This is a genomic window from Variovorax restrictus (assembly GCF_051216715.1).
In the GTDB taxonomy this organism is placed as follows: Bacteria; Pseudomonadota; Gammaproteobacteria; order Burkholderiales; family Burkholderiaceae_C; genus Variovorax.
Map to the genome: position 1 here is coordinate 111,236 of NZ_JBPJZH010000005.1, position 57,671 is coordinate 168,906.

47 protein-coding genes and 2 pseudogenes are annotated in these 57,671 nt (G+C 60.2%); 29 read left to right on the forward strand and 20 right to left on the reverse strand.

The genetic code is table 11. The features are described from left to right. Positions 1–199: 199 nt before the first annotated feature. Genes ACSFA0_RS22975 through ACSFA0_RS22985 form a run of 3 tightly spaced genes read left to right on the forward strand, consistent with a single transcriptional unit; the run spans position 200 to position 2,603 of the window. On the forward strand, positions 200–1,237 hold the full coding sequence (locus tag ACSFA0_RS22975; protein ID WP_435452581.1) for an amidohydrolase family protein: 1,038 nt from the start codon (positions 200–202) through the stop codon (positions 1,235–1,237). Further along, positions 1,234–1,794 carry a non-canonical purine NTP pyrophosphatase gene (locus ACSFA0_RS22980; RefSeq protein ID WP_435452582.1) on the forward strand — a complete coding sequence of 187 codons (561 nt, stop codon included), beginning with the start codon at positions 1,234–1,236 and terminating at the stop codon, positions 1,792–1,794. Before ACSFA0_RS22975 ends, ACSFA0_RS22980 begins: the two co-directional genes overlap by 4 nt. Next, on the forward strand, positions 1,791–2,603 hold the full coding sequence (locus ACSFA0_RS22985; protein WP_435452583.1) for an SIR2 family protein: 813 nt from the start codon (positions 1,791–1,793) through the stop codon (positions 2,601–2,603). Before ACSFA0_RS22980 ends, ACSFA0_RS22985 begins: the two co-directional genes overlap by 4 nt. A gap of 92 nt (positions 2,604–2,695) precedes the next feature. On the opposite strand, the pseudogene ACSFA0_RS22990 reads toward ACSFA0_RS22985, so the two are convergent. The 5 genes and pseudogenes from ACSFA0_RS22990 to ACSFA0_RS23010 all read right to left on the reverse strand — a co-directional run. After that, positions 2,696–3,112, reverse strand: a pseudogene (locus tag ACSFA0_RS22990) (winged helix-turn-helix domain-containing protein); the annotation flags it as partial. Positions 3,113–3,142: 30 nt separating this feature from the next. Next, positions 3,143–3,298: a TIR domain-containing protein gene (locus ACSFA0_RS22995; protein ID WP_435452627.1), complete on the reverse strand. Its 156-nt coding sequence runs from the start codon at positions 3,296–3,298 to the stop codon at positions 3,143–3,145. A 21-nt stretch (positions 3,299–3,319) separates the two neighbouring features. After that, positions 3,320–4,372: an MBL fold metallo-hydrolase gene (locus ACSFA0_RS23000; protein WP_435452584.1), complete on the reverse strand. Its 1,053-nt coding sequence runs from the start codon at positions 4,370–4,372 to the stop codon at positions 3,320–3,322. A gap of 69 nt (positions 4,373–4,441) precedes the next feature. Further along, positions 4,442–5,665, reverse strand: coding sequence for a phenylacetate--CoA ligase family protein (locus tag ACSFA0_RS23005; protein ID WP_435452585.1), 1,224 nt, complete (start codon positions 5,663–5,665; stop codon positions 4,442–4,444). Positions 5,666–5,677: 12 nt separating this feature from the next. Continuing rightward, complete coding sequence (locus tag ACSFA0_RS23010; RefSeq protein ID WP_231940633.1) at positions 5,678–6,490, reverse strand: enoyl-CoA hydratase/isomerase family protein; 813 nt, start codon at positions 6,488–6,490, stop codon at positions 5,678–5,680. Positions 6,491–6,585: 95 nt separating this feature from the next. On the opposite strand from ACSFA0_RS23010, the gene ACSFA0_RS23015 reads away from it, so the two are divergent. From ACSFA0_RS23015 to ACSFA0_RS23070, 12 genes are all read left to right on the forward strand, one after another. Beyond that, the gene (locus tag ACSFA0_RS23015) at positions 6,586–7,647 is read left to right on the forward strand and encodes a CaiB/BaiF CoA transferase family protein (protein WP_435452586.1); all 1,062 of its coding nucleotides are present in this window, start codon (positions 6,586–6,588) and stop codon (positions 7,645–7,647) included. A gap of 129 nt (positions 7,648–7,776) precedes the next feature. Continuing rightward, a complete protein-coding gene (locus tag ACSFA0_RS23020) occupies positions 7,777–9,015 on the forward strand; it encodes a thiolase family protein (RefSeq protein WP_435452587.1) in 1,239 nt (412 codons plus the stop codon). Between the two features lie 33 nt (positions 9,016–9,048). Then, positions 9,049–9,810 carry an SDR family NAD(P)-dependent oxidoreductase gene (locus tag ACSFA0_RS23025; RefSeq protein WP_056642823.1) on the forward strand — a complete coding sequence of 254 codons (762 nt, stop codon included), beginning with the start codon at positions 9,049–9,051 and terminating at the stop codon, positions 9,808–9,810. Between the two features lie 112 nt (positions 9,811–9,922). Then, positions 9,923–10,720: an ABC transporter ATP-binding protein gene (locus ACSFA0_RS23030; RefSeq protein WP_435452588.1), complete on the forward strand. Its 798-nt coding sequence runs from the start codon at positions 9,923–9,925 to the stop codon at positions 10,718–10,720. After that, on the forward strand, positions 10,717–12,684 hold the full coding sequence (locus tag ACSFA0_RS23035) for an AMP-dependent synthetase/ligase (RefSeq protein ID WP_435452589.1): 1,968 nt from the start codon (positions 10,717–10,719) through the stop codon (positions 12,682–12,684). Before ACSFA0_RS23030 ends, ACSFA0_RS23035 begins: the two co-directional genes overlap by 4 nt. Further along, complete coding sequence (locus ACSFA0_RS23040; protein ID WP_056743883.1) at positions 12,681–13,565, forward strand: branched-chain amino acid ABC transporter permease; 885 nt, start codon at positions 12,681–12,683, stop codon at positions 13,563–13,565. Before ACSFA0_RS23035 ends, ACSFA0_RS23040 begins: the two co-directional genes overlap by 4 nt. Further along, the gene (locus ACSFA0_RS23045) at positions 13,562–14,620 is read left to right on the forward strand and encodes a branched-chain amino acid ABC transporter permease (protein WP_260668949.1); all 1,059 of its coding nucleotides are present in this window, start codon (positions 13,562–13,564) and stop codon (positions 14,618–14,620) included. Before ACSFA0_RS23040 ends, ACSFA0_RS23045 begins: the two co-directional genes overlap by 4 nt. An 84-nt stretch (positions 14,621–14,704) precedes the next feature. After that, on the forward strand, positions 14,705–15,955 hold the full coding sequence (locus ACSFA0_RS23050; RefSeq protein WP_083235468.1) for an ABC transporter substrate-binding protein: 1,251 nt from the start codon (positions 14,705–14,707) through the stop codon (positions 15,953–15,955). Positions 15,956–16,015: 60 nt separating this feature from the next. Continuing rightward, on the forward strand, positions 16,016–16,804 hold the full coding sequence (locus ACSFA0_RS23055; RefSeq protein ID WP_056743881.1) for an ABC transporter ATP-binding protein: 789 nt from the start codon (positions 16,016–16,018) through the stop codon (positions 16,802–16,804). 43 nt (positions 16,805–16,847) lie between these two features. Continuing rightward, complete coding sequence (locus tag ACSFA0_RS23060; protein ID WP_056743879.1) at positions 16,848–17,999, forward strand: acyl-CoA dehydrogenase family protein; 1,152 nt, start codon at positions 16,848–16,850, stop codon at positions 17,997–17,999. A gap of 96 nt (positions 18,000–18,095) precedes the next feature. Further along, positions 18,096–18,776, forward strand: coding sequence for a TetR/AcrR family transcriptional regulator (locus ACSFA0_RS23065; protein ID WP_056743877.1), 681 nt, complete (start codon positions 18,096–18,098; stop codon positions 18,774–18,776). Then, complete coding sequence (locus tag ACSFA0_RS23070; RefSeq protein WP_435452590.1) at positions 18,773–18,961, forward strand: hypothetical protein; 189 nt, start codon at positions 18,773–18,775, stop codon at positions 18,959–18,961. The genes ACSFA0_RS23065 and ACSFA0_RS23070 overlap by 4 nt, the downstream gene beginning before the upstream one ends. Before the next feature lie 112 nt (positions 18,962–19,073). Here the strand turns inward: ACSFA0_RS23070 and ACSFA0_RS23075 are convergent, their stop codons facing one another. The 4 genes from ACSFA0_RS23075 to ACSFA0_RS23090 form a co-directional block, all read right to left on the reverse strand. Next, entirely contained in the window at positions 19,074–19,301 is a 228-nt protein-coding gene (locus tag ACSFA0_RS23075) for an antitoxin Xre/MbcA/ParS toxin-binding domain-containing protein (protein ID WP_082564895.1), read from the reverse strand. Between the two features lie 132 nt (positions 19,302–19,433). Further along, positions 19,434–19,880, reverse strand: a complete 447-nt coding sequence (locus tag ACSFA0_RS23080; protein ID WP_435452591.1) for a hypothetical protein — start codon at positions 19,878–19,880, stop codon at positions 19,434–19,436. A 77-nt stretch (positions 19,881–19,957) separates the two neighbouring features. Next, on the reverse strand, positions 19,958–22,378 hold the full coding sequence (locus ACSFA0_RS23085; protein WP_435452592.1) for a hypothetical protein: 2,421 nt from the start codon (positions 22,376–22,378) through the stop codon (positions 19,958–19,960). Positions 22,379–23,396: 1,018 nt separating this feature from the next. Beyond that, on the reverse strand, positions 23,397–24,041 hold the full coding sequence (locus ACSFA0_RS23090) for a DUF6988 family protein (RefSeq protein ID WP_435452593.1): 645 nt from the start codon (positions 24,039–24,041) through the stop codon (positions 23,397–23,399). A 512-nt stretch (positions 24,042–24,553) separates the two neighbouring features. Here ACSFA0_RS23090 and dpdE point away from each other — a divergent pair. Genes dpdE through dpdD form a run of 8 tightly spaced genes read left to right on the forward strand, consistent with a single transcriptional unit; the run spans position 24,554 to position 42,608 of the window. Next, positions 24,554–27,799 (forward strand): protein DpdE, encoded by a 3,246-nt coding sequence (gene dpdE / locus ACSFA0_RS23095; protein ID WP_435452594.1) that lies wholly within the window; start codon positions 24,554–24,556, stop codon positions 27,797–27,799. A gap of 59 nt (positions 27,800–27,858) precedes the next feature. After that, complete coding sequence (gene dpdF / locus ACSFA0_RS23100; RefSeq protein WP_435452595.1) at positions 27,859–30,360, forward strand: protein DpdF; 2,502 nt, start codon at positions 27,859–27,861, stop codon at positions 30,358–30,360. Then, entirely contained in the window at positions 30,357–31,259 is a 903-nt protein-coding gene (gene dpdG / locus ACSFA0_RS23105) for a protein DpdG (protein ID WP_435452596.1), read from the forward strand. Before dpdF ends, dpdG begins: the two co-directional genes overlap by 4 nt. After that, entirely contained in the window at positions 31,252–34,323 is a 3,072-nt protein-coding gene (dpdH, locus tag ACSFA0_RS23110; protein WP_435452597.1) for a protein DpdH, read from the forward strand. Before dpdG ends, dpdH begins: the two co-directional genes overlap by 8 nt. After that, positions 34,324–35,052: a hypothetical protein gene (locus ACSFA0_RS23115; RefSeq protein ID WP_435452598.1), complete on the forward strand. Its 729-nt coding sequence runs from the start codon at positions 34,324–34,326 to the stop codon at positions 35,050–35,052. Continuing rightward, the gene (gene dpdJ, locus ACSFA0_RS23120; RefSeq protein ID WP_435452599.1) at positions 35,049–39,827 is read left to right on the forward strand and encodes a protein DpdJ; all 4,779 of its coding nucleotides are present in this window, start codon (positions 35,049–35,051) and stop codon (positions 39,825–39,827) included. The genes ACSFA0_RS23115 and dpdJ overlap by 4 nt, the downstream gene beginning before the upstream one ends. Beyond that, positions 39,827–40,351 carry a phospholipase D-like domain-containing protein DpdK gene (gene dpdK, locus ACSFA0_RS23125; protein WP_435452600.1) on the forward strand — a complete coding sequence of 175 codons (525 nt, stop codon included), beginning with the start codon at positions 39,827–39,829 and terminating at the stop codon, positions 40,349–40,351. The genes dpdJ and dpdK overlap by 1 nt, the downstream gene beginning before the upstream one ends. Next, entirely contained in the window at positions 40,338–42,608 is a 2,271-nt protein-coding gene (dpdD, locus tag ACSFA0_RS23130) for a protein DpdD (RefSeq protein WP_435452601.1), read from the forward strand. Before dpdK ends, dpdD begins: the two co-directional genes overlap by 14 nt. A gap of 35 nt (positions 42,609–42,643) precedes the next feature. On the opposite strand, the gene ACSFA0_RS23135 is transcribed toward dpdD, so the two are convergent. The 8 genes from ACSFA0_RS23135 to ACSFA0_RS23170 form a co-directional block, all read right to left on the reverse strand. Beyond that, positions 42,644–43,090 (reverse strand): 6-carboxytetrahydropterin synthase, encoded by a 447-nt coding sequence (locus ACSFA0_RS23135; RefSeq protein ID WP_435452602.1) that lies wholly within the window; start codon positions 43,088–43,090, stop codon positions 42,644–42,646. After that, positions 43,087–43,722, reverse strand: a complete 636-nt coding sequence (queE, locus tag ACSFA0_RS23140; RefSeq protein ID WP_435452603.1) for a 7-carboxy-7-deazaguanine synthase — start codon at positions 43,720–43,722, stop codon at positions 43,087–43,089. Before queE ends, ACSFA0_RS23135 begins: the two co-directional genes overlap by 4 nt. Then, positions 43,719–44,417 (reverse strand): 7-cyano-7-deazaguanine synthase QueC, encoded by a 699-nt coding sequence (gene queC, locus ACSFA0_RS23145; protein WP_435452604.1) that lies wholly within the window; start codon positions 44,415–44,417, stop codon positions 43,719–43,721. The genes queE and queC overlap by 4 nt, the downstream gene beginning before the upstream one ends. Before the next feature lie 4 nt (positions 44,418–44,421). Beyond that, positions 44,422–45,498, reverse strand: coding sequence for a DGQHR domain-containing protein DpdB (gene dbpB, locus ACSFA0_RS23150; protein ID WP_435452605.1), 1,077 nt, complete (start codon positions 45,496–45,498; stop codon positions 44,422–44,424). After that, positions 45,495–46,793 (reverse strand): tRNA-guanine transglycosylase DpdA, encoded by a 1,299-nt coding sequence (gene dpdA / locus ACSFA0_RS23155; RefSeq protein WP_435452606.1) that lies wholly within the window; start codon positions 46,791–46,793, stop codon positions 45,495–45,497. Before dpdA ends, dbpB (ACSFA0_RS23150) begins: the two co-directional genes overlap by 4 nt. Further along, the gene (gene dbpB, locus ACSFA0_RS23160; RefSeq protein WP_435452607.1) at positions 46,790–47,929 is read right to left on the reverse strand and encodes a DGQHR domain-containing protein DpdB; all 1,140 of its coding nucleotides are present in this window, start codon (positions 47,927–47,929) and stop codon (positions 46,790–46,792) included. Before dbpB (ACSFA0_RS23160) ends, dpdA begins: the two co-directional genes overlap by 4 nt. Continuing rightward, on the reverse strand, positions 47,926–48,855 hold the full coding sequence (locus ACSFA0_RS23165) for a hypothetical protein (protein WP_435452608.1): 930 nt from the start codon (positions 48,853–48,855) through the stop codon (positions 47,926–47,928). Before ACSFA0_RS23165 ends, dbpB (ACSFA0_RS23160) begins: the two co-directional genes overlap by 4 nt. Positions 48,856–48,918: 63 nt before the next feature. Further along, positions 48,919–49,170: a hypothetical protein gene (locus ACSFA0_RS23170; RefSeq protein ID WP_435452609.1), complete on the reverse strand. Its 252-nt coding sequence runs from the start codon at positions 49,168–49,170 to the stop codon at positions 48,919–48,921. A gap of 545 nt (positions 49,171–49,715) precedes the next feature. Between ACSFA0_RS23170 and ACSFA0_RS23175 the strand changes: the two genes are divergently transcribed. The 6 genes from ACSFA0_RS23175 to ACSFA0_RS23200 all read left to right on the forward strand — a co-directional run bounded on the left by ACSFA0_RS23175 (position 49,716) and on the right by ACSFA0_RS23200 (position 53,833). Next, entirely contained in the window at positions 49,716–50,024 is a 309-nt protein-coding gene (locus ACSFA0_RS23175) for a hypothetical protein (protein WP_435452610.1), read from the forward strand. A 60-nt stretch (positions 50,025–50,084) separates the two neighbouring features. After that, a complete protein-coding gene (locus ACSFA0_RS23180; protein WP_435452611.1) occupies positions 50,085–51,053 on the forward strand; it encodes a DUF932 domain-containing protein in 969 nt (322 codons plus the stop codon). 127 nt (positions 51,054–51,180) lie between these two features. Continuing rightward, complete coding sequence (locus ACSFA0_RS23185; RefSeq protein WP_435452612.1) at positions 51,181–52,224, forward strand: YqaJ viral recombinase family nuclease; 1,044 nt, start codon at positions 51,181–51,183, stop codon at positions 52,222–52,224. A gap of 9 nt (positions 52,225–52,233) precedes the next feature. Then, the gene (locus tag ACSFA0_RS23190; protein ID WP_435452613.1) at positions 52,234–52,374 is read left to right on the forward strand and encodes a hypothetical protein; all 141 of its coding nucleotides are present in this window, start codon (positions 52,234–52,236) and stop codon (positions 52,372–52,374) included. Between the two features lie 150 nt (positions 52,375–52,524). After that, positions 52,525–53,514, forward strand: coding sequence for a recombination directionality factor (locus ACSFA0_RS23195; RefSeq protein WP_435452614.1), 990 nt, complete (start codon positions 52,525–52,527; stop codon positions 53,512–53,514). 103 nt (positions 53,515–53,617) lie between these two features. Further along, positions 53,618–53,833 (forward strand): hypothetical protein, encoded by a 216-nt coding sequence (locus ACSFA0_RS23200; protein WP_435452615.1) that lies wholly within the window; start codon positions 53,618–53,620, stop codon positions 53,831–53,833. A gap of 236 nt (positions 53,834–54,069) precedes the next feature. Here the strand turns inward: ACSFA0_RS23200 and ACSFA0_RS23205 are convergent. The 3 genes and pseudogenes from ACSFA0_RS23205 to ACSFA0_RS23215 form a co-directional block, all read right to left on the reverse strand. Then, a pseudogene (locus tag ACSFA0_RS23205) lies at positions 54,070–54,201 on the reverse strand (IS30 family transposase); the annotation flags it as partial. A gap of 80 nt (positions 54,202–54,281) precedes the next feature. Continuing rightward, on the reverse strand, positions 54,282–56,243 hold the full coding sequence (locus ACSFA0_RS23210) for a DUF262 domain-containing protein (protein WP_435452616.1): 1,962 nt from the start codon (positions 56,241–56,243) through the stop codon (positions 54,282–54,284). Beyond that, positions 56,236–57,600: a DUF262 domain-containing protein gene (locus ACSFA0_RS23215; protein WP_435452617.1), complete on the reverse strand. Its 1,365-nt coding sequence runs from the start codon at positions 57,598–57,600 to the stop codon at positions 56,236–56,238. Before ACSFA0_RS23215 ends, ACSFA0_RS23210 begins: the two co-directional genes overlap by 8 nt. Positions 57,601–57,671 lie beyond the last annotated feature (71 nt).

Here is a 57,671-nt window from a genome sequence, read left to right on the forward strand (position 1 = left end):
TCGTTGCCACTCATGATGTTGTAGCCGTAGACAAGCCCCTACTCCATCTGCCCAACTGCATCGGCGGATTTATCGGGCTGAGAGGGAGATTTGTGAGACGGCGACTTGAACCTCTCGTCCGAGAAGACGCGCGTAGCGGGTACGGGGCTATCATCACAAAAATTGGGCTGAAAGCCCACAACAAGGACTAGGACGGAGATTGAATCCGCGGCAACTTGATCTGCCAGGCCTTTTGGGCGTAACTGACGACCTCGACGACGGCGGAGCGCAAGCCTACGTGCATGATCGGGGAGAACTCCACGTGCATATGAACGGCGCAGTCCCTGTGTCGACCATCCGGGAGATCATGGCCGACGAAGCAACGTCTTTTCCGACTGGGTTCGATTTTGAGCGGGACATGACACGCCTTGCCCCATGCCAATCGCTGGCGGAGTACCTCTCGCCGTGGCAGGTGTTGCGACTCTTCCCCAAGAAACGCGCAAACCTTGACCGCCTCGCCCATGCGGTTCTTGAGAGCTTGGCAGAGAACGCGGTCCGTTTCGTCGAACTCCGCAGCAGCGTCCTGTACTTGACTGGACTTCAGAGCTGTACGCCTGCGCAGGCGTTGGAACGCCTCATCGAGTCGACAGGCAGGGCGGCGCAGCGCTATGGGATCCGACGGGGCTTAATCCTCACCGTAACGCGGGGCGACTACGGTGCCTCGAATCTCGCCACCCTACTGCAGGCCTACGAGGACATCGGACGACCGAAGGATATCGTGGGACTGGACCTTGCGGGGGATGAAGAGATGCCCTACACGGCTGAGCTGCCCGCGATGATCCGTGAGGCCAAGGACCGATATGGCTTCGGCATCACGATACACGCTGGGGAGACTGGCCGCGTGGAGAACGTGCGCGCGGCCGTGGAGCTCTTCCACGCAGATCGGATCGGCCACGGCACGGCAGCCGGCAAGGATCCGGACTTGATGGATATGCTAGCTGCCGAGGGGGTCTGCGTCGAAGTCTGCCCGATCAGCAACCGGCTGACGGGCGCTGTTCCCCGTGATGAGGCTCATCCTCTTCAGGAGTTCCGGCGCAGGGGCGTGCCGTTCGTTATCTGCTCCGACAACCCAGCGATCCATCAACGCGGCCTGGCCGACGACCAAGCCGCCGCGATGGCCGAAGGACTGTCCATTTGCGACATGCAGCAGCAGTACGAAGTCGCCAAGCGGTTTTCATTTATGGAGGGTCTGAATTGAAGATTCGATTCATGTCCGGCAATAAACACAAGATCAAGGAAGTGCAACGTATCCTCAGTCCGGTCGACGTGGACATCGTGCCGGTATCCAGAAAGATCGAAGAACTACAGACGCAGGACGTCGACGCGCTCGTGCGGGACAAATTGATCAAGGCATTCCACGAGATCGGCCGCCCGCTGTTCGTCGAGCACACAGGTCTGTATCTCAGGGGGCTGAATGACCTTCCCGCAGGCCTGACCCAGATCTTTTGGGACCGCTTGGAAGCTAGGCGCTTCGCGGATCTTGTGGCCGCTCTGGGTGACGACAAGGTCATCGCAAAGACGGTGCTCGGGTACTGCGACGGGCGCCAGATGCACCTATTCGAAGGCGCCATCGAGGGCACGGTTCCGCGGACACCTGCTGGGCCGGAGGATTTTCAGTGGGACTGTGTGTTCATCCCTGACGGCTACACGAAGACGTTTGCTGAAATGGGGGCTGATAAGGACGACATCTCCATGCGCCGCATAGCGTTGAACAAGTTTGCTGCCCACCTCAAGACTTCGAAATTCACGACATGAGAGCTGAACTTCTTGAAGCCCACAGCAGCGGCAAGCTAATGCTGTTTGTCGGCGCCGGCGTGTCAGCAAATCTTGGCTTGCCGAGTTGGAGCCAGCTGATCTCGCAGATTGCCCAGGAGCTGGGCTACGACCCGGCAGTGTTTGCCACCTACGGGAACTATCAGACCCTGGCTGAGTTTTACAAAAAGAAGAGAGGTGGCCTCGGGGAGCTACGGAGTTGGATGGACCGCGAATGGCACAAGCCTTCCACGGACATCAAAGCCTCCGACATTCACCGGCTCATCACCCTGGGCAACTTCTCACGGATCTACACCACCAACTACGACCGGTGGCTTGAGATCGCCCACGCCGAATTCGGCGTGAAGTACGACAGGATTGCCAGCGTGGCGGACATGGTCGCTGTCAGTGACGGTCACCGCCAGATCATTAAGTTCCATGGTGACTTTGCAGCCGACGAGTCCATCGTCCTTGACGAGACCAGCTACTACCAGCGGCTGAACTTCGACACGCCGCTGGACATTAAGCTTCGCAATGACGTGCTGAGTAATTCCGTCCTCTTCATCGGCTATAGCCTGACGGACTTCAACATCCGCCTGCTGTTCTATCGCCTAACCGAGATGTGGGGAAAGTCGCCGCTAGCTTCGGCGAGACCCAAGTCGTACATTTTCACCAATCGTCCGAACCCTGCGGCAGAGGAAGTGCTGAGGCACTGGGGCATTGAAATGATCGTCTCCGATGAGGACGATCCGAAGACTGCGCTCACGGGCTTCCTCCAAGAACTCGTGACGTCCCCAGGGTTAGCCTGTTAGAACAGATCCTGAGACAAACGCATGAAGTTGCTGGGATCGAGGTTCCTACCACTCTAAAGGGCACGGATCAGCCGAAATCAATCTAACGTGTTCATCGGCTTTTGCGGTGTGAAGCCCCAGCGCGCCAGGTACTTGCCCATGGTGCGCACCTGCAATCGAATGCCAAACCGCTGCTCGATGAGTTGGGCCACTGCAGCGCGGCTCCACAGCGCGTAGGGCATCTTCAGCTGATCGGGTGTCTTGTCGGCAATGAGCTTGCGAACCTGGCCCTCCTGCGCGGCATCGAGCAAGCGCCTCTCGCCCACCTTGCGGCCTCCGATGGTGTCGTGCAGGGCCTTGGCGCCGAGCGCTTCATGGCGCTTGCAGATGTTGAAGACGCCCGTGCGGCTCAGGCCGGTGAGTACGGCGATTTCGTCGTACGTGTTGCCGGCTTTGCGCAGTCGGATGACCTGCACGCGGCGCTCGTGCCGCGCTTCGCGGCTCAGCGATCTCATGTCGGTTGCTTGCATGAATCCCAGTTGAGGGTGGTGCAGAAAATTTCAAGTGCGTAAGGGCCGGATCAATAGCAACCCGTTGCCTCGGGCTATGCTCTGATCTATTTCGTATTTCACCCATTTGCTTTTGTGGGTGTTCGCGCCAACCAGCACCACTGTTACTGACGTGCCGTTCAGTTGATTGTCGATCCAGGTTTGGATAGCTCGGCTGGCGGATCAATGTCAATCTATTGTTGAGTACCACGCGACCCCGTTTTCGTCCATCGTGAGTTTTACGGTGCCCTGTGCAATGAGAAAGTTTATGCAAGCAACGGCCTCACCTGTTGCCAGGCTCAGTTGCTGCGCATCCTGTTCTCCGATGGAGCGATGAAAGAGTGCAGCGAACGTATCGACGATTCGTTGAGGCCCGGTAGTCAATGTCTGACGTAACCGGTTCAGGGCACTATTTTGACCTGACCTGAGCGAGTCAAGGCGTTCATGCAGTCCATAAAAGGGCTCGTTGTGAGAGGGGAGTACCAACACATCGTTGGGAACATCCCTCAATAGTTTATCGAGCCCCTCGTACCATTCCTTCAGCGGATTGGCCTGCGGCTCGCTGGCGAACACCGAAATATTTGAGGAAATCTTCGGCAGCACCTGATCGCCGGAGATCAGCAGCTTCAAGTCGGGGCAGTACAGAGAGGCATGTTCTGGTGAGTGGCCGCCGGTGGTGATGATCCGCCAGCCATACTTACCCAACTGGATGTGGTCGCCGTCTTGCAACCGTCGGTAGCTGTCGGGCAGAGCGTGGATATGTTTGCCAAAGCTGCCGAAGCGGCTGCGGTAGCTTTCAATGGCTGCCTCCGACCAGCCGGCGCATCTATTGAAGAGTACGCCGTCGGGCGGTGCCTCGCGGTTCGTGTCAGCATGCATCACGCGGCAGGTCAGGTACTCCAGCCGGCTCATGTGCAGCGGCACACCAAAGCGACGTGTGAACCAACCAGCCAAGCCGATGTGGTCTGGGTGCATGTGTGTGGCGAAAACGCCTTGGAGTGGCCGTGCCAGCGGCCCGTGCGCCATGAGGTCCAGCCAGTCGGCCACGGTGTCGGGGCTATTCAGGCCGGTATCTACCAGCACCCAGCCATCATGGGTATCTATGGACCATACATTGATGTGGTTGAGCCGGAATGGCATTGACAGTCTGATCCAGCGTACGCCAGGGGTAATCTCGACCCAGTGTCGTGACGATGGTGGCTTGAATGGATAAATAAGTGGATTGGCTGCGAGTTCAATCATTACTATCGTTTCATTGGGTGAGCGACGGTATAGCCACTTGGTGCATCAGACCAAACGCTTTTTAGAATTTCACTGCTTGTTGTCAACCAGCAAGGGTGCGTCAATGGGCATATCTTCTTGGATTACCCACTCGACTGAGTCGAGCCTCAGGCGGGTCAATTGCCTGAACACTTCGATCAAATCGCTTTGCGTGGCGTCGTGAGAAGCCCCTGGCGTCAGCACCGCGCGCAAGGTTGCAGTTTCCCGATGCTGCTTTTTTCCAACGATGATCTGGGCACGTTCTATAGCCGGGATCCGGATGATCAGCTCTTCCACGTTGCGTGGATAGATGAAAACTTCGCGTACTTTGACACCTTGGCCCACTCGGCCTTGCAACAAACTGATTCGTTCGACGAGACCATCCGGGGAATGGGCCAGCGCTTGCGCCACATCGCCTGTGCCAAAGCGGACCAGAGGCCAACCGCTGTCCAGCGTGGTGACCACTATCTGGCCGGGTTCGCCCGGCGGAAGGGGTGCCCCGGTGTGCGGGTCGCAGATCTGGACGAGCCGGTCAGGCTGGACCGTGTAGCCCAGTTGTCCGAGTTCTTCGTAAGCAATCAGCCCGAAGTCGCCGGTGGCATAAGCCGAGAACGTGCGGATTGCGTATTTCTGCTCCAATGCGCGGCGCTTGCCCATCCAGTCACCCAGTTCGCCGCCTAGCATTGCGGAGCGGACCTTCCATTGAGAAGGCAGGTCGTAGCCCATGCGCTCAAGCGTTTCGACCAAGGTCACGAAGAAGGAGGTGGAGGAGCAAATGCAGGTGATGCCCAGTTCCATGATGAGCTGCGCTTGTTGCTCGGCGCCGCCGGGCCCGCAGGGAATGAGCGTCGCCCCGGTGGCAGCAATGCCCGCATCTAGCAATAGGCCGGCTGGAACAAGATGGTAGGACCAGGTGTTGAGTACACGGTCACCGGGGCCGATTCCCGCCTGCCTGAACACATGCGAGAAGCCCTTGCCAGTGTCTTCGTCGAAAGAATGGGGTTCATAGACGGGGCCTGGGGAGACATAAATGCGGCGGATGGATGTGTCGTCGGCAGCGAGAAACCCACCGAATGGCGGTGACTGGCGCTGCTTATCAAGCAGTGAATCCTTACTTGTGACGGCGAGCCGTGCAAGGTCGGCAGGGCCTTGGAGATCCTGCGGCGTCATCATTGCAAGCTGATAGACCGCGCGGATGGCCGGGGCGCGGTCGTAGGCGAATTGCTGCGAAGCACGCAGTAGTCTGAATCGATCGGTGGTGGGTAACGTATGCATGGCGTTGCCGTCCTAGTGGCCCGTGAAGCGCGGGGTGCGTTTTTCGTTGAATGCGGCCAGGCCTTCGTGGAGATCGGCGCTGTGGGAATGCACTTCAGAGGCCAGAAGCTCCAATCGCAGGGCGGTGTCTAGAGGCTGCTGCAAACCATCGTCGACCAGCGTTTTCATGCGGCGCAGGCCAAGGGGGCTCTTCGTGGCAATTTTGTCGGCCACGGCTTGTGCAACGCTTTCGAGCTGGTCGTCGTCCACCACTTGGTTGACGAGGCCCGCTTCCACAAGATCTGCCGCGTCCACGAAGTCACCCGTGAAGAGAAGGTACTTGGCGCGTGTGGGGCCAATGACGCGCGGCAGGCGCACCGACCCCCCCCCTCCGGGGATCAGGCCGTAGTTGGCATGTGCGTCGCCAATTTTGGCGCTCCTTGCCGCCAGCACTAGATCACAGCACAGCACCAGTTCGAGCCCGCCCGCCAGAGTTATGCCGTTCAGGGCGGCGATCACGGGTTTTGGAAAGCGGTCAATCCGGTTCATGGTGGACAGTACGCTGTCCAGAAAGCCACTGGTGCCACTTTCGCCCGCTTGCGTCTTGACGTACTTGAGGTCGGCGCCCGCGCAGAAGGCCCGTCCAGTGCCCGTCAATACGACGGATATCACGTCTCCGCGGCTCTGTGCTTCGTTGAGTGCGTGGTCTATTCCCCGAAGCACCGCCGGGGTCAGCGAGTTCATTGCATCAGGTCGGTTCAGGCGAATCCACATGGTGCCTTTTCGTACGTCTGTAATCACAACCGGTGTCGACATCAGGGGTTCCTTGCTGGCTTGCGTGTTCATGGATCGATTCTGCTTTTGCCTCTGTTTTGAGGGACATGGGGTTTTCCATTACCCATAAGTTAAAAATTCTACCCTAAAGTAAAACAATTAAACAAATGGAGTTCTTCATGCGAAGTAAGAGCAGCCCGCTCATGTTCCCGCTATCGGGTATCAAGATCGTCGAGTTCGAGGGGATCGGCCCAGGGCCCTTAGCTGGGTTCATGTTGATGCAGATGGGCGCTGACGTTACTGTGGTCGGGCGGCCAGGTGCGAGCGCATTGCCTGATGAGCTCACTCCGAAGGACGGGGCGCTCTTGTCGCGCGGCAAACGACGCGTCACATTGAATCTCAAGAACGACGAGGACAAGGCGCGGGCGCTGGACATGGTCGCGCAAAGCGACGGGTTGATTGAGGGCAACCGCCCGGGTGTGATGGAGCGCCTGGGTTTGGGTCCCGATGTATGTGGTGAATACAACCCGCGGCTTGTGTATGGGCGCATGACGGGCTGGGGGCAGGATGGGCCGCTGGCTCAGGCCGCCGGGCACGACATGAACTATGTCGCTCTCACTGGGCTCATGTCGATCACCGAACAACCGGGACACCCTCCCATGCTTCCACCCACAGTGGTTGGGGATGCTGCCGGCGCCCTCGGGTTTGCATTTGGCATGGTGTCGGCGTTGCTAGGCGTGCGGGATAAGGGCCAGGGCTGCGTGGTTGACGGCGCCATCATTGATGTGTTGGCAATGCTGTCGCCGCTCGTGCAACTGATTCGTCAAGGTGGCGGATTGGAAGGCAGCGAACCCAGTGTCTTCCATGACTCACCCTTCTACGACCGCTATCTGTGCAGCGATGGGCGATACATCACGGTCGGTGCAATCGAGCCACAGTTCTATGCATTGCTGTTGACGCAATTGCAGCTGACGGATGTCGACCCCGCACGGCAAATGGACAAGACTTTGTGGCCGTCTCTCAAGGCGCGGATTGCGCAGCGCTTTGCTTCCCAACCTAGTACGTACTGGAATGCACTGATGGAAGGCACTGACAGTTGCTTTGCGCCGGTGCTCACCATGGCCGAAGCCGCCGCTCATCCCCACAACGTGGCTCGTGGTTTGTACAGCGTGACTGAGCAGGGCGATATTGAGACTGCGCGGGGCATGCGATTCCTGCCGCTTTGCTGAGCCGCGAATGTGATACCAAGGATAATCCCTGGCAAGCAGTTGAGAATTTTACTGTACAGTAAAAACATCTTACACAAAGTAATTTATTTGACTTTCATGGATCAAGAAGATCCGCCACGGAGAAATACGATGGAAGATATCTATGTGGTTGGTGTGGGGATGACGCCATTCGGACGGCATCTGGACAAAGACATCAAGGCGCTCACACGCGAGGCCACGGCGGCTGCTTTGGCGGACGCGGGATTGGAAAAAGAAGACTTGGAAGCGGCCTTTTTTGGGAACACTTCCCAGGGGCATATGGATGGCCAGCACATGATTCGTGGGCAAATTGCGCTGCGGGCCATGGGGATTGGGCGCATTCCGGTGGTGAACGTCGAAAACGCTTGTGCAAGCGGCTCGTCGGCGTTCGTTCTAGCCTGCAATCACCTCAAGTCGGGTGCTGGCGATGTCGCTTTGGCTGTTGGTGCAGAGAAGATGTTCTCATCCGACAAGCTCAAGATGTTCTCGGTGTTTGACAGTGCCTGGGATCTCTCGCGTGCAGAAGAGATTCGTGGGGAGTTGATGAAGATGGGGCGCGACGTGGCGGTGCCCGAGGGGAGTACCTCACCCAGGCCGTACAGCGTTTTCATGGACGTGTATGCCGCGTTTGCACGATCGCACATGCGCACTTTCGGGACGACGCAGCGCCAGTTAGCCGCCGTTTCATCCAAGAACCACGCGCACTCCATGCACAACCCGCTGTCGCAGTACCGGATGGCTTACAGCGTCGAAGAGGTGCTCGCCGCGCCGCCGATCACCTACCCATTGACTCTGCCCATGTGCTCCCCGGTGTCTGATGGCGCAGCAGCAGCCATCCTTTGCACACGCTCGGCGCTTAAGCGCTTGAACATCGATGAAAAGCGTGCCATCAAGGTGTTGGCGGCAGTAGTGCAAAGCGGTTCCGACCGGAGCGAAGACGACTACACCAACCACTGCACAGCACTGGCTTCGCGCAGGGCATATGAACTGGCAGGTGTTGGCCCAGCAGATATCTCGGTGGCCGAGGTGCACGATGCCACGGCCATGGGTGAAATCATTCAGACAGAAAACCTCGGTTTCTGTGAGTTCGGTATGGGCGGTGTGATTGCCGAGCGGGGTGATACCCGGATTGGTGGCCGCATTCCCGTTAATCCGTCCGGCGGCCTGGAGTCTAAGGGGCACCCTGTTGGGGCCACCGGTATTGCCCAAGTCCATGAGTTGGTAACTCAGCTTCGCGGGGAAGCCGGACTGCGGCAGGTGACTGACGCAAGGATTGCGCTGGCAGAAAACGGTGGCGGTCTTGAGGGCATTGAAGAAGCTGTTGCCTGTATCACCATCTTGGCGCGCTGAGCGCTGCACTCAATAAGAGACAAGAGAAATAGTATGGATGTCAAAAATACCATTGCCTTCGTCACAGGAGCTGCTTCAGGCCTGGGGCTCGCCACTTGCAAGGCATTGCTTGCGGCCGGAGCGAGCGTCATGGCGGTTGATCTGGACGAAGAGCGCCTTGCGAGCGAGGTGCTGCCGATGGGCGAGCGCGTGCGAATCCAGAAGGTTGATGTTTCAGACGAGGCCAGTGTGAAGGCTGGCGTAGACGCGGCAGTGGCGGAATTTGGTGCGCTGCATGTGGCGGTAAATTGCGCGGGAATTCTGGGTCCCTGCAAGACGCTTTCAAAGGGCGAGTTATTCCCGATGGATCTTTGGAACCGGGTGATCGCCATCAACCTGACCGGGACATTCAACGTGGTGCGCTATGCGTCGTTGGCCATGTCGCAGAACGAGCCCAATGTCGACGGTGAACGGGGGGTCATCGTGAACACGTCATCTGGTGCTGCGTGGCAGGGTCAAGTGGGCCAGGCCGCATATAGCGCCAGCAAAGCGGCGGTCATTGGAATGACGCTTCCGGTGGCGCGGGATCTTGCGCAACACGGAATCCGAGTGGTGGCCGTGGCGCCTGGTCTGTTTGAGACCGCCATGTCTGCAGGCATGCCAACGAAGGTGTCGCAAAACATTATTGACAACGTCATCCTCTTTCCTCATCGCATGGGGCAGGCACAAGAGTTCGGTGGACTGGTTCGGCACGTTGTGGAAAACGCCTATTTGAATGCCACCACGATCAGCCTGGATGCGGGTGTCCGTTGTTAGTCGTGGTCCATTGATCGCTGCGAGCATTCCCGCAAATGGATGCGTAGACCCTGCAAAGGTCTTATGAAGGAAATTCGATGGACAAAGCCAAGAATTCAGAGTGGAGGTGCCAATGAATGCAGCCATTCAAAGCCAGCGGGAAGGCGTGGTGCTGACAGCCCAGAATCTGCTGCTGCAGTTCGGTGGCGTTGTGGCGCTGAATGATGTTTCGATTGATGTGTGCAAGGACGAGCTGCTGGCAATCATCGGGCCGAACGGAGCGGGAAAGTCTTCTCTGATGAACTGCCTGAGCGGGTTCTACCGCCCCAAGAAAGGCGAGATATCCCTGGCCGGGCGCAACGTGCGCGACATGGCGGTTCACGACGTGGCTGCACAGGGCCTGGCGCGCACCTTTCAAGGTACGCACATTTTTTCGGGCATGACCGTTATCGAGAACCTGATGGTGGGGCGCCACATGCACATGCGGGCCAATCTCGTGCAGTCGTTTTTCCATTTCGGCCCGGCAAAACGCGAAGAAGTTTTGCATCGGGAGGTAGTGGAAGAAATCATTGAGTTTCTTGAAATTGAATCCATCCGGCATGTGCCGGTGGGCAGCCTCGGTTATGGGCTTCGCAAGCGCGTGGACTTGGGGCGCGCACTGGCCCAAGACCCGAAGATTCTGCTGATGGATGAGCCTATGGCCGGTATGAATACGGAAGAGAAGGAAGACCTGGCACGTTTCATTCTGGATGTGCGCGAGGCAAAGCGCATTCCTATTGTTTTGGTGGAGCACGACATGGGTGTGGTGATGGACCTAGCTGACCGCATCGCTGTGCTGGACTTTGGACGCAAGATCGCCGATGGAACGCCCAAGGAAATCCAGGCTAATCCCGCTGTGCTTAAAGCCTACCTTGGAGAGGGCGCCCAATGAAACTCGAAATCGCGACTCTTCCCCAGTTGCTGCGCAAGCATGCGCATGCCAATCCCAGCCGTCTTTCCCAGCGCCATAAGCAGCGCGGAATTTGGCGGGAGTACAGCTTTGCGGATGTGCAGCGCAACGTTCGAGAGATTGCGCTGGGCATGCACCAAGCGGGCGTCAAAGCGGGCGAGACCATTGCCATCATTGGTGAGAATGAGCCACAGCATTACTGGGCCGAGTATGCCGCGCATGCACTGGGATGCAAAGTTGTATCCATGTACCCGGACCTCACTTCGGAGGAGGTGGCTTATCTTCTGGACGACAGCGAAGCAGTCATCTTGTTCGCGCAGGACCAAGAACAGGTTGACAAGGGCCTGGATGTCCGGAACAAGACTTTGAAGATGCGCCACATTGTGTATTGGGACGAAACGGGGATGTGGTCGTATAACGACCCCATCCTGCATACCTTCGATGGCATGCAGCGGCAAGGGCGTGAAATCCATCAACGTAACGGAAAGATGTACGACGCGCTAGTGGATGCGGGAGCCCCCGATGACATAGCGGTTCTTTCTTACACTTCCGGCACGACGGGGCAGCCCAAGGGCGTCATCCTCACGCATCGCTTTTTGATCGACAACGCCCAGCGCTTGATCGATTCCATGGATGTGAAGCCGGGTATGGAATACCTGAGTTACATCGCGCCATCCTGGGCCACTGAACAAATATATGGCATCACCATGGGATTGGGATTGCCCATGGTAGTGAACTTCCCCGAGGGCCCGGAGCAGGTGTTGTCCAACATTCGGGAATTGGCGGTGGAAGGTATGACATTTGCTCCGCGCCAGTGGGAAAGCATGGCGTCCTCTGTGCAGGCGCACATGCTCGACGCAGGACCCATTCGACGAGGTGTCTACGAGTGGGGCATGAAGATCGGTCACACCGTTAATGTGGGGCGCTTGGATGGAAAACCCGTTGGCCTGCTGGACCGGTTGCTGTTTCCTATCGCCAATGCACTGGTTCTGCGCCCGTTGCGAGATCTGCTCGGCCTGACCCGGCTGCGCTGTGCCAGCTGCGGTGGTGCCACCATGGCACCGGATGTGTTTCGCATGTTCCATGCCATGGGTATACCTCTGCGCAACATCTATGGCTCCACCGAAACCGGGTTGCTGACATGCCACCAGGGTGACCGATTTGATCTGGAGACCGTAGGGCACTGGATGAAGGCGCATCCAGAGGCGGGCCCACCATTGGAATGGCGCTTGAGTGCGGACGGCGAGCTGCAGATTCGTGGCGGAAGCCCGTTTCTGGGCTACTACCGCAGAGAGGGTTCCGTAGAGTCGAAGGTGAAAGATGGCTGGTTCTACACGGGCGATGCCGTAACGAAAACTGAGCTAGGCGAGCTCGTGTTCCTGGAGCGGTTGTCGGACCTCAAGCGTTTGCGCAGCGGAGAAACCTTCCCGCCGCAGTTCGTCGAGACCCGCCTTCGGTTCAGTCCCTTCATCAAGGACATCATGACGGTGGGAGACGAGACGAGGGACTTCGTGGCCGCTCTCATCAATATCGACATGGCTGTTCTGTCGCGGTGGGCAGAAGACAAGCGGATCGGATTTTCAACCTTTACCGATTTGTCACAGCGGCCAGAGGTCGCAGAGTTGATTAGCCAGGAAATTGCCCGTGTGAATCAGTTTTTGCCGGCGCATGCGCGAGTCAAGCGATTCGCCAATTTTCCAAAAGAGCTTGATCCGGACGAGGGCGAGCTAACACGTTCGAGAAAGCTGCGGCGCGAATTCCTGGAGGTGCGATACGCCACGCTGATCAACGGTTTATATGATGGCTCGCACGCCGTGCGTATCGATATTCCTGTGACCTACCAGGACGGTCGGCGCGGCAATTTCGAGGCTCTGGTGTCCATCCATGACACGGACGCCGCAGGGTCAGACCACCTGGGCGCAGCCCGAAGCAGAGGACGGAAATGATCGATTTTATTAATTACCTGATAAACGGTGCGCTGTCAGGGCTTCTGTATGCGTTGATCGCCATGGGGTTCGTCGTGATCTATCGCGCGTCAAAGGTGTTCAACTTTGCACAAGGTGAGTTGGTGGTCTTTGGCGGCTACATGGTGTGGTGGACGATTATTCAGATGGGTCTACCGCTGTGGGTCGGATTGCCCGTGGCATTCGTTAGTGCTGCAATTTTTGGTTTCATGATTGAGCGGATATTTTTTGCCCGTCTGGTTGGGGAATCCGTCTTCTCGATGGTCATGGTGACGATCGGTCTCTTGATTCTGATCCGAGGCGTTGTGTTGGTGCTTTTTGGCCCACAGGTGCGTGCTTTTCCGATCATCTTTCCTCTGGATCCGATCATCGTTGGCGATCTCATCGTCTCCCGTTCGATGCTCTACGGTGGAATTATGACCATCTTCATCGGCGTTGGTCTCTCCTGGTTTTTCAACCGGACAAGGGCTGGTTTGACCATGACGGCCGTGGCGGAAGACCACCAGGTGGCCATGTCCATGGGCATCTCGGTGCAGCGTTCCATTGCCTTTGCGTGGGTGCTGGGATCCGTGCTTTCCACACTGGGGGCGATAGTGCATTTGAGTGGCCGCTCCATCAACATGATGAGCTCCGACATCGGCCTGGCTGCTTTGCCGGTGGCCTTGCTGGCTGGGTTGGAGTCCCTCGCAGGGTTGCTGATCGCCGGTGTTTTGGTGGGTGTGATTCAGGGTTTGGCTTCGGCCTATCTCGATCCCCTGGTGGGGGGAGCGCTGGGCTCCGTCTTTCCTTTCATCATCATGCTGGTGGTGTTGTTAATTCGTCCCACCGGCATGTTCGGGTGGAAAACCATTGAGAGGGTATGAGCATGGATCCCGCAGGTGTATTCGCGACTTCTTTCGCCAAAGACCAAGCACTAATTCGCACGCGCAGCCAGGCGGTGGCATTGGGCCTGTTTGTTATCGCGCTGTTTGCGCTGCCCCTGATCAGCGAGGTCCGCTGGGTGGCGATCATGACCTCTATGCTGATTACTGCAGTGGTGGTCATGGGGCTGCAGATCAATACTGGTCTAGCGGGTCAGATCAATTTGGGCCAAGCTGCGTTCATGGGGGTTGGTGCGTATGCAACAGCGCTCCTAGCGACGAAAGGCCACCTGCCTTTCTGGCTGGCTTTGCCCATTGGCGGGCTGTGCGCGGCGCTTTTTGGGCTGGTGTTTGGATTAACCGCAATGCGCATAAAGGGTTTTTACCTTGCCTTGACCACGATTGCTGCGCAGATCTTGTTCCACTTTTTTGTGCTCAACCTGCCTGCCAAATGGCTGGGGGGATCTAACGGCATCACTCTGGAACCAGCACAGTTCCTTGGGTTCGTTTTCAACACCGATACCCGCATTTACTACCTGTGTCTGGTAGTGGCCTTCATCATGATTGCGGGCGCCTACGGCGTCGCACGCAGCCGCCATGGTCGAATTTTTGCGGCAGTGCGTGATGACGACGTGGCCTCAGGAATGATGGGCATCAATGTCGTGCGCACCAAGGTACTTGCCTTCTTGCTGGGTGCGTTTTACGCGGGCATCGGTGGAGGGCTCTGGGCTTACTACGTCAGGTTCGTGGCGATTGACCAGTTCACCCTGATCCACTCGATATGGTTCATCGCGATGATCATTGTGGGTGGCATGGGGTCGGTGACGGGCGCGCTGATCGGCGTGTTTGTTATCCGTACTGCCCAGGAGACGATCACCATCGTGGGCCCTTCACTGGTCGAGAACTTTTCCTTCCTGAGCGGAGACGTTGTTTTCGCAGTGATGAATATTTTCCTGGGTGGAGTCATCGCGGCCTTTCTGATCTTTGAGCCACGCGGTCTGATGCACCGGTGGAACATCGTCAAGCGGTCTTATCGCATGTGGCCTTACCCATATTGACCGCAATCCTGTTTTCTGCAGCCACCTTAGGCGCTGGGAAGGGCTGCTCCAATGCAAAGCGCTACTACAAAAGGAGACTTTTTTATGAAAACGAATCGAGCAAAGTTGTCGGCAATGGTCAAACTGGGGCAACGCGGCGCTTTACTGGCGTCAGCCTTGTGCCTTGGCGGCATGGCACAAGCTCAGACTACTTACAACGTGGCTGGCCTGGCTGACTTCACCGGACCTTTCGCAGACATCATGAAAGATATGACGGGATGCCGCCGTGCGGTGCTCGACTGGTGGAGCGAAGAGGTCGGTAAAGCGCAGGGCGTCGCATTGCGAATCAAGGATTTCGACACCCGCTATGACGTCGCCCAAGTGGCCAGCCTCTGGCCAGGCATCAAGTCCGAGCTCAACCCGGTGGCTGTTCTGGGTGTGGGCGGTGCAGATACCAATGCGCTGCAGCAGCGCTTGCCTAGTGACAAGGTGCCTCTTGTCCAGTCGACAGCAGGATATGGATTTGCTTGGAAGGGTGATAACTGGGTGTTCAATGCCCGTGCCACTTACCCGCACGAAGCGGCTGCGTTTTATGTGTGGATGCAGAAGAAGTCGGGTTCGTCTGCTCCTCTCAAGGTGGGGGTGATTTCATCGGAAGTATCGCCGGCCTACGTGGACATCCACAAAGGTGTCGAGAAGTTCGCTAAGGACAATCCGAAGATCATTGAAGTCGTTGAAACGATTTATACCGAAGCACAGCCGACCGACCTTACCCAGCAGGTCAGCCGCCTGGTCCGCAAGGGGGCCACGGTACTGCAGGTGTTCAACAATACAGCATCGGTAGTGGCGACACGGCGCGCCCTGCAAAGCCTTGGAAAAACCAATATTCCGATAGTGGTTAGCGCTCATAACGGGTTGCTTTCGTCGGGGAAAGCGCTGGGTGACCTGAGCCAAATGGATGGAAACTATGAGGTCTATGGCATGGCCATGGCCGCCGAAGGCGCAACACCGGCACGGGACTTCTTCGAGAAACTGCGCAGCCAATACAAGTTGCAAGCCGCCTATAACTCTGCCTGCATTATGGGCATGAGCCAAGCGATGTTGACGGTTCGTGCCGTTGAAAATGTTGTCAAGGTCAAAGGTGCTGGCGGTGTGACGGGCGAAGAGGTTCGCGCTGCACTGCTGTCCACCCCCATGCCTACCGAGCGCAGTTTTGGCTTGTTGCCCAATATCAAGTTCAACAATGATGCGCCGTTCCCGACCTCGGGCACAGCCGTCAACATCGGCACCGTCGAAAAGGGAAAGTACAAACTTCTCGAGCAGAACGTTCCGGTTCCTGTGTTGAACAAGTGGTAATTGCAAATCGGCCTGGGTCTCGGGCCACCGAGACCCAGGCCACATCATCTGGAGCTACCCGTGCTTGAACTGAACAACGTTGAAGTCCTCTACAGCGACGTCATTCTTGCTGTCAAAGGCATTACCGCCAAAGTCCCCGCTGGACAGTGCGTGACCTTGCTGGGCGCCAATGGCGCTGGCAAGAGCACCACGCTCAAGGCCATCTCCAACCTGGTCAGGACAGAGGATGGTCGTGTGACGGCGGGGAGTATTCAATTTGATGGTGCGGACATCACCGGTGCCAACCCCGTCGATGTCGTTCGCAAGGGGTTGGTACATGTCATGGAAGGGCGCAAGGTTCTCCGCCACATGACAGTGGAGCAGAACCTGGTGGTGGGCGGTCATATGGGCAGCGCTGGCGATGCCAAGGAAATGCTTGATGAGGTGTATAGCCGCATCAAGCGTCTGAAAGCCTTGCGTACTCGCACAGCAGGTTACCTGTCGGGCGGCGAGCAGCAATTGCTGGTAATTGGACGGGCCCTGATGGCCAAGCCTAAGTTGGTGATGATCGACGAGCCTTCGCTCGGCTTGGCTCCGCTGATGGTCGATGAGGTCTATGGTTTGCTGAGTGACCTCAAGACCAGCGGTCTGACTCTGCTGATCGTGGAGCAAAACACCCGCGTCGCTCTGGATTTAGCCGACTACGGCTATGTGATGGAGAGCGGACGGATCGTGTTAGAGGGCCCCTCCAACAGCTTAAAGACCAACGAGGACGTTCGAGAGTTCTACCTCGGCCTGACGGTCGATGGGGAGCGCAAGAGTTTCCGCGACATGAAACATTACCGCCGCCGCAAGCGCTGGCTGGGTTGACCGCATTGGGTCAGTCGTTTTCCAAGTTTTCAAGGATGGGTTTATGAGCATCGTTTCCAATGCATTGCTGAGCGAACAAGAAGTCATTATTCGGGAGTCTGCCCGGCGTGTCGCGACTGAAGTGGTGGGTAGCACGGCCGCCGAACGTGATCGCACGGGGGCTTGGCCACACGACGAAATCAAGGCAGTTGCCGACGTAGGCTTCATGGGCATGCTCGCCCCGCCAGCATACGGCGGTTCCGGGCTTTCATTCGTGGAGTATTGCCTGGCTATTGAAGAATTCGCAGCGGCCGATGGTGGCTTCGCCACCATGATGCACGTCCACAACTCAGCTGCGCACGTGTTACGTAGTTTTGGAACCGAACAACAGATGGCCCGCCATCTGCCGGATCTGGCCAGTGGCAAGCGCATTGGTGCCTTTTTATTGTCAGAGCCCCATGCAGGCTCGGATACCGCAGCCATCCGGACCACGGCTAAGCGGGACGGCGACGTTTATGTGATCAATGGCAGCAAACAATGGATTTCCAATGGCAGTGAAGCGGGCTTTGCGCTCGTCGTGGCAGCAACTGCGGAACCAGGTGCCCGTCACCGCTTCAGCCTGTTCATCGCGGACCCCGAAGATCCAGGCTACCAATGCTTGCGTATCGAAAGGAAGCTGGGCCAGCACACGGCCCACACGGCTCAGATTCAGCTGGACAACATGCGTGTTCCAGTTCAGAACATGATCGGTGAGGAAGGGCGCGGGTATGGCAAAGCACTATCGCTGTTGTCCGATGGGCGCATCGCAATCGCCGCCCTGGCCATCGGCATTGCCCGTGCAGCGCTGGAGGCAGCCATCCGCTACGCCAAAGAGCGCGAGGCCTATGGCAAGCCACTCACCGAACTGCAGGCCATTAGCTTTGATTTGGCGGAAATGGCCATGCAGGTTGAGGTGGCGCACCAGTACATGCTGTATGCAGCTCGTCTTACGGATGCGGGCCTGCCAACCAGTAAGGAGGCCTCCGTTGCTAAACTCTATGCCAGCGAAATGGCTGAAAAGGTTTGCTCTGCGGCGCTGCAAGTGCATGGTGGCTACGGGTATGTCAACGACTTCCCGGTCGAGCGCTATTATCGCGATGTGCGCGTTACAAAGATCTACGAAGGCACTAGTCACATTCAAAAGTTGATCATTGCGCGCAGTATCTTGGCTGGCTGATGAGCACGGCCTTTCTCCGCAGGCCTATCGGCGAAAGCAGTTCGATACACTTTGCCTCAGTTAGCGATACGAATGCCCTCAAGGAAAACAACACCAATGAGTACGCCAATTGAGGCAAAGCCCAAGTCACTGACACGCAATGCTGCCAAAAGATCGGGCAAGGGCGCAAAATGGAACAATGCGGTCAGCGGCGCGGATGAGCAGTACCAGCTCAAAAAGCAAGCTGTCATTGCGGAAGCTTCGCGCGCATTTGGCCGCCATGGGTACAAGAATGTGTCCTTGGACGAGATTGCAAAAACGCTCAACGTCACCAAGCCTGCCCTCTACTACTACTTCAAGAACAAGCAGGAACTTGTCTACGAATGCCACGAGCTCGCCATGCATTTGGGAGATCGCGTCTTGCAAGACGCGATCGCTTCGGAAAATACTGGTTTCGGTCGGATCTCGGTCTTCATTAAGAACTACATCTCGTTGCTAACGGATGAAATGGGCGCACCGGCGATCCTCCAGGATTTCTCCGGTATGACTGTGGCGGATCAGAAAAAAATCACTTTGCGTCGGCGAAAGTTTGATCAAGAGCTGCGCAAAGTGCTCGAGGGGGGTGTTCAGGATGGTTCCATTGCCCCGTGCAACGTGAAATTGGCGGTGTTCTGGTTCATGGGCGCTGTTAGCTCGATTACCCAATGGATGCATATCGATGGCAGCCTTGGAAGCGACGAAGTGGCCGATATTTTTATCGGTTTTCTTGCGCATGGTATTCGTCCCAGTCAAGCGTGAATCTGGCGCAACAGGCTTGGGCTTCCGGTTGTGTTCTTCGCAGTGAGGCAATTCTGGCGGACATCGTCGTGCATGGCGGAAACCGGTGCTGGAATCAGGTCTTCAGGCTTGATCAGGATGGCAAGGTGGTCGAGTTCTTCGAGGCAGCCAATGCGAGTATTTCTGCTTCGACGATGGGATGCTGAGAAGCTGGTCGGCCCACACGGGAATCCAAGGCGGCTTTCAAGGCGTGTGCGATGGCCCAATGAATTAGTGGGCAGTGACGCATTCAATGAATGGAGAGCACCACAATTGCGCTCAGGAATAGGCCCCGGATTGCGCGCGCAGGAGGTGGCTACGCACCAAATCCAGCCCGCCGGGTCCGCTGAGAACATCCAGTGGACGACGATGACCAAATGTCGGTGCCAATTCCAACAGCCATTGGTCAAGCCAAGCCCGCGCGTCAAAACCTACTGGTGTTCCTGATTCATCAACCATACGCTGAACAAGTGCGGAGAGGGTAGCGATATCGTCTTCGAGGGCCATGGCCCATTCTGATCTGCACGCCAGATGAATGCAATGCACACGTCCGGGCAAGGTATCTTGAATTGAAGGGAGTTCCCCGCCCTACCACCGCCTGCATGACGAACATGGAGGCGATGAACTGCAGTGGGCGATTCAGCGAATTGCTCGCTTGCTTTGGGCGGACATATGAAAACTGCCTTGGTCTTCGGCTGGGGTGCAAGAGTGTGGGGGGTATTTTGGACGTGCGAGCACCGCGCGTGCTGCTGCAACTATCGCGGCTGAGATCAGGCTGATCTGCAGCCATGCCACCATGAGCAAGAAGTCGAGTTGCTGTGCTCCTCGCTCCAAGTCATCTGGTGCCACAGGCTGCGCAAGTATCACTGCAACATTGAATGATGGGAGTGTCATCTTCATCAGCAGATTGATTGCCGAGGCAGAGCCCATGGCTGCTGAGCCGTAAGTGGCAATCATCAGGGCGGTACCGATAAGCAGGCCGAGCAGGATGGGTTTGATGATGCGGGGCATGAGCATGCGAATCAAGCCGATCGCCATCAGTATCGAAGGAGCAACCATAGTGCTGCCCGCTTGAAATTGCCCCATGGAATGCGGCTTGATGCCAATCTTGATGAGCGCGTTGGCCAGGGAGGAATGTCAACATGTGGGCTGCTATGGCAGTTTTACAGCTTATATTTTTGCTCTCGACCCAATTTGACTGAGGCATATGTTTTTACAGGATAGGAAAAGTCATGCCTCAGGAGAGGAATTTTTACAGGGTATATTTTTATGATCAGCCGTGCGCTCACGCCGTCGGCGAGGTAGAGGCGCGGGTCGGAGCCCTGCAGGTCCAGGATGAACTGCTCGGTCTCTCTGGATAACTCCACCTTCATCCCGAACAGCGAGAACTCCTCCTTCACCGAAATGCGCACGAGGCCGCCGGAGATGCCGGCCGTCATCTTGAGCGCATCGAGCTGCAGCTTCAGCTGCGACTGGATCGTGGAGTTGAGCAGGTGCAGCTTCACGGACAGGTCGGTTGTGAAGCGGCCCTGCGCGAGGCTGGCCGTCGTGCCCGAGTGATCGATCTCGATGTACTGCTTCAGCCAACCGGCGGCGCCGGACTCGCCCTGGGCCGCGGGCGAGGCGAGGAAGGGCAGCATCCGCTCCTTGAGCTTGCCGAACTCCGCGGTCACCTTCACCTGCTCGTCGATTGGCTCGAATTCGTAACCCGTGTAGCTGATCGCGGCGCCCTGCAGCGGCGGCAGCGCGGTCTTCAGGGCACGCAGGAAAGCGGGCTGGCCGTTGCGCAAACCCAGCGGGACGAGGCTCAGGCGCTTCACGCCGGCGCCCTTGGTGGCGAACCGCACGCTCACGAGTTTCTGCGGCGGCGCGCTCGAACCCGGGGCCGGCAGCTGGCCCGCGGGCCGCTCCAGCGCGGCGCCGCCGAACCACAGGTCCATGCCCAGCGACAGCGTGGATAGCTGGTCATCGGTCAGCGTGACCACCGCATAGGCGTCGCGCGCGCCATCCCGCAGGTCGATCAGGAGCGCGAGTTCCGCGGAGCCGGGCGCGGTCAGCTCGAATCCCGCCGCCTCTTCGTGGAAGGTCTCGGCCACGCGGCTCTTCGTCAGCGACACGATCACCTGCTGCAACGCGAAGGTCTTCTCGTCGACGATGACGAGCATCTCCAGCTCGCCCAGCATCTGCGCCGCCGAACGCAGGAGCCTGAACACCTTCTCCAGCACCGCGCGGACCACCTCGGCCAGGCCGGCGGCGCCGCGCGCGATGGCCGAGAGGATCGCCGCCACCACCTCGATCAAGGCATCCGCATCGGGCAAGTCCGGCCCCTTTATGCCGAAGCGCAACCCGATGCCGCCCATCGACGGCAGTCGCTGGATGAGGGAGGCCAGGTTCTGGATGGTGGGCTCGAGCACGCGGACGGCGCGGGTGTGATCCTTGCCGTTGATGCTCACGCGATCCTCGAAGCGGCCGTTCTTGAACGGCAGCTCCAGCTCCAGCTTCAGGCGCTTGGAGGGCTGCGTGGCGGGATAGACCGACAGCGTGGTCTCGTAGCAGCCGATCCATGCAGTCGCGCCGCCCGAGACATCGAACGCGAGGTGCAGCGTGTTCTGCTCCGCGTGCAGCATCAGGTCAGCCAGCGGCGGCGGCAGGGGCTTGGGCGAAGCGGCCCATTGGACGGGCTCGAGCGCCGCCTGGAACGGCGACACGGTTACCGTGCCACCGTCGAAGCGCACGTCGAGGGTCCCGATCACGGTGTCGCCGACACCCGGTGCGCTGATCGTCACGTCGGAAACCTTCAGCGTCGCCGTCAGCTCCCTGGGGCCGGCCGCATAGCTGGCGGTAAACGAAACCGTCTTCGGCACGACCTTCAGCGGCAGGCCGGGAAGCCGCGGGAGGGCCAGGCCCGGGTCGAACGCATCGAGCGTCCAGCCGGGCTGCCAGTCGAACGAGGGGAACGACAGCGCGGGCCCGCGCATGCCGAGCGTGGGAAGGTGCAGCTCGAGCCCGGGAAAGCCGGCCTGCGCGTCCACTACGATTCGCCACGCGATGGTCACTTTTGCCTGGCCGGCCCCGCCGAGCTGCGCTTGACACTCAGCCGCAACCTCGATGGTGCCTCTGAAGAGGACGGCCGCGCTTCCATCCTGCGATAGGCAGGCGCCGAGGTTGAAATCGGCCCGCCCATACGCGAAGACGGCGCCGGCAGGAAAAACACGGGCACCCGCGAACTCACCGCCCGTGCCGAGCACGACCTGCGTCGATGAGACGGCTTGCACGAAGTCGCGCCAGCGGCTCTCGAGATCCTTAACCACCTCACTTTCCGCGGATGCGACGTCCCTGCGGATAGCGGCCAGCGACTTGAGCCGGGTGACGCCGGCATCGTCCTTGGCGAAAAGCCCGGAAGGGATGTCGAAGGGCTGGCGCAGCTTGACGGACACCGACGCCATCGCCGGGGCCTCGCAATGTAGTTCCAGCGCTTCCGCGCGTCCCGATGCATCGGTAGAGATCTCGATGCGCAACCCCGCTGGGCCGCCCGCAGAATATAGGATCAAGCCCATCGTCCCCTCCAATGCGATCCAGCGCATCAGACTACGCGCGGAACTCGATGCTGTCGAGGTTCGTGTTGGTGCATGTCACCAAGTAAGCGGAGAGACGGGGGTCCGATTCGATTGATGCCCGCCGCGAACCGCAGTATCGGCGGGAAGCACGCGCTATATGGGCCAGCTACGCGCGCCTAGCGGGCATGCGTGCAGGAGTGCAACGCGAAGTCCTTTAGATTGATGAGGCCGCGAGCCGAAACGGAAGTGCTGTGCCGCCCGCTGGCCATCGACGGCGCGGAATGGTTACCGGGGCATGACGGCATTCCTAACGGCGCGGCGGAGTTGCACTTGACTGCGCCGGAATTGCTGCGGATCGGCCAGATGATGCGCGCCGGCGGCAGCTAGGATGGTCGCCAGTTGGGGCCGGCGGCGTTCGTTCGCGAGGCAACCACACGCAAGATCGCGAGCGCATCCCGCCGCGCGGCCGCCTGGAGCGATGGGGCTACGGTTACCTGTGGTGGCTGTCGTCCGCGCCTGGCGACGAATTGCCGGCATACAACGCGTCGGGTTCCAGCGGGCAGTTTCATTCACGTCGTGCCTGCGCTTAAGGTGGTCGTGGTGGCCCTGACAGAGCAGATTTCTCGTGCGGTGGCGATCCGGATCGCGGCGATCATTCGCGAAGCAGCGCTGCCAGCGGCGCGCTGACTAATGATGCAGCTTGCGATACACCGTCGTCCGGCTGATGCCGAGCGCTTCGCAACTTGCGCGTCGTTGCCGCGCGCGGTCCGATCCATGGTGCGCTTGCAATCTGATCGGGCGAGTGCCTGCCGCGAGCGGTGTTTGAGGGGCGACGTTAGCCGGGATGGCCGTAAGAAGCAGACGGTCGAATCGCCAACGCGGTGACCGCCCGCTTCCACTAGGAGCGTCATCAATCCTTCGAGGACAATGGGCCGCATTCAGTCTGAAGCGGAAATTGACCCGATCGTCGCAGACTCCGCCTGATCCATCTCGTTCAGTCGTAGATCGCGCCATTTGCGAGAAACGACAATTCCCGACGCCCGGTTCAAGCTCTCCGGACGACCGGCGTCATAGGCGGTAGGCATGCAAGGTGTCGCTGAAGAATCTGAGCGAGATCCCCATCGGCACCCGTCGTCATCATCATCACGTTGGTCGCCATGAGCGAGAACGCGTTGCCGTTAAGGGCGATCGCGATCTGCTGAGGTTCAGGACATCCCGCAAGCGCTTGGACCACCGGTCGTATGCCACCATGGACGTACGAATGCATCGGTACCCACGTAGCATCTTTCAGTGTTTTGAGCGAACTGAAGACGTGTGCCGGATGATTCTTCTCGATGGTCTGAAGCATGGCATCGACGTCGGTGCCTTTGATGGTCTCGTTGCCGGCGTCCAGTCCAGCGGCGTTCGGGGACAAGAAGGCTTCGACCCAACTATCTTTGGCGCCCTTGAAAACCCAGATAGCGCGCACGAGGGCTTCAAAGGCCGGCCGCACAAGCGTCATGGCGGTAATGTCATGCCCAACCGCGAGCAGGTACTGCTGGCTAAGCACATGTTCACGGACAATGGCGCAAAAGCTCGTAGTAACCATTGCCCGTTTGTCGTTGGGTATTGGCGCGTCCTGCCAAATGTCTTCGAGGTCTTGATGAAACGCCTCACAGAGATCCAGGACTTCACCAAGATTTTTACTCATACGCTCACCGTTCAGTTGGACCGCAAACAGGACCCGTTCGCGCCTGCAGCATAAAAGCTTGGAAGAGCGGGTGACAGCGACATGCTGTGCTGGAAACCCGCGACGGCACGCTAGTGGAATTTTGCGTTCGTAACATCCAGCAGGCTGCTTGATCGCGCCAGGACTTAAAAGATCCTTTAATCACCCACCTGCTGGCCACCTTCTACTGGCAGGTCCGTGACCAGCCTCAATCGAAGCCGGCATCAGCGTTGGGGCACTGCTGGCGGTCATAGCCCGCATCTCCCGTCGGTTGCCGTTACCTCGGAAGTCGCACGCACGTTCACGTGGTAACCTAATGTATCAAGCCGGCTTGACGACGCGGCCGCAACGCAACCGTCGTCCGGGTCGCCATCTTGCAAACAGACCACAACCTTCGAGGCAGGTTGGATCGAGTTCATTCCGGTCGATTGCCCTTTGCCCTTCATAAGGCGAGGGCCTCTTGTTGAGGAGATTCGTTTGTACAAGGCTAGGTCATGTTAGCTATCGGCGATTTCGTTCAGGTTCGAGCAGAACCCTTCCATGCTTGGGGATTGGGCAAGCTGACCGGGCTATCTGGCGATGAAGCCACGGTGCGGTACTTCGATGCGCCAGGCGCCCAGGGCGAGGAGACGGTCAAATGCCCAGCCACTCAGGTTCAGAGGGCGCTACTGCCCGCCCAAACACGCGTCTATCGACGCCACTTGGCCGGGGGACGATGGCAAGCGGGCCGGGCACTTCATTCGGAAGGCGACACCGTCCTCGTGCAATTCCCAAATGGCGACGCTCTTGATTGCAACGTTCAAGACCTCGAGACCCGCAGGAGCACGCCGCTTCGCGATCCGATGCCGTTTTTGGTGGCCCAGGCCACCGACACGCCTTTCCTCAGTGAGCATCGGTCTGCCTTTGTACGAGCGGTTTCAACTCAGCACTCAAGTTCCAATGGAATGACTGCGCTATTAAGCGCATCAGTAGAGTTGGTGGAGTACCAGTTTGAGGTCGTCAAGCGCGTTCTCACAGATCCGGTCCAACGGTTCTTGCTGGCCGATGAGGTAGGACTGGGCAAGACCATTGAAGCGGGCGTCATCATCCGGCAATGCGTGCTTGATGATCCGAACGCAGTCGTCGTCGTGGTGACGCCCACCGCCCTGGTGTCGCAGTGGCGCCAGGAACTCTCGCGGCGTTTTGCCTTGAAATCGCTGTTGGATGATTTCGTGTTCGTCGTGGGGCACGACGACATTGGCCGACTCGCCAAACTGCTACCAGCGGCCGAGATGCTAGTCGTGGACGAGGCGCACCACCTGTCTCGCCAGGTCGAGGGACAGGCCAACGACCTGTACCGCTTGTTGGAGGTCCACGCGGCCCGCGTTCCTCGCCTGCTCTTGCTCTCAGCAACGCCGGTGCTCAGTGACAGTGCTGGCTTCCTGCGCGTGATGCACCTACTTGACCCGGTTGTCTTCCCGCTAAACGATCTGCCAGGGTTTAGGCGTCGCCTGGAGTCACGCCAACTCATTGCCGAGTTGGTGGCGACGCTGGTGCCTGACAACCTGTACTCGCTGCCCGAGGAGTTGGATAGGTTGACCGCTGCCATGGGCGATGACGCACTGCTGATGACGCGCGTCACCGAACTGCGTGAGGTGCTCGGTACCTTTCCGGAAGAAGACGACGTAGGCTTTCTGGCGGCATTGGAGGCGCTGCGCACCCACCTTTCCGAGACCTACAGACTGCACCGGCGGGTCCTGCGCAACCGCCGCGCCGCGGTGCCGTGGGCAACCATGCGACGCAAGGGACTCGACAGGATCAATTTTCGAGGCCATCGCACGGATGCTTTGTGCGAGGTGATCGAGAAGTTGCGTCTTGAGGCCTTTGGCATGGTCGATGTACCGCGCGCCGCGCGCAAGGCCTTGTTGGAATGGGCGGTGCAACCGCGCGCGCGTCTGCGCGTCTCGGACCTCCTGCAGCGCCTAGGCGTCGCCGACGCCGGTTCGTTGCGTCTGGGAACTCAACTCGACGAGACGGCCCAAGCCATGGACAAGGACGCATCGCGCATAAATGCGCTGAAGTCTGCGCTGCACGGCCTGCTGGACAAACCTGCCGTCCAGGTGGTCGTGTTTTGCGACACCGAAGCCGACGCGGATCGGGTATTTGAGGCCCTGCAACCCCAATTCCATTCACAGGTGGTGCGCCATACCGTCGAGGTTGTCGACGGCGATGACGATGCGCCGCCGCCCGCCTGGCAAGCCTTCATGTCGCATCCGTCAGCATGTCGCATCCTGGTTTGCGACGCCCGGGCCGAGGAAGGTGTCAACCTGCATGGCGGCGAGAAGGTCGCGCTGCATTTTGATCTGCCGCTGTCGGCGAACAGGATAGAGCAACGCATGGGGCGACTGGACCGCTTTGGCAATGGCAAGGAAGTACGGGCGGTAGTCCTGATCGACCAGGACAACCCAAATGAAGCCGGGTGGTTCGAACTGCTGAGTCAGGGCTGGGGCGTCTTTGATCGATCGGTTGCCAGCCTTCAATACCTCATTGAGGAAAAGACACAGTCCCTGATCGATGAGTGGGCCGACCACGGGCCCTTGGCCTTTGCGGCCTCTTGCGAACTGATTGCAGGCCCAGGGGGGCTAGTGGCACAGGAACTGAGGCGAATCGACCACCAAGACGCACTGGATGCCCTGTCAGTTTCGGATCCTGAGGCCATGAGTCCGATGGAGGAATGCGACGGCGATTGGCGAGCCTGGCGAGTCGCCGTCCGTGGACTGGCAGTGGACGCCTTGCGCTTTGTCTGGCGTCCCGAGGCCAGTCGCGCCAACGGCGATGAAATTGTCCGTGTGGGCTACGCGTACAACGGTCAACAAAACACGCTGCTGCCGGTGGGCCGGTTCCTCGACACCTTCCTTGAGGCCGTAGACGTCGAGGCGCCTGCGAGCAGCGCTCAGTTCCCCTTGACCCATCGCTACGTCTTCCATCGTGCCAGTGCCAAGTCGGCAGATTGTCTGGCCAAGGAAGTGCGCTTGCTGCGTGTCGGTGACCCGATGGTCTCCGCCTTGGAGCAGTTCTGCCAGTTGGACGATCGCGGCCGGGCCTCCGGCCTGTGGCGCGTGCGTCCCCAATATGCGGTCAACGACCCCAGTGGCGCCGATTTGTTCTTCCGATTCGACTTTGTGGTCGAAGCTGAGAGCCCGCCGGCGACCGACAGGTCAGCAGTCCGTCAGATCCGTGCTCATGCGCTGGCGCGCCAGGCCGGCGCAAGCCTCCCGCCTTTGTATTTCACCGTCTGGACCTCGGGGGGGGGCGAAATCCTGGACAACCCGCCACCGGTTGTCCTGGAGGATTACAAGTCAGGTCAGCGCCAACCCTACAGTGGACCGGATTTCAACCTGAACCCCGAGCGCTGGCGTGCGCTGCAACACACTGGAAAGTTAACGTGGCTCCATGAATGGGATCTGCTTTGCAAGCATGCGCGAACCAAAGCGGAGCGCTCGGTCCGCCAGTCTGACCGGATGCGCGAACACGTGGAACGTGCCGTTGCGGCGACAGAGCGCCAGCACCTGTTGCGCGCTACCCAGGGCCAGGCCCGAATTGCGCGACTCGAAGGCGAACAAGCGATCCATGAAAAACAGGGTCTTGCTGACGATGAAGATTTCTATCGCGCGCTGCGCCAGGTGCTGCAGGAACCCCTCCTGCGCCTGGATAGCGTGGGCGCGGTGTTCGTTTCGCAAGACTCACCTTTCGAGCGATGACCGTGGGCAAGCAAGTGCCTGTTGTGCCGGCTGACGGGTCGCCCCAGGAGCGTCACTGGATGGACGCGCCAACGCAAGGGGCGAGCGACCTGCAGTTGCGCCTGAAAGCCATGTGGGACGCGATGCGAAGCAAGTCCGAGGGAGCCAGCCACGTCGATCTCTTCGGCCTGGTTCGTCATTGGTCGTTGTGGCGCTCCGGCCTCGGCGACCACCGTTGGTGGCGCATGCCGTCCACTGCGCCCTGGCCGGATGCCGCGGCGTGGCGTGATGCTGGATTCGTCACTTATGAATCCGAAGACGGCGTGGACGTCCAGGCACAGTTGGTTCTATTGCCCTGGCTGGGTGCGCAAGCAGATCTCCTGTCGGATGCCTTCGAAGCGTTGCCGTCTCGACGGGACCAGACCGTCAGAGCCGACCCGGTGGTGAAGCGTCGACTGGGGGTGGCCACCTATACCGGGATGGGTCAGCGAGAAGCATTGCGCGCGCTGATTCACCTGCCGGCCGATGTCACCCTCATTGCGAATCTGCCCACGGGCAGCGGCAAGTCTTTGCTGGCGCAGATGCCCGCACTGCTGGAGGGCAACGGTCACGTTTCGCTGGTCATCGTGCCGACCGTGGCGCTGGCCATCGACCAGGCCAGGCGCATGACGGAGTTGCTGCAGGCCCTGGAGCCGGGATGGGTGCCAACGCCGCTGGCCTACCACGGCGGACTCAAGCGCGAGCAAAGGGCGCAGGTGCACCGTGCGCTGCGCGACGGAATGCAGCGGACACTTTTTACCTCCCCCGAAAGCGCGACGGGCGTGTTGCGCGAGTCGCTGGAGTTTGCCGCCAGAGGCGGACGTCTGACACACGTGGTGGTGGACGAGGCCCACCTTGTCGCGACATGGGGGCAGGGCTTTCGCCCCGAATTCCAATTGCTGCCGGCGCTCGTTCGCCACCTGCGTGACCTGAGTGCCGGCGCGGGCCGGGCCATACGACTGGTGCTGGCCTCGGGAACGCTATCGCCCTCCACCGTGAGCATCTTACAAAACCACTTCGGACCGGCAGGGACCACCCAAGTCGTATCGGGCGTGCACCTGCGGCCAGAGCCGCGCTATGCCATTTTTCATTGCGCCCACGAAACCGAGCGCAGGCAACGGGTCGTCGAGGTCCTCAAAAAAGCCCCCCGGCCATTTATTCTGTATGTGACCCGACCCGAAATTGCAGCGGAGTTTGAGACCCTGCTGCGAGTGCAGGGCTTTGATCGCATTGGGCGCTTTACCGGCAAGACGGGGCCCGAGGAGCGCGAGCACCTGCTCAAAGAGTGGGCAGGCAACCGCCTCGATGGTATGGTGGCCACCTCAGCCTTCGGGCTCGGGGTGGACAAGGCCGAAGTCCGCACTATCGTACATGCGACCCTGCCCGAATCACTGGATCGCTTTTACCAGGAAGTCGGCCGCAGTGGCCGCGATGGGCATGCTTCTACCAGTCTGCTCCTCTACACCAACGCCGACATCTCAGAGGCCAGCGACATGGCGCGCTTAACGCAGATCGGCAACGATCTGGCATTTGAGCGCTGGGACAGCATGCTGGGCCACATCGTCAGCCAGGATGCCGAGCGTGGCGTGGTTTGGGTTGACCTGCGTCGCCTGCGTGCAGACATCTCGGTCGACTCGCCGGTCAACAGAGACTGGAACTTGCGCACGCTAAACCTCATGACATCCGCAGGACTGCTGGACTTGGTGGGCTTGCAGTCGAAATCGCCGGGTAGCGGGGAGGACCTCGCGGACGAAGATACTGGCGCCGATCCGCTGTTTGCAGCGGTCCGGATCCGGGACCCGCTGCACAGACAGCGAGGTCATTTTGATGCTCGGATGGATACGGCTCGCCAGGCCTCGTTTCGTGCCGCCGAGCTTGGCGTGGCGACCATGATCCGAGTGGCCAGGGGCCAGGAGGAGATCTCGCGCTCCCTGAGCAGGCTCTACACGCTCAACCAGACCAATGCCTTCGCAACGGTGGCCACCTGCTGCGGAGGCTGTGCGGACCACTGGGCAAATCGCGCAGAAAGTGCCATGTATCCCGCGCCCCAAGTCCACCGGATCGACCGCTTTGATCCCAGGCCGGTGCTCCGGCGGCCCTTCGACGTGGAGGGGGTCGGTGGTGGTCGCACGCACCTTGTCACCCACCGGCAGGCCCATGCGCGCACCACCGGGTACGTCGCACTCCTGGGCGCCCTCATCAGCCAACTCAATCCCCACACGGTGCTTGCTCCGGAGTCGGGCGGGTGGTTTGACGTCGCCATGGAGCGCGTGCAAGCGCTGGATGCATCGACCTTCGTGGACGTCCTGAATGGCCGGATGTTCGGCGCTCTGGAGGGCGGGCGCGGTGAGGTACGCATCGTCACATGGCCAACCCGCCCCATGACTCTCAAAGAGAGGGATGACCTGCTGCATTCGTCAAGTGCATTGACGGTGCTTTTAATCCCTGCGGACCTGCCGGACCCCACCCGGCCAGATCGTGCGTGGGCCAGGGTGATGCCCCACGTCCGCGAAGAACAAGTCCTCGAGGAATTCAACAGATGAGCGTCCTAAACATAACCAACGACGGGTTGCCCAACATCCTGCTGGTACTGCACCACGCAGTGTTGGCGACCTCCAAACCCGTGGCCAAAACAACCCTTCTTGAAACGGTGGCCCCAGAGGCGGCCCTCCAGGAATCGGACTCAGGAAAGATGGCGCGCCAAACCCTGAACCGCTGGATTGCGTTGGGTCTTTTCGAAGAGAAGGAAGGCGAGATCACGACCGCGGTCCGTCCCGTTAAGAAGCTGAGCGGTGCAGCCCTTACTGCCTTTACCCGCCGCGAGGTGTGTCGAATCTCAATGTCGGAAGAAAACACGCCGGACCTTTGGGCGATAGAAGGTGCCAAGTCCGCCGACCTCACGCGCTCATTGGCCTGGACGCTGGCGCAGAACGTATTCGAAACACGGCTGAGTGAACTGGAGGCGCTGGAAGCACAACAGATCGTTAACGAAGACTTGCGCATCCTGCGCAATACCACGCGCGAAAACGGCCTTCGTCATTGGGCCGATTTCCTGGGCTTTAGTCGTGGCTACGGCGGAGACATTGATCCCACGGTTGCCTTGCGCGATGTGCTGCCGGAAATCCTGGCGCCCGGTGAAAACATGCAGGCCGTCGAATTCATCGACCGACTGGGTGTGGTGTTGCCGGTCATCGATGGCAGCCGCTGGCAAAAAGCCGTGCTGCAGGAAGTCAGTACTGCCGCACTCTCGCCCCTGGCGCCCAGACAGTTGTCCAGTGCGCTTTCACGCGCACTGCTGGGGCTGCGTGCGAGTAGTGAGTTGCTGCTACAGAACCGGGCGGACGTGGGCGCCTCTATTACCTTGACTGGATTTAGTGGGGCGCGGGCTGACCTGACCTTCCAGTGGATTGCGCGACCGGAGAAGAGGTCTCAGCATGAGTGAATTGATTAGTTATTGGCCCAGTGCCGAGCACGTGCGGGAATGCCTTCGCACCGAGGCGGAAACCATCGACGAAGCCTTGCTGCTGGCGGTGCATGAGCCTGTCTCTTTGCGCAAACGCGCCGCGCATACGGGCAAGGAGACCGAGGCGACAGAGGGGCAGTTGCTCAATGAGTTGATGCGCCCGTCTGACGATGGAAGTGCAGTGCTGGTAGCGATCACGGGTGCGTCGGGCGTGGGCAAGTCGCACATGGTGAAGTGGGTGCGCGCGCAGTTGCTGCGTCATCCGCAGCGCGATCGCCTGGTGATCGTGACCATTCCAAAGACGGCGAGCCTGCGCCAGGTGGTCGAGCGCATGCTGGAACCGCTGGGCGGTGAGGCCTATGCGACCATCAAACGGGACCTCAATCGGGCCGTTGATGCCATGGATGCGAACCGCGCCGCGGAGTTGCTCGCAGCGACGTTGGGCGAGGAACTGGAAGCCTTCGCAAGAAGCCTCCAGGAGGATGTGCAAGCCAACAAGGTGCCTCGAGATCAGGGTGCACGCATCAACATTGCGCGCAAGGTCAGGGTCATCGTGCGCGATCCACAGGTTCGAGACAGTTGGTTCCAGAAGGTCTTTGTCCGCATCATCGGTTCGAGCCTGGATGGCACCGCAGACCCCGATGACCGACGCTTCCATGCCAGGGATTTCGAACCCCCGGCCGACGCGCCCATCAACGATTTCCCGCAGGAGACCAACAGCGCGCTGCACTTCATGGCTCGCAACGACGGAGCTGACCGGGTGCGTGCTGCTGAAGTACTGCAGGAAGTACTGGACCCCTCGCTACGCAGCGTCTTCGGTTTTACCGAAACCCTTCGACAAAAGACCATCCAGGAGGTGGTGGACGACATCCGCCGCCAAATGTTGGCCGATGGCCGCGAACTGGTTCTGTTAATCGAGGACTTGGCCGCCCTGGCGGGCATCCAGCAACCACTGCTGGACATCATCATCGCCGAGAGCGACGAAGAAGGGCGCCGAGTGCGGGCGCCCATTCGCACGGCTCTGGCGGTGACCGATGGTTTCCTGCCAGGCCGTCAAACCCTGCTCACGCGCGCCAAGGCCGAATGGGTTATTCCCAGTGAAGGCCTGTCCAATGAGGTGGTGGTTTCTCGGTTGGTGGAGTTGACGGGGCGCTACCTCAACGCTGCGCGATGGGGGCTGAAACAACTCAAAAGCAGCTACGCCAAGGTCTTACCCGATGAGCGCAATCTGTATCACTGGGTTCCTGGCTTTGACGAGACGCTCGATGCCAGTTCAGCAGATCGCTTGGCAGCCTTTGGCAAGAGCAACGCCGGACACGCGCTTTATCCGTTCACGCGGATGGCGATTCAATCTCTGGGCGAGCAAGCCCTCAAGCGTGGCGGGCAATGGGTGTTCAATCCTCGGGCGTTTATCAACGAAGTCCTTCAAAGGGTCTTGTCGCAGAGAAGCCTTGCCGAACAGGCAAGGTTCCCTGCAGCCCTCCCAAATGAACAACGGGTGGTTTCGGAAGTCGGGATGGCTTTGGGCTTCAAGGGCTACGCGCCAACCGTCAGGTCGCAAGTTGAAGCGTTGCTGTTTCACTGGGCCGGGAATCCTCGCTCCTTGACCGAGGCCCCCCTTGTGTCCGAGGGAGTATTCGACGCTTTTGGCGCACCTTGGCCATTTGGCAGCGCGGCACCATCCCAATCACCGCCACGGCCGCAACCAGAGCCGGAGCCAGGGCCAGGGCCAGGGCCAAAACCGCCCCCGCCACCCCCGCCGCCCCTACCTCCACCACCTGTGCCCGAGGCGTCCGAATTCGCGCAGGCGCTGGAGACCTGGGGGCCTACGACGCTCCTTATTGGCAAGGTGGCCAATCGTGCACGCATCCTATTGGCAGAAGCGTTGAACCAACGGATCAACTTCGACCTCCTGGGGATGCATGGCGCAGCGGTCGAACGGACCTGGTTCTGGTTGCCACCAAACAAGACCACCAGCAACCCGAGTTCGGGCATCATCGTTCGCGTCGCATCGGATGCGGAAGCGATTCCTTCCTTGGTCGTTGCGGGCCTGCGCGCACTCGATCGCTGGGAAACCCACGGGAAGCATTGGCGCTACGACGGTGCAGAAGACGACTATGCGACGGCCAATGCCTTGGCCGACTTGTACGAAGACGACATCGTGGCCCAGATATCCCAGCGCGCCGGGCAGGACGTCGGCGTCCTGGCCACGGTCCTGCACCGGCAGGCGCTGCTGCTCGGCCTGAGTCGCAAGCCGGAGCCCGAGGGCCCCCGTATTGATGAACTGATGGCCAACGCGCCGGAGCAACTCCCGGCACCTATCGACGCTGCGCCGGCCGTGCGGGCTGTTCTGGACGCTCGGGCGGAGGCGGCCGCCGCCCGGCCTGCCTTGCAAGAGCAGCTGCGCTATCGACTGGGGTGCTACCAGGGGGTAAAGGGGGCAAGCCTCTTGGCCATCGATTCTGTTCGCCTCAAGAGTGCGTGGAAGGCAACGAGGCCAGAGCGCCTGACGTTGGTCCATCAGAGCAAGGAGCCTCTCTCGCCTGCTGCGCTCAGCGCAATGGAGCGGATGGACGACGCAGCCGTCGTCAAGTTGATTGCACAGATGCGATTGGCCCAAGAGGCGTACCGGCCCCGTGTCGCCGAAGCGTTTGAACCAGATCATGCGCGCGTGGCATGGAAAGCGCAGGTGCTAGAGACATTTCAGATGGCTCGAACGCTCTCCCTGTGGCCGCCCGAATGCGATGAGAGCCGTGTGCGCAAAGCTATTGAGGAATTGTCGGCAGAGGGCCTAGAAACCGTGTTCAATCGCGCCCGCTCCTTCGTCCCCCCGGAAGAAGATAAGTCCATCGAAGTCAAACTGGAGGCCTGGGGCGCTCTTTCATTGCCAAAGCTCCTGAAAGTGGCCGCCGAAGTCGATCGGTTGGTTCATTTTTTCGATGCCTTGGAGCGCAACTGCGGCAAGCAAGTGGATACTTTGGGCGATGAAGCCTTGAAGCAACGCACCGCACTGATCAACAGCCTGAATGTGGAGGAGGCGTAAGTGGGCAGCCTATTGACTCGCAGCGTCGCCGCGCAGGCGCAACTGGACAGAACCAGCCAGGCCAATCAGGTGCGCAATCAAGTGGCCACGATCCAGGCCAGGCAAGCCGAGTGGTCGGTGGCCAAGAAGCCATTGTTGGCGGCCAAGGCCAAGCTGAAGTGGTTCAAGCTTGATGCCGAGGCTGCCAAGACGACGGCGGACGCCTTGGACGGCGTCGAGCACCTCAGTTCCAAGGCTAAAGAGGTGTTGCTTAACGGCGTCGACATCGCGGACGTGGCACAGGACGGCCTGTGGTTACGTATGGTGAACCAGGCAAAGTCTGCCGCCGAGACCGTGCGTGAAGAGATGCGCAAAGCCTGGCGGGCACGCATCGAGGCCACCGCCGACCTTCCTGCACCAGACCTGATCAGCAACCTGATGATGCCTTCGCCCGCGAACCAGGCCGCCTTGAAAGCCTACCGCGAGCGCTATCAGCGCTATCGGACACTGCGCAGCAGTGCAGAACCCGGTTCCGAAATTGACCTCAAGGAGTTAGTCGATTGCGAAAAGGAACTCACGCGCCGCCATAGCGAGTTTGTCCTGGACATGCCGCCAGCCGTTCGCCGCTTTCAGCAGGAGTTGCCGGTGGGCGCGCCGTTGGCACTGTTGACACCCGACGTCTTGGCTTGGCTCAGTTCCAATGACGACCTCTCCAGATTCGTGGTCCGCGTGAAGAACAACCAGATATGACTTTGACCCCCGATCTCGCCTTGGCAGAAAAGGCGCTTGACGCACTGGAACAAACTGAGGCGCGCAGCTTGGTCTGGGGCTTGGTAGACAGCGCGTTGAGCGACGAAGAACTCGCGGATCTCCTGCGGACTGTCCGCGACAACAAGGAGTTCAGCGGGTTGTGGACGAACCCAGATTGCTCACTGGGGACTGTCAGCGACCTTCGGCAGTTGCTGGTAAATCTCCAGATGCTGTTCGAGTTGCCGCGCGTCGAGGGCGAGGCCACGCGGTGGCGAACGCGAATGGCGGAGGGGGTGCGTCTGCTTGCGCGCTTGCGGCAGATGTTCCCCAAGCACGCGACCCCCAACGGGTGGAATGCCGCGGCCTCGCTGATCGCCGACTACCGCTTTCTCTGGCGGCCACGCCGTTACCCCAGGCGTGACCAGAGCGGCGACCAGGCAATGGCGGCGATCGAGTCCAGAGTGTCCGCCGCTGCTTTGCTGGACCCGTTGCAGCACTGGCTGAAAAGGTCTTCGACCAAGGTCAGGTTATCCAATTTCCAGGTGGCTTCCACGACCCGGGTACTGCACGGCCTGGAGACCGGCCACCAACGCGGCACCCTGGTCTCGGCAGGCACGGGCAGTGGCAAGACATTGGCCTTTTATCTCCCCGCATTAGCTTGGTTGGCGGGGCAGCGCAAAGCCAATCCGGCGGCCACGGGCGTGCGCGTGTTGGCCCTCTATCCGCGCAACGAGTTGCTCAAAGACCAATTGCGTGAGGTCTATGGGCAGTGCCGGCACTATGACGACTGGCTCGATCGCTTTGGCCTCAAACCCCTGCGCGTGGGTGTGCTGTTCGGCGGTGTGCCCTACACGACTGAATCTGCATTCAAGGTCGATGGCAAGCAAACCTGGCCTGGCGATCGCAACGCCCGTGTCTGCCCGTTCTTCCGGTGTCCGCGGTGCGCCGGCGACATGTTGTTGCTGCGCGCCGATCTGGATCAAAAGGTCGAGCGCCTCGTGTGCCGAGATTGTGCGCACACCGTTGATGATCGTCATCTGGCCTTTACACGGCGCGCGATGACGGAGCAACCACCGGACTTGCTCTTTACCTCGGTGGAGATGCTCAATCAAAACCTTAGTGATGGCGGCGTGCGCCATCTTTTTGGCTTGGGACCCAAGGCACGCCGCGCTCCCGAACTGGTGCTACTCGACGAAGTCCACCTATACGCGGGGACATACGGCGCCCAGGTCGGCTACCTCCTGCGGCGCTGGCGATACCTGAGCGGGCGACGATCGAGTTTTGTGGGCTTGTCGGCCACCATCGCCGATGGCCAGGCGTTCTTTGCAGCGCTCACAGGCCTGGATTCCAGCGTGGTCGAGGAGATCAGCCCCAAGCCCGAGGACATGGAGGAGGAGGGCGCCGAGTACATGCTGGCGCTGCGCGGTGATCCCGTCTCCCAGACTGCGCTGCTGTCGGCCTCCATCCAATCCTTGATGCTGAGTTCTCGCCTGTTGCAACCCCGCGAGACCTTCGATCCAAATGTGCAGCCGTTTTGTGGGTGGCGCAGTTTTGCTTTCACGGACCAGTTGGATGCGGCGAACCGCCTCTACCGCGACCTCAAGGACGCGGAAGGCTTCTATCTCAATGGCAACAGGAAGCCCAACCGAGGGGCTAGCAGCCCGGTGCTGGCCAACCTTCGCAAGAACCAGGAACCGCCCGCCCGACGCTACCAGGCGGGCCAGGATTGGCGTGCGGTGGAGGGCATCGGCCATTCACTTGAGCAAGGGCAGGAAGTGGCCCGTACCACCTCTTACGACACCGGCGTAAGCACCCAGGCACAAGTCATCGTGGCGACTGCTGCACTGGAAGTCGGCTTTGACGATCCAAACGTCGGTGTGGTGCTGCAGCACAAGGCGCCGCGGGACGTCGCCCAGTTCCTGCAACGCAAGGGGCGCGGCGGGCGTACGCGGCACGTGCGTCCTTGGACTTTGGTGGTGCTATCTGATTACGGCCGTGATAGGCAGGCTTACCAGTCCTACGACCAACTGTTCAACCCGACCTTGCCTGCTCGGCAGTTGCCCATGAGCAATCGCTACGTGCAGCGGATGCAAGCGGTCTATGCCCTACTGGACGATTTAGGCGAACGCACGCAAAACGACCCCTCCGACCTCTCGGTCTGGCGGGCACTCAGTGGCCCCTCCAAGAACGAGCATGACTATGGCTGGAGCCCCGGGCAGTTGGCGCAATTCAAGGCGTTGGCCAATGAAAACCCACCGCGCTCCGAAGCCGATTGGAAGTCACTTCGCAGTCGTGCCACAAGGATCACGCCCGGGAAATGGGAAGGTTGGAACTGGCTGGAAAGCCGATTGCAGCGCACTAGGTTGCTAGGGGAGCTTGCTCATCTGCTGCGCGACAGCAACGCGGCGCAGGACTGGTCCCTGCGCCTGGGCGCCCTATTGGGTCTCGCACATGAAGAGGTGGAGTTGCTCCAATGGAGCCATCCCCGTCCCGTGATGCTGGGCGCGATCCCGACGGCCGTGCGTCGACTCTCAAGCAACTGGCGATGGCACGGTGCAACCGGCCAGGACCTTCAAGCTCGACATCCACTACCCGACTACATTCCAGCCACGCTCTTCAGCGACCTGAGCCTGCCGGAACTCAGTGTGGAGGTGCCTCCGGGTAGGAAGCACAGTGGCGGGCACTATATGCCCGTCCAACAGGGCTTGGCCGAGTTTGCGCCGGGGCGAGTTTCCTTGCGTTTCGACGATCCCCTGTGGCTTGGCATCCCGGCCGAAGAGTTGGAGGCGCTGGTCGCCTTGCAGCAGGAGGTGGTGACCCTGGACGCGCAAGTCCGAGGGTGGTTCGAGTTGGGCTCGCACCTGGCCGCACCGCTCCACCATGCGAAAGCGCCGGTTGGCGGATACAAGGCCTATACGCCAATCGCGGCCCGCTTGACCTTGTCCGAGGCACCACGCGGTGGTGCAACGGGGACGCGCTGGCAAGTGGGCCGGACTTCCAATGGCCGGCTTGATTGGGTGTCCAATCTCCAAATGCTTCGACGCGGCCTGGCCTTGCAAGCGCCGCCGGCAGTGGGGATCTGCCAACTCCTGAGTACGACCTGGGCCTGCACTCATGCCGGGCAGTCCGCGGCCTTGGTTCGGCGCTATGCGACGGGGTCACGAGCTGACCTGCGGGTCGAGCAGGGGAATTCGCGACACCCGGTGACGGTGCACTGGCGCTTCATGGACGGCCAGGCGCCCTGTGCCATCGGATTCGAGATCGACACCGACGCCCTGGTGTTTGTGCTCCAACTGCCTGCGGACCTGAGCACTGAGATCGATTGGAGCAATGATCGGCGCCTGCGCGCCGCGCGCACCGCCCGCTATGCGTGGGAATGCAAAAATGGGCCAGACCTTTCTGCGGTGGTGACCAATCCCTTCCTGCGCGACTGGCTTGGGCAGGTTTGCCAGACCACTGCGGTCTGGCTGGCTCGCACGCAACGCAACCTGCGCGGCGCTCTGGACGAACTGGCCCAGGGCCAGCATCAGGATGTCATGAAAGTGATCCTGCGCACGGTATTTCAAGCCCTTGATGACGAGGACGACGACTTGCCCGAAGACAAGTCGGATCGCCTTCGCCAATCGCTGGAAGCGGAGTTGCAGGATCCGGCCGTCCTGGCCGCACTGCGCAAGGCGGCGCGGGTGCTGGTCGATCCCATTGGGCCAGAGTGGAATGAATGGCTATCCCTGACTTTGCGCACCACGCTTGGCGCCGCCCTCTTGGAGGGCATACAGCAGGCATGTCCACAGGTTGATAGCGACAGCCTGATTGTCGACATTGATCCGGGTGTCCAGTCGAACGGCTCGGCGCTCCAGGATTTCCAGATTTGGGTCTCAGAGGTGAATCCAGGGGGCAATGGCCTGATCGAGCAAGTCGTTGATCTGATGGCAACGCAGCCAGAAGCTCTGTTCCGCCATGTCGAGGCGGCGCTCGGCGAATCCGAGTTTGAGGTGACCGAACGGCAACTGCGAGAAACCTTGCACGTGCTCGCGCAGGAAACCGACAACCAAGAGCTTGCAGATGCCTTTGCCGCAGTCCGGCATGCAGAAAGTTCGCGAGACACGCGCGATCGCTTTGCTGAACTGCGAGTCCTGCTTGTGCAACGAGGCCAGGCCGTTTACCACGGCTACGCGGTTGCGCTGAGCCTGCGCTTGCTGCGGCAAGAGTACCCGCGAGAGTTGGACCTATTGCTGTCGCGCGTTCTGAAGGCATGGGACGACTTGGAGACCTTCCATGCCATCGAAGTGGACGTGCGACTGGTCTGTGCGCTGTTCAGCGATGACGCCAGCCTGGACCACGCCCTGGCTGCAGCAAAGTTCGAATTACCGAGCGGAGACCGTCGATCATGGCGTTTCTCTGTCTTGTTAGGCCTGTTATGGGCGCGCGGCCACGCACTGCGCGCGGTGGCACTACCGCTGTCCAACCGCTATGGCGACGCAACTGCGGCCAGCGAACGACTGCTGCTGGGTCAATGGCTCACGACTCGTCAAACGCCCATTGACCCGCGCAGCCCCGGGTGGCAAACGCAGTTGCGCGAGCGACTGATGCACGGTTCCCGTGCCACCGTGTCGATACCTGCTCACGAGGCAGCAGCGTACCTCCCGCATGTTGTGCAGGAAGCCATGACGATGCCTGTGCAATTCGCCTATCTGAATGTCTACGCGCGACTAGCAGCCGTCAAGCGAGTCGATGGTCACATTGAATGGACCTTTGAGGTTCCGGAGTCGGCCTGATGCCAGAACGCCAAATTTTCAAGTCGGCGACGACCGCGCCAAACGCCGTGCGTGACGCGCTGGGGATGTGCTTTGCCCAGGAGCTTTTGCTGCCTAGTCCCCGCCTGATCCTGGTCGCGCCATGGATCAGCAACATCGTGATTTTTGACAACCGCATGGGCCAGTACGATGGATTGAACCCTGCCTGGGATCGGCGAGAGATCCGCTTGGTAGATGTGCTGGTGGCCATCGCCTGCAACAACACCGTCGTGGACTTGCGCGTGCGAACGGACACGCACAACCAGATTTTTAAGCCCAAGCTGTTTGGGGCGTTAGGCGACGCGGGCGTGAAGGACCGCTGCCTTTGGTCGGAGAGCACGACGCTGCATACGAAGAGCCTGCTGACGGACCGAATCGTTGTGGGGGGTTCCATGAACTTCACCGAGAACGGGATTGCACTGAACGACGAGACGGTCTGGTTCTCCTTTGACGCCCGCAAGGTGGCACTGGCTCACACCGAACTGGACAGCCATGGCCAGCCTTGAAACACCGCACTCGGCGGTTGCTGATCGCGCGCAGGTTGCCAAGGGTGTCTTGCGGGCCTTCTTTAGTGCACCCAACGGCATCGCCATGCCTTCGCGCGATGCGCCACAAGGCGCACCGGGTTCGGCGGCTGGAGTCCAGGTTCAGGCCGAACTGCTGCCTGCCTTGCGCTACTTCGCGCAAGGCCATTGGGCTCGCGGCTTTGTGCTGCCGTTCCAGTCAAAACCCGACGCACCGGCCATCTGGTTTGCCTGCGCCCAGGGTGGACCGGCGGTGCGTGCTTTGCGCGCGGAACTCGAGGCCTTCCTGGGGCCCAGCTTCGTCGACTTCGATGCTTACGGGGATGACATGGACGAGGCGGAAGCCTTCGCCGGCCCCTTGCTGCAGGCCGCGGGGCTTCATCACGTGCGCTTCAGGGCCACCAAGAAGTCCTTCGAGACAAATGTCGTGCGCTATTGGGCGATCTACTGGCACTTGATCGAAGTGCGTCCGGAGCGCGCCGTTTCGCGCCCACGCACGCTGGCACAACTTCGCGCCGACTACGACCGGGCCTTGATTGCCCGCAATGACATTGATGCCCAATCGATCATTGCCGCCTTCCGCGAGCAGCACGGACTGAGCGCCGAGAACCGTGCGTTCCTGGAGATCCGCCTGTCCGCCGCGTTCGGTCGTTGGGAAGCCATCGCTAAGCATCGACTGTTGCCTCACCTCATCCAGTTGCACCTGCCGCCGGAGACCTACGGTGACATTCAAGAAGCGCTCTACGAACTGCACCTGCGTTCCGACGAGCAGGCCAGCAGTGCCCATCATCTACTCAAGTCCTACGAACAGGACGTCAAGGCGCTAGTCGCACCCATGATGAGACAGGGCGGGGCGTCACTGCGCCCCGCGGTCTTCAAAATCCGCCTCCTGAACGAATTGCTGCAACCCCAGCCGTCAGCAGCGATGTGCAAGGAGTTGCTGGACGGTTTGAGCGAGACGGCGTTCGGCGACGCCAGCGGCGACATTCGCGCACGCGTGGCTTCACTGCAAGTGCAAAGTGGCTTCGACTTGGCACAGCAAGAGATGCTGCGGGCGCGCTACGGGCAGGCCTATCCATTGCTGTGGGAGTTGCCCGACAGTGCGCAGGTATTGGTTGCGCTCCTGCGTTGTGCAAAGGAAATAGCCGACCCGGTTCGCGCCCGCACCGTCGTGCAACGCCTCCAGGATGCGTCGTTCCGTGACGAGGTCAAGCAGGCCCAGCCCCGGCTGCTGCAGGACGTGGAGCGCATTGCAGACCCGGAACCGGAAGTGCCTTCTTGGACAGCCAGGGTCGTGTCCCCGGACAAGAGTGCCCTGACGCCCGGCGCCGTCCAGCGCTGGCGCGAGATCGTGCAAAAGGACGCGCGCGAGGCGCTCAAGGAAACTGACTTCGCCTCCACCATGGCGCAGCAGATCGAGGAACTGGTCATCGACCAGCCCGATTCCTTTGAGACGCTCTACCCCATCTGGTTCGAATGGGTCATCGAACGGTGCCCACCGGAGTCACGCTATCTGCCCGTCTACCTCGCCTTGATTGAATCCCTGCGGGCACGCGACCGTTTTGGTGAGAGTGACTTGGAACTTCTGCGCCAGGTGGCCTTGCACATCGCCAAAGCCGGCCCCAATCCGGCCCAGTATCTCGGCCTCATCGATCACCTGCTGGAGGTGCTCAAGGAAGTTCGCTCGCCAAGTGGCGCAGGTTGGGCGCTGGAAGTGGCCGATGCGTTGGCGGTCGCCCCCTGCCGCGACACAGAAGCGCGCGCGCGCTGGTTTAGCGTGACCCAGCAGATCTGTGTCGAGTACGTGGGCCGTCTTCGCCCTGCACATCGTGCGATGCTCGAACTGCTGTCAGAAGAGGCGGGACTGGCGTTGCCGGCCTTGCCAAGGCCGAGGCTGCAATCCCCGGACGATGCCCCCGAGAGATTGAGCGCACGCATCCTTGTCTACAGTCTGGATGGAAGCTCGGTTCAGCGAGCAGTCCTGATGCTGCGAGACATGTACCCTCAAGCCACTGTGGATGGCAATGGTGACGAGGTTTGCACTCCCCGCCTCCGGTCGGCGAGCGGTAGTGCAGATTGGATCGTTTTTGTCTCTGCAGTCGCCACGCATCAAGCCTTCTTTTGCATCAAGGCGGCGCTGCGGCGCGAAGCAAAATTACTGCAAGTTGACGGTACCGGGACGACCCGTATTGTTGAACGCGTGGTCAGGGAGTTCGAGGTGGATCCGATTACCAGTTGAGCTTCGCTCTAGGGGTCCTCACCTGCACAAGTGGCTCAAGCTGAAACGGTCGAGGTCGGCGCGAAACCATGCTCCGACGATGTCGGCGCCAAGCCGCCGGCTGATTGCGTATGTCGGTCCTTGCGAAGCACACACTTGTCGCCACTGGCGGGCCGCTCGACGGACACGGCAACCAGATGGGGACAGCGGGCGACCAAGTTGGTGAAGATGAACTTGCAGAGGTTCTCCAGTGTCGCGGGACCCAAATCAGGCACTTCGTCGAGAAACTGGTGATCCAGCAGTTCTCGGATGGATTCAATATCCCGGCGCACACTTCCCAAGTCCTGCAGCATGCCGGAATTGACATCGGGCTTGCCGAGCAATGTCACTTCTGCGTGGTAAGTGTGGCCGTGAATGCGTCCGCTCCCTGCTGCGTCGGCAGTCGTTCGATGGAGCGTGTGGGCGGCTTCGAAGTAAAACTTCTGACTCAATTCGTAGATCATCGGATGCCTATCATTTTGTGGGTCTGAACACTCAGATTCCACTGGGGGTGTTGCTGGCAGTAGGCGATGGCAGCGGCAGTGTTGGCCAGGCGGTCGGGGCCATCCATGGGTTGTAAGTACAGGTTGTCGAACTCGAGATGAACGAATCGCTCGGGGTCGACACCTGGTTGCGGGTAGACGAGTTTGAGTTCTTGGCCGCAGTTCACTGCAAGGACGGAGTCCGCTTTTGGACTTACACATAGCCAATCGATGCCCTCAGGCGGGGTAAGCGTGCCGTTGGTCTCGATGGCAATCGAGAACCCCTTGTAATGCAGCGCGGCGACCAGTTCCTTGTCGACTTGTAGAAGAGGTTCGCCACCGGTCAGCACGACGAAGCGGCGGGCTTTTTTCTCCGAAGGCCATTGCGCTTCGATAGCGGTGGCGAGGTCTTGAGCGGACCGAAACTTCCCGCCCCCGCTGCCATCGGTTCCCACAAAGTCGGTGTCGCAGAACGTGCACACCGATGTCGCTCTATCTTCTTCGCGCCCACTCCAAAGGTTGCATCCGGAGAAGCGGCAGAACACGGCCGGGCGACCGGCGTTGGCGCCTTCCCCTTGCAGCGTGTAGAAGACCTCTTTGACGCTGTACGTCATGCAGCGGCCTTGTAAGCAGCGAAGCCTTTGCTGCGCAGTTCGCAGGCCGGGCATTCGTTGCACCCGTAGCCCCAGTCGTGCTGCTTGGATCGGTCGCCCTTGTAGCAAGTGTGGGTATCCTGCTGGATGACTTCCACCAAGGCCTCGCCGCCCAGTTGACGCGCCATCTCCCAGGTGGCCCTCTTGTCGAGCCACATGAGGGGGGTTTCGACGACCATGGGCGAATCCAGGCCCAGGCTCATGGCCACCTGCAGCGCTTTGAGCGTGTTGTCGCGACAGTCGGGATAACCGGAATAGTCGGTCTCGCACATGCCACCGACCAGCACCTCCAGGCCGCGGCGATAGGCGACCGTGGCAGCGAAGGTGAAGAACAGAATGTTGCGACCCGGAACGAACGTGTTGGGCAGTCCGCTCTTGTTGAAGGCGATCGCCTTGTCCTGAGTGAGGGCGGTGTCGCTGATCTGGCCGAGCACAGACAAGTCCAGCATATGGTCGTTGCCCAGTTTGGGTGCCCAGTGCGGAAAGCGCGAACGCAGGCGCTCCAGTACTTTTTGCCTGCATTCGAGTTCGATGACGTGGCGCTGGCCGTAGTCGAAACCGATGGTTTCCACACGGTCATAACGTTCCAGCGCCCACGCCAGACAGGTGGTGGAGTCCTGGCCACCGGAAAAAAGGACAAGTGCTGTGGAGTTCATTGCTTTAACCGTTTACGACGAGGCGCTGCTTGCGAAGGACGCGCTTGGTCAGGCGCACCAGGTGATTGGCCAGGACGTCGATGTCCGCCGGGGTGTTCTGGATGCCATTCCAGGGACAGATGTCGTCACTGCTGAAGTTCCACTGTCCGCTGGTCCAGGCGGTGTAGGGCCGGATCAGGCGCAAGGCGGAGGCGAATTGATCACGGGTGGTCGCTCCCTCCGCCGAATACAGCAATTCCATGACAAAGCCCATGGCGACGATCCCAGCGCCATGCTTCAGTCGCGAGGTGCGCGGCGTCATCCCCGTCCATTCAGGGCCAAAGACCAGGCGGATTGCTTCGAAGAACTCATTGACGATGTGGAAGGCCCGATCCTCGTAGTCGTCCAATCGAATGAAGTCACGCATGGCACCATCCGATACCGAATTCATGATCAGGCGCTGCATCGCGGTGTCGCTGATGACCCCCTTGGGATTGGTGTGTTGGCGGATCTCGCCGTACAGCGCCGTTCCGCGAGTGAAGTTCAGGCGATCGACAACGCGGGCTGAGAACTTGCGCGCGGTGAAGCGCTCGGGCAGGCCTTCAACGGTTGGCAGCAACTCGTAGATCAACGTCTTGGGCAGCGGCCGCGTGTTGTTGATCAGGACGAACTGTTGCCGCAACTCGTTGTAGTCCTTGCACACGAGGACTGAGACGAAGACCTGGAAGCCCGGTTTATTTAAGCCCGAAAGGGCGCTCAGGCGCTGTTGGCCGTCGACGACGAAACCAGGCTTTGACTGGGTGGCATCGATCTCGATGTCGACCACGCCGTTGCTTCGATCCTTAGCTGTGATGCCGTCGATAAAAGCAATGATGACGGCGTTGGGAAGGAGGGCATCATCGCGCGTGAAGTAGTCGCGGATCTCCTTGATGTGGGAGGCAATCTGGTGACGCTGGAAGCCCTTGAGTTGCCCGTCGTCCTGGCGGCCGACACGTTCAATCTCGGCGAAGTCCAGCACTTCTTGAGGCGTGGCGGCAAAGGAGAACACGTCGTGGCCATCGGCCTGACAGGCGCGGATGGCGGTGAACTTGAATCTTTTCACTGTGCTTTCTCCATGGCAGCTTGTAGATGCTTGTGGTAGACGCCAAGGTTGTGAAAGCCACGGCGCTTGTTTCGGTTGCTTGAGCGAAAAATGATGACTTCAACGCCGACGTCGCGACACACGTCGCAGCAGCAGCGCTTCCAGGGCGCGTCCTGCAGGGTCCGGCCGACCAGATCTTTCATCTTGGCCAATTCGCGCTCGTGGGAAGCGGTGTCTTCCGATTGGCCCTCGATCAAGAAGCGGTGGTAGTCCATGACCGCGGTGAGCGTCTTGGCGGCAGTTTCTTGCCCTTGATCGAAACTACGCAGAGCCTTGAGCGCCTTTTGCTCGCGCTTTTGAAGATCCTCGGCGCTAAAGATCCCGCGCTTGATGCCCTGCACGAGTCGCGTGTTCTCGATCGCCTGTGGAATTCGGATGGCTGTGTAGTAGTCCAGACCCAAGCCGCTGGGTTTGTCCATGTAGTAGTTTGACTTGTTGTCTTTGAAGGCGCGGATCAGGGGGGAGGTGGAATCGAAACTGGTAATGCCGTACCCAGTGAACTCACCGATCTGATCCGCTTTGGCAAATCCCAGAAGATGGATTTTTGTTTCAGGCTTGATGGCGTCGCGCAAGGCACGCAAGACAATGTGGATGGCGTCCACGCGCAGCGGAACCAGGCCACCGATGGCCAAGTACCGGTAGCCCATCTTCTCTAGCTTGACGGCGGCATCGGCCATGCTGGCGGGCGACCAACCTTGGACGGCCCCCATGGGCTCGAAGGGATAGCCCTCGTCCTTGACCAGTTCGAGGAACGCCTTGGCGTTGGCCTGGGTGATGTCAAAGCGCTTTTGGGTGGCCTCGGGCATTTTTGACCGTGGTGGATTGCTCAGGTCGCACTCAAAGATGATGTGGTCGGGTGACACGCCGTGCGTGAAACCCGCTTCGGTGTAGAACTCCACGACTTCTTCTGGCGCGTAGGCCGGCTTTTCGTGTTCAACGTAAGCGAAGGCGCCGCAGTCGCCCATCAGCATGCAATCCTTGAACTGTGGGCCGTCGTAGCGCAGGAACTTGCGAGCGCCGTCGCGCAGCATCCGCTGTTCCTCTTTGGTGGAATAGCGCACCTTCGAGGCCGCCACGCCTTCGGCTTGACGGATCGCGCTCATTGACACCAGCAAGCCGTCATAGGGCGCCGGGTTCATCATCTCGTGGGCGTAAACGTCGCCCCAGTAGCGCTCGCGCTTTGGCGCGTTGCGGTCGTTGATAAAGTCGTAAGCAGGATCGACGTAGTCCTGCGTGTCGGAATAAAGAAACTTCATTTCGTGGGGCTGGTTGTATAGGCGCGCACGAGGGCGTCCTGCAACTTCTTGATGTCGCGGGGGGTACTCTGGATTTCGTTCCAGGCCACACCCAAGGAGTCCCAATGGCCCTTGGTCCATCGACATGCAGGTGCGACGCGATCCAGCTCCTTCTTGACGGCTTCATAGGTGCCATCGGTGTCGGAAAAACGGGCGTAGATGCGGTCCATCAGCACTCCCATAGCTTCGATGCCGGCGGAATGCATCAGGCGGCTGTAACGCGGGTCTTTGCCCCAAGCTTCTGGAAAGGTGTTCTTCACCGCGGTCCAGAAGTTCAACAGCAGGCGGTACATGGAGGTCACGTCTGCTCCCTCACGGGCGCTCGCCTTGTAAGGCGCCAGCGCACCCAGGGGGTTGTTCATGCTGTTTCGAATCATGGTGATGACAGCGGTGTCCGTGATGATGGCGGTAGCGTCGCTTCGATCCGAGGGCCGTTTTATCAGCTTGTAGAAGGGCGACTCGGGGTCGCGATTCAGCAGGCTGCAGATTTCCGAGGGAACCTTGCGGGCGCTCAGGTCTTTGGGCAACTGGATGCCGCTGGTTTCTGGCAGCAACTCATTTATTAGTCGCGAGGGGAGGGGGCGAGCCTTGTTGACCAAAATGAACTGTTGGCGTTGCAAGTCCAGGCTGTCGGACACAAACCCAACGACTGGGACCGCGACGTTTCGATCGGTGACTTGCGCCAGCGCCAGAGACCTTTGTTGACCGTCCACTATCCAGGCAACGCGTTGACCGGCCTCGTTGACGGGGATGGTCAAGGTGCCAGTTTGGGCTAGGCCTTCATCGCCCGTCGGACGGGTGCCACGCGAAGCGACGAACCGCACCTGGGGAGACATCGCCAGGATGATGGCGTTGGGAAACAGAACATCGCCTTGGTTCAGATAGTCCACGATGCCTTTGACGTGACTACGAATCTCCGGACGCTGAAACCCTTTCAGAACGTCTGATTCATCGCGGTCCACGCGGGAGATGTCGGCTACCTTGACAATGTCTGCCCCTTTGATGAAAAAAGCGTAGACGTCCAGGCCTTGGCCCTGCGTGGTGTGCAGTGCGCGTACGACGATTTCCTTCTGAAGGGCGGGTTTCACAGGCTTCATTTGGTCTGCGCCTTTACCTGGTGCCATAGCGACGCGAAGCGTGACTGCTCACAGCGCACCAGCGCGACGTTGCGCAAGTGGTGCAACAGGTTGGATGACTTGCCTTCGCATGCATCCCAATGGGTGCGGATCAAGGCGCTGATTTCCGCATCCGTCTTGCTTTGTCGCTCGGGCAGAACCGGTTGTTCCAGGCGTGCCAAGGACTCACTGATCGCCTTAGCTGCTCGAGCGGATTGCCACCTGTGCGCGCCGAGTTCCTCGACGAAGTGACGCATCGCTCGCTGAGGAAATTCCGCTCGCGTGCCGGCGTAATGTGGATGGCCCTCGAGGCGTTCGTCATAGGGCATGACGCACGGCCGCAGGCGAGCACCTAGTTCGAGTGCGCCGATCCGCGAGGTGAAGACGAACACGCGATCTAGCGCAGCCTCGTTAAGTTGATCGAACTCTTCAGTCAGCATCCCGACATACGTGGATGGCATGGCGAGCAGGTAGCGGGTGTTCGGTGTCCGATTGATTAGGCGGCTGAGCGGCATGGGTGTGCCCTTCAGTTCGTTCAGTGCTTCCCACCAATCTGAAGCGCTGTGGCCGAACTCGGCCAAGGAGTCGCCGAGCGAGCCACCGCCTCTTGAGACCGTGAGGTCGTAGTTGGGTACCTGGTCGCCTGCTGCAGCCAACCCGAGGCCTGCAGACACTACGTGCAAACTGCCCCGAAGCCTGACCGCAACAGCCTTGCTTTCTGTCATTGCTCGACCGACGTAGAGTTCACCTGCCGGCAGCGCTTGAGGGGCATGGCGAGTAGCCTTTAGCCAGCGCCGTGCGATCCGCTTCGCCCCTCCCGTGAGTTCTGAGGGATCTAGGCGGGCAACGTGACCAATCGCCCGTTTTCGAGCGGTGCAGCTGGTGATGATTCCGAAATCCTGTGCCATTGGGCGAACCTACGACCTAGGAGGTGAGACTGCAGTTATTGTAATCGAAAAACTTGGAAAGTTTCAGTTAAGTGCCACTCGACCAAATGGTGTCTTGCAGTTATTTCCTGGTCTTTTTTCTTTGATTTCGGCGGTTTCTGCCTTTTCTGGCCGCGCAGTCGGCGCACTACGGGCTTTGTCGCCCGCTGAGAGGTCATCGGGCCTTGAGCGTCGCGCTGCCTTCACGCGCCCGGCCTCACTCCAGTTGCATTCGTGCATGAAGTTGATCCCGCAGGAGCCTTGTGATCGTCGTTCTTGTGGCAGGCCGTTCTTCATCTGGTTGGTTGCGCCAGCACTCGCTCGACCCTGGGCGCTCCGATTGCCGGTCTTAGGCGCACCGTTTTCAGCAATTTACCGCGGGTCTGGAAATGAAGGCTGGGCATGAACCTCGGCATGTTCGGAGGACAGCCGTGGGCGCTAACAGTCAAATCTCGAAGGCGGCTAGTGACCCTAATCAAAGTGTTTCAAAAGCTTGGCAAGGCGCGCCAACCGGGTAACGGCAGTGCTCGGCGCTGAAGCGCTGCGACATGTCGCTGTCTGCGATCCCAGATTTATTCAGCCACATATCTCTCCCCCGATCAGACTGACCTGATCTCCACCAAAGCCCAGCCCGGCCTCATCGCCGCGCTGGGCTTTATGCCGTCTGGTTCAACCCGACTGCCCCATCCATCCAATCCTTCGACTTCATTGCGCGCTTGCCCGCGCCTCAATTTATGGATTCTGATTTCGCATCCTCAACCTTCCACGACGAGCCTGAGCGGAGTTCGTTCCATGCAAGCTGCTCGCGCACCCCGTGTCCCGCTTGCCGAAGCACACGCGTGGTGAACGGTGCCATCGGCAAGCAAGCCGGCGCTGCCGTCGGCGCGGTCGCAGGCGCGGCCAGCGGCATCTCCGGCGTCATGGCCGGTGCAGCCGCTGGTGGCGAAGTCGGCGCCGTCGTCGGCGTCGTTGCCGGTCCCGCCGGCGTGCCCGTCGGCGTCGTCGCTGGCTGCATCCTGGGTGCCCTGAGCGGCGGCATCGCCGGATGTGCCGTCGGCGCCGCCCTGGGCGAAGCCGTCGACGAATCCGTCATTCGCAACCGGCGCTGCCTTGCCTGCGGCCATGTCTTCTCGGTGCCGCGTCGCGCCTGAGTGCTCAACCTGTCAGCGTGCATCTCAACCTACCCAACAACCTCTCACGAAAGATCTCCCATGTCCCACCAAGTGCAAACCATGGCCTACGTTGGCGCCACCCCCTGGCACCAGCTCGGCAACGAACTCCCGAAGCAGCAGCCCCTTGATGTCTGGGCTCAGAAGGCCGGCATGGACTGGTCCATCTGCGAGAGCCCCGTCCGCTACATGACCGAACAGGTCGGCGCCCTCGGCTCCATCCGCAGCTTCGACGACCAGAAGGTCCTCTATCGCAGCGACACCAAGGCACCGCTGTCGGTGGTCGGCAGCCGCTACCAGATCGTCCAGCCCAAAGCCGTCCTCGAGTTCTACCGTGACCTCACGGAAGTCTCAGGCTACGAGCTCGACACCGCCGGTGTCCTCAAAGAAGGCCGCAAGTTCTGGGCGCTGGCCCGCATCGGCAAGGAAGCAAAGCTAAAGGGCAACGACGTGGTGCGCGGCTATTTGCTGCTCGCAACCTCCTGCGACGGCACGCTGGCGACCACGGCAACCCCGACCACCGTCCGGGTGGTTTGCCAGAACACACTGGCTATCGCCCTGCGCGGCGCTCCCAGTGCCATCAAGGTGCCCCATAGCACGAGCTTCGATGCGTTGGCCGTCAAGAAGCAGCTCGGCATCGCCGTGAGTGGCTGGGACAGCTTCATGTACCAGATGAAAGTCCTGTCCGAGCGGAAGGTGAAGAGCCACGAGGCCATGAGTTTCTTTTTGCGTGTGATGTGCCAGACCGATCGCCAGCCCGACCCGGCGCAAGGCCTGGTCAATGAGCGGGCGCTCAAGGCCGTGCAGTCGCTGTACGACGGGCAGGGCAGGGGCTCGGAGCTCGCCTCAGCCAGTGGCACCGCCTGGGGCCTGCTGAACGCCGTGACCGAGTTCGTCGACCACGAGCGCCGCGCTCGCAACCAGGAATACCGCCTGGACAGCGCCTGGTTCGGCCAAGGCGCCACGCTCAAGCAGCGCGCACTCGACGCTGCACTGCGACTGGCTGCGTGAGGCGAAGCAGCACACAGATCCGATTCACCCCAACGACACAAGCCCCGGCTCCTCGCGGAGACCGGGGCTTGGTGTTTCTGGGGGGTCTTTACCTCTTCACCAACCCAACCCCTTGAAAGGACTTCCCATGTCGGAAGCATTGAAAGCCGGCCGCGCGCCGGCCAAGCCTCGACCGGCGCTCAAGCTGGTCAGGACCACGGACCTGGACCGCGACGAGTGGCTCGACATCCGCAGGCGCGGCATCGGCAGTTCCGATGCGGCTGCAGCAGTCGGCCTCCACCCCTACAAGTCATCGCTAGCGCTCTGGATGGAGAAGACCGGCCGCGACGGCGGCCTGCCCAAAGTCGATCCCAATGACGAAACCAGCCCGATGTACTGGGGCACCTTGCTCGAACCCATCGTGGCGGCCCACTACACGCGCCGCACCGGCCTGCGCGTGCGGCGCATCAACGCCGTGCTGCAGCACCCGCAGGAGCCCTGGATGCTGGCAAACATCGACCGCGAGGTCGTGGGCGCGCCGGAAGTCCAGCTGCTCGAATGCAAGACCGCTGGCTACCACGGGGCACGCTTCTGGGAAGACGGCGTGCCCGAGTACGTGCAGATGCAAGTTCTTCACCAATTGGCCGTGACGGGCAAGCAGGCGGCGGATGTCGCGGTGCTGATCTGCGGGCAGGAACTGCGCATCCACCGCATCGAGCGGGACGACGCCATGATCGCCCAGCTGATCGAACTGGAGCGGCGTTTCTGGCGTTGCGTCGAGACCGATTCCGCCCCATTGGCGGACGGCTCCGATTCCGCCGATGTGGCGCTGCGGGCTCTATACCCGCGCGACAACGGGCAGCTTCTGGACCTGTCAAGCGATCTGGAAATGTCGGCAACGTTCTCGGACCTGCTGGCGCTGCGCGAGTTGCTGGCGACGACGCTTCAGCGCGAGGCAGCGGTCAAGCAGCGCATCCAGCAGCGCATGGGCGAGGCCACCCGGGCGCAGTTCGATGCGGGCGAGGTGAGTTGGAAGCGCAGCAAGGACGGCACGACGCTGGATGTCGACCGCTTGCTTGCCGTGCAGCCCGAACTGGCAACCACCTACGCCACAGCCAAGCTGGGCTCGCGTCGCTTCCTCGTGAAGCCGGCCGAGCGATTGGCCGACGGCGAAATCCAACCCGTTGGCTGAGTGGCACCGATGAACACGTCCAACGGTCCGCTCGAGTACCTGGCGGCCTTCGCAATCGTGCTGGCCGCTGGTGGACTGCTCGGCTACGCGCTGGGATGGCGCAGTGCCGGCCTGTTCGAGCGCGTGCAGCAGCACCTGCGCGAAGACTGAGCACATCACCTCGCTGCCTGCCGAAGCCGCTCGCGCTTCGGCCCATCTCCGTGTCTGCGGAGTTCACCGCTGCCGGCCCCAGACCGGACCAAGGGGGTGGGGCCAACGCCACACACACCCAACACAAGCAACCAACAACCAAGGAACATCATGCTCAAAGGACTGGCCCTCACGCCGCCCCTCGTCGGGCGGATCGCCATCGGCAAGGTCGTCATCGCGAACGGCAAACGCTTGCCCGAGAAAGACGACGAATTCACCATAACCACCCAGGTGCAGCTCCGCGACGGCTGGATGCTGCATCCGCTGAACGAAGCCTTGCGCAAGGCGCAGGGCGCCATTGCCACCAAGGCCACAGCGACCGCGAAGCCAGCGAAGGACATGGCCAAGGAATCGCCTGCGGCCGTCAAGCTGCGGGCCATTCCAGTACGCCTGCTCTTCAACGACCCCGATCTCAACCTGCGCGCGAACTACAGCGTCTTCGACAAGGCGACGGGTCGTCCGCTGTGCATTGGCAACGGCGAGACCTGCAAGCGCTCGACGCCGACCGGCGTGCAGACTCTACCGTGCGCAACCCCGGATGGCTGTGGACTCGGCATGAAAACGGGCTGCAAGCCCTATGGCCGGCTCACGGTTCGGATCGGTGACGAGGACGAGTTGGGCTCCTTCATCTTCCGCACCACGGGCTACAACAGCATCCGCACACTCTCGGCGCGGCTGCGCTACTACCAGGCGCTGTCCCGCGATGCGCTGGCGGCCCTGCCGTTGGAGCTACGCCTGAGGGGCAAGTCGACCGCGCAGTCGTACCGGGCGCCGATCTACTACGTGGACCTGACGGTGCGCAGCGGCTCGACGTTGGCGCAGGCGCTGGAGGCGGCACGAGGCGAGGCGCAAGCGCGGATCGAGAACGGCTTCGACCAGGCGGCGCTGGACGCCGCAGCAAGGGCGGGCTTTGCGGCGGGCGCCTTCGAGGAATCGGCGGAGGAGGGGGTTGCGGTTGTCGAGGAGTTCTATCCGGACGACCTCGATACCGTAGCCGCCAGCAGCTTGAAGCCAAGCACAGGAAAGCCAGGGCTGGCGGAAAAGTTAGATCGCAAGTGGACGCTGGCTGAAGGCACTGGCATAGGCGCGGGAGGCAAGTGACATGCGTAGTATCTGCAAGCTCTTGCGAGACAGTTGCCTGCGTGCTCTCGACTCCCTGGTTTGCAGGGACCGGGAGCCCGAATCGCGCCGGCAGAATCACCCTATGCAAGACCTCAGTCAATTCGCCGACGACCAGTTGCTGGTCCTTGCGCACGAGTGGCGCAGACGTGCGATGCACGGTGAGAAAGATGCGCGCGGCGTGGCGCATACGCTGGAAGTTGAAATCCGCAGGCGGGTCGGGAATCCATGCAGTTCACACGCTTTGCTGGATACACGTCCGCTGGAAGACCGGAGCCGGAAGCCGTGGTGGCGGTTCTGATGACGCTGTTGGAACGCCCGCCTGAAGTGCAAGCGTGCAAGGATCTTTGGGGTTAGCGCTTCCCGATGAGCCGTGTCATGCTCAAGGCAGATCAAGGCAGATCAAGGCGCGATCCAGAGACCTATGGGTCTCTGGATGCTTGCCTCCTTTTTTTTGGAAGCTTCGTCCTTACTGAAACGCTCGCCAAGATCTCCGCCGCAGAGCGGCGGTGTTGACTCCTTTAGCCTGCGGACTCGACCGGTCGATGCAACGGTCTGGCTGAACATCTCAGCCGGCGTGTGGAAGCCGAGGGTCTTTCTCGGCCTCTCGTTCAATTGCCTCGCCAATGCGTTGAGCTGGGCTTGTGAGTAGCTTGAGATGTCGTGGCCCGGGCTTTCCGGAGTGGGACAGAAGGAGTTGAGGTAACAGGCCGGCCCGCTCAAGACGCCACTGCGATGAATGGACCGGTTTAGCCCGGCGTGAGGGACTCGAGCAATACGCCAGTCATGGCGTTGTAATGCTGCTTGATGGCATCAGCGTCCCAGGGTTCAAACTGCATCATCAGATGCTGTTTCACGCTGTCGATGATGTTTCGTTGGTAGAACTCCTTCTTCGCCGAAGGCATGAAGTTGCTGAGGCGGGAGTTCTTCTCATGGCTGATGAGACACAGATTGCCGAAAGAGTCGAGGATGCCAGGCGGCAGTGGAAGGTGACCGGGCAGGGGATGTTGTGGATAGTAGTGCTCAATCGAACTGCGGAATGTGAATTCGTAGGATCTCACGGGTTCGCGCTCTCCGTGCCTGAGCCAGAGCAGGTAGTCCAGAAAATTGAAGATCAGGTTGTTCTCGATCCGCTGGAAGGTCAGCCGCTGCTCCAGCGCCGCGGCCGACACGTTCCCGCGCCGCGCCTGGCATGCACCTCTGTTGCCGTAGACGATCGCAAAATACTCCAGACCCGTGCCGGGCGCGAGGTAACGGTCAAAGACAAACGCTTTGGCCACTGACTCCATGTGATGCAGATAGGAATCCGGGTCCACCTGGTCTGCGTGGAACAGGTAGTGCAGAGCGGCATTGAGCCAGTGCTTGTAGACCAGCGTGGGCGCCGACACGTGGAACGCCGAGAGCAGCATCAGGATGCGGCGATTGATTCCTGCACTGCCGTCCTCATCCCCAAAAGTATTCACGTAATGACCCCGACCGGCCACGCTGCGCCCACCGCCGTCATTCCACCGCAGGCGCTTCAGGCTCCAACCATCCATGCCCTTGGCGAATTCACGCTTGATCACATACTGGTCGAACAGGTACTTGCAACGCAGCAGGCTGAAGACGAACCGCTTCACTGCCCCCACCGGGTCCACCTGTTTCAGCACATGGGCTTCAAAGGTGTCGAGCAGACGCTTGTCATCCAGGGGAATGTCCAGCTGCAGATCGACCCGTAAGACATGAAGAAGGAAATTCGGGAAGTTGATGACTGTGTTGAAGCGTTCTGTTGCCTGGTCGGTGGACTTCCGAGTTTCGGTCTCGACCGGGGCCTCGGCAATGATCTGCTCGAAGGTCAACGACTGGCCCTGCCACCCAGGATCATGATGGTGCTGTTGCAGTGCAGCCCTGAGCGCGTCGAAATCCAGGGGCTCGAACCGGCCCCAGTCTTTTTCTCCAAACAGCGCGCTGCGCTGGCCTGGAGAGAAACCCATCTGTACGTAGCGCTCCATGTTGGCGCACGCTTCCCAGACGGCGTGAAGGCAGTACTGGCTCTGGCTGCAGTCTTTCAGCTGCTCCATCAGGCGCGCCTTGAGCACCTCGTGCTTTTCGAGCTGCTCACCACGGTTGTTCATGATCTCGAAGTAGTGGTTCAGGTCAGTATCGGCCGGCACCTGCACCTGCATGATCTGCACAGAGCTGAACAGGAAGGCGGCAAATTGCTGCGCCGAGACGCCGCTTTCATCGAGCTTGCGCTGCAGGACGGTGTTGATCAGCCGGTAGCCGTTCAGGATTCCGGTATTGATCTGCTTCTCAGAAAGCAATCTGGCCGGGTCATCCCCGAAGTTGCCGCCGAAGATGGCGGCAAAGGTCGCGCGCGAGTTCTCGCGGCTCTCGAAGTGAACCCCCAGGCGGGTGAACCAAGATACCTCCGCCTTCCCGGTGTTCTTAAGATAGGCAGTCAGCAGCGTAAGCGTCGTCAGCCGTTGCTGGCCGTCAATGACCTCGTACACCGGCCTTGCCGTGTCCGGGCGCTTGTACACCACCAGGCTGCCGATGTAGTAGTGGCGTGATTTCCCGGAAGTCGTTGGAAGGTAGTCGATCACATCCTGGATCAACTGGGTGATCTCGCTCTCTTCCCACGCGAAATTTCGCTGGTACATCGGAATGATGTACTCATCGGTGCCGCTGAGCAGTTGCTGGACCGAAAGCTGTCTGAGGGCATCACTCACAGTATTTCATCTCCCTGAAGAGTGCTTCGATCTCTCCGGATTTCGTTGCTCTGACGCCACCGATGGGCGGCAGGCTCTGGTTGATGAAGTCCGCAGGGCGCGTGGCCTCCTTGATCAGCCTGAACAGGTTGTAGGTCAGCGCGTGGTTGTCCATGCTGGCCATCTGGACGACTTCCATCTGCAGACGCAGGGTGTAGGACCAGATGAAGATTTTCTCGACGGCGCGGGACAGTTCCGCATGACCGAACTTGTCGATGTAGCAGATCAGCAGGCAATCGAACATCGTCCGCACATAGCGATCGCCTGTGCGGGTCCGGGCGGGGTACGTATTGAGCATCTGCATGATCCGTTGCGCACCCGGGTCGAGGGCGTCGGCGCCCACCAATTCGTATCCATTCCAGGAGCCGGCGCTGATCCTTGCCACCTGGCTCTGGTAGTGGCTGACAAGCTCGAAGAACCGGCGGCCATTGATGACGATCTGATCCAGATGAAACGGAAAACCAAGCCCGCGCAGGTCGACCTTCCGCTCGTACTGGGCGTTGTAGCGGTCGACAAAATGGTGGGCGATGCGCAGCTGCTCTACATAGGGGTAGCTAGCCACCGTGTCGATGTTCACACCCTTGAACAGGTCACTATCGTCCTTGCTGAAGTAGCGGGCCGATTTCCCTTTCGACCAGTTGCGGATGCGGTACAAGTACTGCGAAAACAGCGTGGCCAGCTCCTTTGTCTCACTGCCTTCCCAGCGCGCCACCGCAGCTGCCTTTAGGGGCTCGTCCTGCGGGCTGAACTCGCGCAGGTGAAAGGCTTTCAGCAGATCGTGCGGCTCCAGATCGCGGCCGCGCGCATTCTGTGAATCAAAAAACTGGAAGGCCTCGGACACATCGCTGATTGCGACTGCCACCACCTCGCACCTGTTCAGAAGGAAATCGATTTGGTCTTCGGTGAAATCCTCGCGGGACACGATGCGGAACACCTCAAGGTAGTTGCCGTGAATGTTCCTTTGCGAGATCTCGCTGGTGAAAGCGGGGTTCACCATCGATTGCTCGAGCTTGTCAAACTGGGCCTGCAGGTCGTGGCGGTCCAGCCGTTTTTTGCGGCAGCGCTGGATGACTGCACGGGCTGCCATTAGCAGGCTGATCGTGCGCTGCTGACCATCGACGATGTTTCGTTTTGGCCCCTCCTGGTGAAACACGATGGTGCCCAGCCGGTACGCCGATTTATGCGCATGAGCGGCGATATCGGAGAAGAGCTGCCTGACGTTCTTTCCAGTCCACTTGTACGGCCGCTGGTACGGTGGAATTTCCAGGGACGGGTCAGCAAGGAGGTCAAATACGCTGATCACGCGTGCCTGCAGCACCCCTGCCCCGGCCGGGACAGGCGCCAGCCTCGTTCCGGACGTTCCGGACGTTCCATTCAGCACTATTACTT

What these genes read in the sequence shown, in the direction of transcription:
- ACSFA0_RS23010 (WP_231940633.1), bottom strand. Translation starts at nt 6,490, where the DNA reads ATGAACACGCAAGCCAGCAAGGAACCCCTGATGTCGACACCGGTTGTG.
- ACSFA0_RS23200 (WP_435452615.1), top strand. Translation starts at nt 53,618, where the DNA reads ATGCAAGACCTCAGTCAATTCGCCGACGACCAGTTGCTGGTCCTTGCG.
- ACSFA0_RS23065 (WP_056743877.1), top strand. Translation starts at nt 18,096, where the DNA reads ATGAGTACGCCAATTGAGGCAAAGCCCAAGTCACTGACACGCAATGCT.
- ACSFA0_RS23020 (WP_435452587.1), top strand. Translation starts at nt 7,777, where the DNA reads ATGGAAGATATCTATGTGGTTGGTGTGGGGATGACGCCATTCGGACGG.
- ACSFA0_RS23080 (WP_435452591.1), bottom strand. Translation starts at nt 19,880, where the DNA reads ATGGGGCAATTTCAAGCGGGCAGCACTATGGTTGCTCCTTCGATACTG.
- ACSFA0_RS23170 (WP_435452609.1), bottom strand. Translation starts at nt 49,170, where the DNA reads ATGAAGAACGGCCTGCCACAAGAACGACGATCACAAGGCTCCTGCGGG.
- dbpB (WP_435452607.1), bottom strand. Translation starts at nt 47,929, where the DNA reads ATGAAGCCTGTGAAACCCGCCCTTCAGAAGGAAATCGTCGTACGCGCA.
- dpdJ (WP_435452599.1), top strand. Translation starts at nt 35,049, where the DNA reads ATGACTTTGACCCCCGATCTCGCCTTGGCAGAAAAGGCGCTTGACGCA.
- ACSFA0_RS23075 (WP_082564895.1), bottom strand. Translation starts at nt 19,301, where the DNA reads ATGGCCCTCGAAGACGATATCGCTACCCTCTCCGCACTTGTTCAGCGT.
- ACSFA0_RS23005 (WP_435452585.1), bottom strand. Translation starts at nt 5,665, where the DNA reads ATGCATACGTTACCCACCACCGATCGATTCAGACTACTGCGTGCTTCG.
- ACSFA0_RS23035 (WP_435452589.1), top strand. Translation starts at nt 10,717, where the DNA reads ATGAAACTCGAAATCGCGACTCTTCCCCAGTTGCTGCGCAAGCATGCG.
- ACSFA0_RS23135 (WP_435452602.1), bottom strand. Translation starts at nt 43,090, where the DNA reads ATGATCTACGAATTGAGTCAGAAGTTTTACTTCGAAGCCGCCCACACG.
- ACSFA0_RS23185 (WP_435452612.1), top strand. Translation starts at nt 51,181, where the DNA reads ATGTCGGAAGCATTGAAAGCCGGCCGCGCGCCGGCCAAGCCTCGACCG.
- dpdG (WP_435452596.1), top strand. Translation starts at nt 30,357, where the DNA reads ATGAGCGTCCTAAACATAACCAACGACGGGTTGCCCAACATCCTGCTG.
- ACSFA0_RS23050 (WP_083235468.1), top strand. Translation starts at nt 14,705, where the DNA reads ATGAAAACGAATCGAGCAAAGTTGTCGGCAATGGTCAAACTGGGGCAA.
- dpdD (WP_435452601.1), top strand. Translation starts at nt 40,338, where the DNA reads ATGGCCAGCCTTGAAACACCGCACTCGGCGGTTGCTGATCGCGCGCAG.
- ACSFA0_RS23000 (WP_435452584.1), bottom strand. Translation starts at nt 4,372, where the DNA reads ATGATTGAACTCGCAGCCAATCCACTTATTTATCCATTCAAGCCACCA.
- dpdF (WP_435452595.1), top strand. Translation starts at nt 27,859, where the DNA reads ATGGACGCGCCAACGCAAGGGGCGAGCGACCTGCAGTTGCGCCTGAAA.
- dpdK (WP_435452600.1), top strand. Translation starts at nt 39,827, where the DNA reads ATGCCAGAACGCCAAATTTTCAAGTCGGCGACGACCGCGCCAAACGCC.
- ACSFA0_RS23030 (WP_435452588.1), top strand. Translation starts at nt 9,923, where the DNA reads ATGAATGCAGCCATTCAAAGCCAGCGGGAAGGCGTGGTGCTGACAGCC.
- ACSFA0_RS23085 (WP_435452592.1), bottom strand. Translation starts at nt 22,378, where the DNA reads ATGCGCTGGATCGCATTGGAGGGGACGATGGGCTTGATCCTATATTCT.
- ACSFA0_RS23165 (WP_435452608.1), bottom strand. Translation starts at nt 48,855, where the DNA reads ATGGCACAGGATTTCGGAATCATCACCAGCTGCACCGCTCGAAAACGG.
- ACSFA0_RS23180 (WP_435452611.1), top strand. Translation starts at nt 50,085, where the DNA reads ATGTCCCACCAAGTGCAAACCATGGCCTACGTTGGCGCCACCCCCTGG.
- dpdH (WP_435452597.1), top strand. Translation starts at nt 31,252, where the DNA reads ATGAGTGAATTGATTAGTTATTGGCCCAGTGCCGAGCACGTGCGGGAA.
- ACSFA0_RS23015 (WP_435452586.1), top strand. Translation starts at nt 6,586, where the DNA reads ATGGAGTTCTTCATGCGAAGTAAGAGCAGCCCGCTCATGTTCCCGCTA.
- ACSFA0_RS22985 (WP_435452583.1), top strand. Translation starts at nt 1,791, where the DNA reads ATGAGAGCTGAACTTCTTGAAGCCCACAGCAGCGGCAAGCTAATGCTG.
- ACSFA0_RS23045 (WP_260668949.1), top strand. Translation starts at nt 13,562, where the DNA reads ATGAGCATGGATCCCGCAGGTGTATTCGCGACTTCTTTCGCCAAAGAC.
- ACSFA0_RS23090 (WP_435452593.1), bottom strand. Translation starts at nt 24,041, where the DNA reads ATGAGTAAAAATCTTGGTGAAGTCCTGGATCTCTGTGAGGCGTTTCAT.
- dpdE (WP_435452594.1), top strand. Translation starts at nt 24,554, where the DNA reads ATGTTAGCTATCGGCGATTTCGTTCAGGTTCGAGCAGAACCCTTCCAT.
- queE (WP_435452603.1), bottom strand. Translation starts at nt 43,722, where the DNA reads ATGACGTACAGCGTCAAAGAGGTCTTCTACACGCTGCAAGGGGAAGGC.
- dpdA (WP_435452606.1), bottom strand. Translation starts at nt 46,793, where the DNA reads ATGAAGTTTCTTTATTCCGACACGCAGGACTACGTCGATCCTGCTTAC.
- queC (WP_435452604.1), bottom strand. Translation starts at nt 44,417, where the DNA reads ATGAACTCCACAGCACTTGTCCTTTTTTCCGGTGGCCAGGACTCCACC.
- ACSFA0_RS23025 (WP_056642823.1), top strand. Translation starts at nt 9,049, where the DNA reads ATGGATGTCAAAAATACCATTGCCTTCGTCACAGGAGCTGCTTCAGGC.
- ACSFA0_RS23190 (WP_435452613.1), top strand. Translation starts at nt 52,234, where the DNA reads ATGAACACGTCCAACGGTCCGCTCGAGTACCTGGCGGCCTTCGCAATC.
- ACSFA0_RS23195 (WP_435452614.1), top strand. Translation starts at nt 52,525, where the DNA reads ATGCTCAAAGGACTGGCCCTCACGCCGCCCCTCGTCGGGCGGATCGCC.
- ACSFA0_RS23040 (WP_056743883.1), top strand. Translation starts at nt 12,681, where the DNA reads ATGATCGATTTTATTAATTACCTGATAAACGGTGCGCTGTCAGGGCTT.
- ACSFA0_RS23060 (WP_056743879.1), top strand. Translation starts at nt 16,848, where the DNA reads ATGAGCATCGTTTCCAATGCATTGCTGAGCGAACAAGAAGTCATTATT.